Origin of the sequence: Xanthomonas sp. fls2-241-TYG-148, assembly GCF_030208815.1 — a bacterium.
Taxonomy (GTDB): domain Bacteria; phylum Pseudomonadota; class Gammaproteobacteria; order Xanthomonadales; family Xanthomonadaceae; genus Xanthomonas; species Xanthomonas campestris.
In genome coordinates this window covers 55,984-113,197 of record NZ_JARVTE010000012.1, presented here as the reverse complement: position 1 = coordinate 113,197, position 57,214 = coordinate 55,984, and the positions used below count along the sequence as shown (strand labels likewise).

Here is a 57,214-nt window from a genome sequence, read left to right as displayed (position 1 = left end):
GTCGCTGCTGGAAGGCCGCGAACCGCGCGCCGCCGAGGCGTTGGTGCGTGCCTTCAGTACCTATTTCCAGGTGGTCAACATCGCCGAGCGCGTGCACCGCATCCGGCGCCGGCGCGACTACCAGCGCAGCGGTACCGACACCCCGCAGCCGGAAGGCCTGCACGATGCGCTGCGCCGGCTCAAGGCGCAGGGCGTGACGTTGGACGAGTTGAGCGAATGGCTGCCGCGCATCGACGTGGAGCCGGTGTTCACCGCGCATCCCACCGAGGCGGTGCGCCGCGCCTTGCTCGAAAAAGAACAGCTGATGGTCGCCAGCCTGGTCGACAACCTGGATGGCATGCGCACGCCCAATGAGCGCGCCACCGATGCAGCGCGGTTCCGCATGGCGTTGACCGCGTCCTGGCAGACCGCCGATTCCTCGCCGGTGCGCCCCACCGTGGAAGACGAGCGCGAGCACGTGGGCTTCTACCTCACCCAGGTGCTCTACCGCGTCATCCCGGTGATGTACGAAACCCTGGAACACGCCATCGAAGAAACCTACGGCAGCACGCCGGCGTTGCCGCGCCTGCTGCGCTTCGGCACCTGGGTCGGTGGTGACATGGACGGCAATCCCAACGTGGATGCGCACACCATTGCCGGCACCCTGGACGCGCAACGGCGCGCGGTGCTGGACCGTTATCTCAACGAGTTGTGGCAGCTGGCGAGCCTGCTCAGCCAATCCACCACGCTGGTGGCGGTGAGCCCGGCATTGAGCGCGCAGCTGGAGCGCTACCAGGCGCTGCTGCCCGACGCCGCCGCACGCTCGCGGCCGCGCCACGGCGACATGCCGTACCGCCTGCTCAACGACCTGATGCGCGCGCGCCTGCAGGCCACCCTGGACGATGCCGACGGCGCCTACGCCGCGCCTGCCGAACTGGAACACGACCTGCAACTGATCCTGGACAGCCTGGAGGCCAACAAGGGCTTGCACGCGGGCTGGTTCGCAGTGCGCCGCCTGCTGTGGCGCGTGCGCAGCTTCGGTTTCCATCTGGCGCGGCTGGATGTGCGCCAGGAATCCAGCGTGCATGCGCGCGCGGTGGCCGATGCATTGGGGCAAGCCGATTGGGACAGCCAAGACGCCACCCACCGTGCCGGTCTGCTCGGCCCATATGCCTCGGGCGAGCAGGCGTTGCCGCAGGTGGACGACGAAGGCAACGCGCGGCTGGATGCGGTGTTCGCCGCGCTCGCCGATGCACGCACGCGGCATGGTGCCGATGCGCTGGGCAGCTACATCATTTCGATGGCGCACAACCGCGCAGACGTGCTCACCGTGCTCGCGCTGGCGCGGCGTGGTGGCCTGGTCGATGACGCCGGCGCGGTGCCGCTGGACATCGTGCCGCTGTTCGAAACCGTGGACGATCTGCGCGGCGGCACCGGCACCGTGCAGGACCTGCTGGCCGACCCGGTGTATCGCCAGCACCTGCGCGCGCGCGGCGACACCCAGATGGTGATGCTGGGGTATTCGGACAGTGGCAAGGACGGCGGCATTGCGGCCTCGCGCTGGGGCCTGCAACGCGCCCAGGTGGAGCTGCTGGAGGCCGCCGCCGAACTCGGCGTGCGCCTGACCTTCTTCCACGGCCGCGGTGGTTCGATCGTGCGGGGCGGTGGTAAGACCACCCGCGCGCTGGATGCAGCGCCGCGCGGCAGCGTGGATGGACGCCTGCGCGTGACCGAGCAGGGCGAGGTGATCCATCGCAAGTACGGCATCCGCGCGCTGGCGTTACGCTCGCTGGAGCAGATGACCGGCGCGGTGCTGTTGTCCAGCCTGCGCCCGCGCGCGCAGGAGCCGCGCGAAGACGCCTGGCGGCCAGTGATGGATCTGGTGGCCGAGCGCAGCACGGTGGCGTATCGCGGTTTTGTCGGCGCGCCGGATTTCATGCAGTACTTTCGCCTGGCCACGCCGATCGATGTGATCGAACGCATGACGCTCGGCTCGCGCCCCTCGCGCCGGCTGGGCCAGGACGCGGCGTTGTCGAACCTGCGCGCAATTCCCTGGGTGTTTGCCTGGAGCCAGGCGCGTGCAGTGATCCCCGGATGGTACGGCGTGGGCAGTGGCCTGCAGGCCGCGGTGGAGGCCGGGCACGAAGACAGCCTGCGCGAGATGGCGCAGGACTGGCCGTTCTTCCGCACCTTCCTGGACGACATCGCCATGGTGTTGTCCAAGGGCGATCTCAATATCGCCGAGCTGTTCTCGCGCCTGGCCGGCCCGCTGCATGCGCGTTTCTTCCCGCGCATTCGCGACGAACTCGCGCTGACCAAGCACTGGGTCAAGACCTTGCTCGGGCAGCGCTCGTTGCTGCAGCACGACCCGCGCCTGGCGTTGTCGATCCGGTTGCGCAACCCGTATATCGACCCGATCAGCGTGTTGCAGGTGGATCTGCTGCAGCGCTGGCGTGCCACCGATGGCGAAGACGAAGAACTGCTGCGTGCGCTGGTGGCATGCGTCAACGGGGTGGCGCAGGGCGTGCAGAACACCGGCTGATCCAACCGTTGGTCGGAGAGTGCGCGCATTCGGCAAGCGGGCTCTGGCATAACCGGACAAATCTGTCCGATAATGCCGGCATGATAGCTCCCCGCCCCGATGCCGCGCTTCGCCGCCGGCAGATTCTCGACGCCGCCGACGAAGTCTTCAGCGAACACGGCGTCAATGCCCCGCTGGAACTGGTGGTGGAACGTGCCGGCCTTGGCCGCGCCACGCTGTACCGCAATTTCCCCGACCGCCTGGCCCTGATGACCGCGCTGATGGAGCGCGGCCTGGATGGACTGGAGCGGCTGGCGGCCGATCTGGGCGATCGCCCGGATGGTCTGGCCGTGCTGCTGCACGATGTGGCAGAACACATCGCCCAGTCCGCACCGATGGTGGATTTCTGGCGTTCGATCGAGCGCGCGCATCCGTCGGTGAAAGCGGTCGACCAGCGCGTGGTCGGCATTTTTCTGCCGTTCGTGCAGCGCGCCAAGCAGGCCGGCCTGTGCCGCGCGGATCTGGATGAAGAGCAGTTGGTCCTGGTGATGGACATGCTGGGCAGTTGCCTGCGCGGCAGCGACGAGGCCGAGCGCAAGCGGCTGGCACACCGCTCCGCCGATCTGCTGATGCACGCGCTGGGCATGCCGGTGCCGGTGGGCGGCACGCAATGACACCGGCCACGCGTGCGCGCATCGGCCGCTGGGCATTGCGGCTTGCGGTGGTGGTGGCCGCCACCTGGGGCGGGCTGGCGATCTATTTCGCGCTCAGCGGCAATGGCGTGGTGCGCGCCGGGTGGGTGGCCTCGTGGTGCGCGATGGCGCTCGCTGCGCTGTGGGGCCTGCGGCGCCGGCGCGAGAACTGGGCGCTGGTGGGGATCTTCGCCGCCGCCTTCGTGGCGCTGGGCACGGCTTGGTGGCTGATGCAGCCCAGCCAGGACCGCGACTGGGCCGACGATGTCGCCCAGCGTCTGCGCCCGGAAGTGCACGGCAACCTGGTCACGCTGCACAACGTGCGCAACTTCGACTGGCATAGCGAAACCGAGTATCAGCCGCGCTGGGAAACGCGTCAGTACGATCTGGATCACCTGGTCAGCGCGGATCTGGCGCTGTCGTACTGGATGGGCCCGGCGATTGCGCACACGCTGGTATCGTTCGGTTTCGACGATGGCTCGCACGTGGTGTTCTCGCTGGAGATCCGCAAGGAACGCGGCGAATCGTTCTCCGCGCTGGGTGGCTTCTTTCGCAGCTTCGAAGAGACCCTGGTGGCCGCCGACGAGCGCGACATCCTGCGCGTGCGCACCAACGTGCGTGGCGAGGACATGTACCTGTATCGCCTGAACATTCCCAAGGCCGGCCTGCGCCGCATGTTCATGGGCTATGTGGGGCTGGCCAACGACTTGAACCGTGCGCCGGCGTTCTACAACACACTCACCAGCAACTGCACCACCATTGTGTTTGCGCTGGTGCGCCAGCTGCGGCCGACGTTGCCGCTGGATCATCGCCTGCTGTTGTCCGGCTATGCGGACGAATACGCCTTCGACCATCACGGGCTGATGCCGGGCTATGACTTCGCCACGCTGAAGCAACGTGGGCATTTCACTGCGCGTGCGCACGCCGCAGACCGCGCCGAAGATTTCTCCGTGCGCATCCGTGCAGGCATGCCGCAGGCACCGGCATCGGCATCTGTAGCGAGCGCACACCGATGAGCCGCAGCACCTGGGCGCGGCGCGCCGTGGCAGGCGTGGCCGTGCTGGCCTGTGTGTGGCTCAGCGGCTGCGCCATGGTCACGGTGAAGGCGCGCAGCAGCGGCGATTACATCGCCCAGACCCGCGGCGACATCCTCAGTGCCGGCACGCTCAGTCAGGCCGGCAGCGAGACGCTGCAGGTGGCCGGGCTGGATCCCAAGACCTGCCGCAAGACGCCACTGCCCTGCATCGAACAGCTGCGCACGGTGGCCGGCATCGGCGATGAGCGGCGGCTGGCGACCCAGGCCGAGCTGTGGACCACGCAGGCCATCGCGTTGAGCGGGCGCACCCCCGCACAGATGAGCGACGCGGCACTGGAAGCATGGCTGGAAGCGGCGCGGCATGCCTACGCGTATCTGTTCTTCACCACGCGCGCGCCCAGCGAGCGGGCCTTCGAAAACCGCCAGACCCAGGTGCGCGATTACTACAACTATGCCGTACAGCAGGTGGTCGAACGCCTGTTCGTGCGCGCCCAGCAGGCCGGCGCCAGCGCACCTGCAGCCACCACGGTGGGGCGTTGGCGCGTGGATGTGGACCTGGCCGCCTACCGGTTGCCCGGCGATGGCAATACGCCGCGTGCGTTGTTCGCGGCATCGTCGCTGCGCTTCGGCGGGCTGCGTAGCACCTATCGCCGCGACGGCTTCGGTGCAGATCTGGTGGCCGAGGTAGACCCGGCGGTGGTCGGCGACCCGGCCGGCCTGGCCGTGCAGCAGGCGCTGCCCACGCCAAAAGACCCGCAGCGGCCGTTGCCCACCTTCAGCGAGATGCCGTATGCACCGGCCACGGTCCTGCTGCGTTTTGCAGGCGACACGCTGGATGCGGTGCTGCAGACCGACAGCGCCACGGTCGCGCCCTATGACCCGTATCGCCAGACCGCAGTGATGCTGCATGGCCAGCGCGTGCCATTGGCGGCCAACTTCACTGCCGCGTACGGCCTGTGGCTTGCGAAGTCGGGCTTTGCCGCGCAGTCGCTGCGCTCGATGCTGGGCCGTGCGCGCGGCATCGATCGCCCGCATCTGTATCTGATGCAGCCCTACGACCCGAACCGGCGCGTGCTGCTGATGCTGCACGGCCTGGCCAGCAGCCCGGAGGCCTGGGTCAATGTCGCCAATGAAGTGATGGGCGATGAAACACTGCGGCAGCACTATCAGATCTGGCAGGTGTATTACCCCACCAACGCGCCGCTGGCGGTCAACCGCGCCGAGATCCAGGAACTGGTGCAACGCAGCCTGCGGCATTTCGACCCGCAGGGCGATGCGCCGGCCTCGCACGACATGGTGTTGATCGGCCACAGCATGGGCGGGGTGATCGGCCGCTTGCTGGTGTCTTCGTCCGGCGAGCAGATCTGGAACAGCCTGCTGGCCGACTACCGGCTGGAAGGCGAGCGCGGTGCGCGGATCCGGCAGAAGCTGTCGCCGCTGCTGCATTTTTCGCCGATGCCGCAGATCGGCCGCGCGATCTTCATCGCCGCCCCGCACCGCGGCACGCCGTTGGCCGAAGGCGGGTTGGGGCGCTTCGTCGGCCGCCTGGTGCGCCTGCCGATCGCCTTGCTGGATCGGTTCGGCGATGTGCTGCAGGACCTGGCCAACAGCGAGCGCGATGCACCGGGCGAGCCGCAACGCAAGCGGCGCCTGTTGCCGCCGACCAGCATCGACAACCTGCGCGATACCGACCCGTTCGTGCGCGCGGCCGCGGATCTGCCGATCGCGCCCTCGGTGCGCTACCACACCGTTATCGGCCGTGAAAAACCGCAGGTGCCGTTGGCCATGTCCGACGACGGTCTGGTGCCGTATCGCAGCGCCCATCTGGACGGTGCCACCTCCGAACTGGTGGTGACGTCCTGGCATAGCGTGCAGGAAACGCCGCAGGCGATCCTGGAGATCCGCCGCATCCTGCACGCAGAGTTGCAGGGTGCGGCATCGTCGCCGGCGCCGGCTGCCGTGCAATCCGCGACGGATCCGCCGACCGATGCTTCGGCCCAATCGGCTACCGACGCACCGACTGATCTGGCCACGCACTGACGGTCTGTCACGGCTGGGCAGTGCCTGGCCGGTCGTTGAGTGATGGTGTGCTGCAACAGGTCGTACAGCGGCGGTGCACCAGCAACGCAGGCTTCGGTGCATGCCTGCAGGGCCGCAGGCCCGGCTTAGCGCATTGTTTACCGCACCCGTGCTATCAGGCGGTTCCTCGAACAAGGAAGGTGCGATGCGCAAGACGTTGTCGGCAGTGCTGTGGGTGCCCATGTTGCTGCTGGGCTGCAGCCGCGGGGAGGGGCTGCAGGATCAGGCAGCTGCCGTTCCGGAATCGGCACCAACGGCGCAGCGAGCGTCTGGGTCCGCGCCAGCTCCGGCAGCTGAGCCAGCCAGCAGCCCGGCGGTTCCCGAGTTCCCGGCCATTCCGCAGATCGTGGTGCCCGACATCGCCGGCGTGACCCCGGCGCAGCGCGCATTGGAAGCGTCGCTGCAGGACATCCTCGACCCGATCGACGGCGTGCGCGTAGCGCCGGCGCGCTGTGACACCGGCGGAACGCTGATCAACGATGCCGGCATCACCAGCGTGGATGCCGACGGCAATCTGCTGCGCAACAGTGCGGCTGGCCTGTTCGCGCTCAAGGCCGACGGCAGTGGCACCGCCAACGTCGACGGCAGCCTGGTCCAGGTCAACGCCGATGGCAGCGGCACCATCAACAGCGCCGATGACGGCCAGAGCGAAGGCGCATTGATCCAGGTCGAAGCGTCGGGCGCGGGCACCTACAACGGCCCGGCCGGGCTGATCAGCCTGGACGGCAAGGGCGCCGGCACCTGGAACGGCAAGCACGGCCCGGTGGACAACCACGGCGACGGCAGCGGCACCTGGAACGGGCCGCGTGGCCTGGTGACCATCAACGCCGACGGTTCGGGTCTGTGGAACGGTCCCGATGGCCTGGTGCAAAACCATGGCGATGGCACCGGCACGGTGGGCACGCCGCCACGGCAGGTGCGGATGCCGCCGCTGCCCAAGGTGCCGCCTGCGGGCCGGTTTCCGCTGCTGCAGAAGTTCGCGCCGCCCGGCGCGCCATGCGGGTATGTGATCACCTTGAGCGACCGCATCCTCTTCGACTTCGACAAGGCAGACATCCGCCCGGACGCGGCGCGCGTGCTGGACACGCTGGCGGCTGCGCTCGGCAAGGTCAGCGTCGCGCAAATGGAAGTCCGCGGGCATACCGATGCCAAGGGCGGCGATGACTACAACCAGGTGCTGTCCGAGCGCCGCGCCAACGCGGTGCTCGCCGCGTTGCGCACGCGCGGCACCGCGCAGTCTGCCAGCGCCAAGGGCTATGGCGAGTCGCAGCCGGTGGCGCCCAATACCGTTAAAGGGCAGGACAATCCGGGCGGGCGCCAGCTCAATCGGCGCGTGGAGCTGTTCCTGCGCACTTAGCGCAGCGATCAAAACGACTGCGCAGCGCCAGGCGGGCGCGGCCGATGCTCGGAATCCTCAGGTACTGGCGGACACTCCGGTCCCTCCGCGCCGTCCGCGACCACCTGACGACTGCTCGCTACGTTTTGGTAGCCACGCTTAGTGGACTACGCCACGCATCGCTTGCGTGCGTGGCAGCGGTGGGCACGTTTTGCGTGACTCGGCTTCGATGCATGTCTGGTGGCATCACTGCGTGCGGTCACAGCGGATTGCAGGTTCCCTCAAGGCTGACTTGCATCAGACCGTCTGAGATGCGGAAGCGCATACATGCGCTGTCATGGGAATTCACGACTGATCCTGCAGGCACTGCCGGCGTCGCGCATGCTCGCGGTGATGCTCTTCTGTCTTGCAAACAGCAAACAGCAAACAGCAAACAGCAAACAGCACGCGGCGGCGGTGCATCAGCGCATCCACTACGCAATGCAGCTGCGAATCACGTCGCTGCACCGAATTCCTCAAATAGAGACCTGGTATTCATCAAGATTCATGCACGCAACCGGCGATTCGATCTTTCTCATTGCAGCAGCGATGCGAGCGTGACCGCTTGCGCACTTCAACGGCGCACGCCACCTGCCGCGCCCTCGACTATGCGTAATTCTGCATTCCCCGCGCGTGTTTGCACCGCATCGCGCACGCGTCACCGCACTGAAATATGCCCCGACCACCATGCGCCGCGCCTGCTTGCAGGTGATGCGCCGAGGAGCCGGCCGCGTCGAATGCCCCCACTTCTCGGTGGTCGTCATGTAGAGGCATGGCGGGCCGCTGCACCTTTGGATCTTTCATGATGCGTCGTTGTGTGTTGTTGCGTCCCTCGCGCCTGTCGCAGGCGCTGTGCCTCTCGTTGTGCATCGTGGGTGGCCATGCCGCCGCGCAGGACACCCAGGCCAACGCGCCCGCGCAGGGCCAGATGGCCACCTTGGACAAGGTCACCGTGGCGGCCACGCGTTACAACGCGACCGACATGCAAATGGCCGCCACCAACACCGTCAATGTGCTCTCGGCCGACGACCTCAAGACCACCGCCGTGCACAACGTGGCCGAAGCGCTGGGGCTGATGCCTGGCGTCAATGTCATCAACACCGGGCAGTCGTATTTCGGCGGCATCGACGGTGCTGCGCGTGGCGAGGGTATGTTCTCCTCGGTACGCGGCCTCAATGCCGAATACAACGTCAACCTGATCAACGGCGTCAACGTCGCGCAAGGCATGCCGTACAGCCGCGGCGTGCAACTGAGCCTGCTGCCACCCTCCGGCTTGCAGACCATCGTGTTGAACAAGACCTCCACCGCCGACATGGATGGCGATGCGATTGGCGGCACCATCGATTACCGCACCCCCAGCGCGTTCGATTCGCCAGACCGCCAGGGCGGCAGCATCACCCTGAGCGGGCGCATGGAAAGCCGCGCGCGTGATTACGGCGATTCCGGGCTGGGCAGTGGTGCCGCCGGCGACTGGCATGCGCGCTTCGGTGCCGATGGTCAGTTCGGTGTGGCCGTCAGTGCGTACTACGACGAGCGCCATTTCGTGAACAGCGAAGTGGCCGGCGCCTCTGCCGCGCGCAGCGATGGCTCATGGGAATTTGCCCGCACCGATGCCAGTGGCGCGCTGGCGGCAGGCACCGATCCGCAGGACGCGTTGCAGAGCACCGGCGTGAACATCGGTTATTCGCAAGGCGATACCCGCCGTTACGGCGGCAACGCCGCGTTCGACTGGCGTGTGGACCCCAGTCTGCATCTGTACGCCCGCATGACCTACGCGTTTGCCAAGACCGAACAGAACACCGGCTACACGCAATTTGTGCCGGCCAATGTCAGCTATACGCAGATCGGTACCAGCGGCATCTACCAGCCGCAGATCAATCGCGTGGCCGTGCGCTATTGGTACGAAACCAACCCGGAAGAAGCAGACCTGGCCACCATCCAGTTCGGTGCCGAGAAACAGCTGGGGCACTGGACGTTCGCACCGAATGTGTTTTACGGCACCGGCAATAACGATCGCCCGGACCATGTGGAAATCTCCGCGCGCAACGATCAATACAGCTCCACCAACTTTGCCTACGGTGCCAACCGCTTCATCAGCTACGACGGCGACGGCTTCCCGATTCCATTGCTGACGCCGGCGATGCAGGCGCAGGCCTCGGATGTCGGCAGCTTGTTTGCACGGCGGACGGGGCAGATTTCCAAGCAATACAGCGGCCAGGACAAGGGCGGCGGCAAGCTCGATGTGAGCTACGACTTCGACGACGGCGTGCTGAGCCGGATTGCATTCGGCGTGAAGTATGTGGACAGCTCGCGCAGCTTCACCGACCGTGATTGGACCAACGCCAAGTACACCGATGGCACCTTGCTGCGCGACACCGGCCTGGTGGCGCAGCGCTACGACGCCGTGTACCCGGGCCAGTACGCGCTGCCCACGCTGCGGCTGAGCAACGATGCCCTCAATGCCTTGATCGCGCGCACGCTCACGCCGGAGAGTTTCGACAGCTGCGGGCGGCTGGCGGTCAACAATCTCAACTGCAACACCATGCGCGCCACCGAAGCGGTGAGCGCGGCCTATGTGATGGCCACGCTGCGCACCGGTAACTGGGAAATCCTCCCCGGCCTGCGTTTTGAGCACACCAGCATCGACAACACCTTCTGGGCGCAGCCAGCCGCTGTGGGCGGCGTGGAGCAGGTGGGCGCCTTCGCCAACAACCAGACCCGCTACAACGTGGTGTTGCCCAGCGTGTTCGTGAATTACCGCCCCGACGGCGATGGCGCGGTCTATCGCGGCTCGGTGTGGACCAGCTACACGCGCCCGGCATTCGTGCAACTCGGCGGCGGCCGCTCCACCGATATTTCTGCCGATGGCCAGACCACCATCACCGAAGGCAACCCGGATCTGAAGCCGATCAAGTCGCTCAACGTGGATCTGTCCGGCGAGTGGCAGAACGATGCGGGCGGCCACGCCATGCTGGCCGGCTACTACAAGCGCCTCACCGACTACATCTACGAGAGCGGTTCGGATGCCGCCAACGCTGGCGAGAGTGGAACCGCCAGCACGCGCTTCGTGCGCCCGCAAAACGGTGGCGACGGCCGCGTGCTCGGCATGGAAGCGGCGGTGCGGCAAACCTTCCAGGGCCTGCCGGCACCGTTGGACGGCTTCGGCATCGGCGCCAACGTGACGCGCCAGACCACGCGCGTGGATCTGGGCGAGGAAGGCTTCGCGCACGAACGCATCCAGAACGCGCCGGACCTGCTCGCCAACGCCGAGGTGTTCTACGAAAAAGGCCCGTGGTCGGTGAATCTGAGTTACCACTATTCCGGCGAATACGTGTCGGTCTACGACTACCTCAACCAGGGCGCGCGTTGGGACAACCTGTGGATCAAGCCGATCACCCGCGTGGACCTGCACGTGGGCTACGCGCCCACCGACCATCTGCGCGTGGATCTCTCGGTGGCCAACCTCACCAAGCAGCACAGCTACTGGGCGCACGTGGGCCACGACAACACGGCCATCTCGGACATCGTCGATTCCGGCATGACCAGCCTGGTGACGGCCAAGTATGTGTTCTGATCCCGCTGCAGTGGTGGTTGCAGAATTGAAGTCACTGCGGACGTTCGCGCGCAGGCCAGCGCGGCTGCGGGCCACTACAGCTCCTCTGCGCCGGCAAACGCTCGGCGTGCTGCTGGTGGCCGCGCTGTCGCTGGGCTGTACACCACGGCCGACCCCGGCGGCGTCAGCTGCCAGCGCGACCTTGGAACGGGTGGTGGTGGTGTTCCGGCACGGCGTGCGTGCGCCGCTGCAAGGCGAAGCGGTCGCGGCGCATTACGCCGACGCACCCTGGCCGCAATGGTCCACGCCAGCGAGCCTGGTCACCCCGCATGGCCGCAAGGCGGTGCAGCTGAGTGGCGAGTATCTGCGGCAGTGGTTGGTGCAACAGGCGCTGCTGCCCCGCAATGGCTGCCCGACGCCAGGCAGCCTGACGGTCTGGGCCAATACCGACCAACGCACCATCGACAGCGGCGCGTTGCTGGCCGACGCCCTTGCGCCTGGCTGCAACGTGCAGGCAGGGCATCGCGCGGTCGGGAGTAACGATCCGTTGTTCCGGCCGATCGAAGCCGGTGCCGTGCCTTTCGATGCGAACGCGGCGGTTGCAGCGATCCAGCGTGAAACCGGCGGCCCGGCCGCCTTGCTGCAGGGGCATGCCGCGGAATTGCAGGCCTTGCAGCAGATCCTGGGCTGCACCAAAACACCTTGTGACTTTGCGCGCATGCCGTCCACCCTGAAGCCTTCGGCGGACGGCCGCGGCTTGGCGCTGGGCGGGCCGATCGACCTGACCTCCGGCACCGGTGAAGTACTGCTGCTGCAATACGCCGAAGGCATGCCGCTGTCGCAGGTCGGCTGGGGGCGCGCCACACCCGAGCGCCTGGCGCAGGTGTCGCGCCTGCACGCGCTGCTGTTCGACATCTATGCGCGGCCGCATTACATGGCCTCGCGCTCGGGTGCGCCGCTGGCGCGCGAGGTGCTGCAGCGCTTCGGCGACGCGCAGGCGCCAAAGGTGTCTGTCTTCGTCGGCAGCGACACGCATATCGCGGCGTTGAGCAGTCTGCTGGGCGTGCACTTCCATCTACCCGGTTATGGCGCAGACGATCCACCGCCCGGTGGCGCGTTGGTGCTGGGTTTGTGGCGCACGCCCGACGGCCATCGCAGCGTGCGCGCGCAGTACCTGGCGCAATCGCTGGACCAATTGCGCACATTGGCATCGCTGGATCTGGACCACCCACCGTTGCAGCAGACGTTGGCGTTAGGCGTTTGCGCTGGTGAGCAGCGGATGGCGTGCCCGTTGCTGGCGTTTACGCAGGCGCTGGAGCGGCGACTGCAGCCCTCGCCGTGAGGTGATGGAGTTGCGTCGGCGGCTTGGTCGCATTCGTGGGGCGATGCTGCGTGGCCGGCATGTTGCAAACGGATGATGCACGCGGTTTTTACCCTCGACTGCTAACGAGAGCTACTGGTGCGCACATGCGTGTTGGCTTTATGCCTCTTGCGAGATATAGGCCGCGTAGGTGCCTGCACCGACTAACAATGGGCATGCCCAGCCCGTTACACGCGCAGCGTCTTTGATGACGGATGCGCGTGCGCAATCCCCGTAGCTCCCGTGCGCGATGTTGGTCGATACGCGCGGCGCCGCATCCGGGAGCGGGACACGCCGTGAATCCGTCCATGGAGGCTCGGTAGCGGCATCCATGCCGCTACACGGTCCCGCTCCCGGATGCGACGCCGCGCTGCCAAGCCGTGCCATGGCTGATCGCACCGCGAACATCTCTTTGATCAAGCGCGACGTGTCCGAATTTCGCTGTTTATCAGGGCGGCATCGATGCGAATTTTTTGCCGGCGAAGGTCGCGCTCCAAACATCGCTACGCCGATACGGAACAGATCGGTCTGCGCCAACAGGCTGGCCGCCATCAGCGCGACATGTGTGGCCGGTGACGCCGCTACGTTGGCGATCGCCTGGAAACCCGGCAACGCCGTTCCTTCCGCCATCGACCACAACCGGCGGTGCTTGTGCGCGTGCCGGCGCGGGGCCCTATGCGGCATGGATGCCGCGTGGAAGCGTACATGGGCTTACTTGCGGCGTGTCCCATGCCGACATGCGTGCAGGCGCGCTCGCTATCCGAAGCCGTCGCACATCACTGCCAGGCGTCGCGCGTAAGACTGTGCGGTGTACGGAACTGCACCCGAAGACGGGACACGCCGCGCCTGCATCGCCACAAGCTCGCCAACGACGTCCATGCCGCCAAAACGCAAATGGGCCGCATCAGCGGCCCATTTGCATTACCAAGCACGCTCCCGTGGGAGCCGCTGGCTTACTTCAGCTTTGCAGCAGCGCGCAGGGCCTCTGCACGGTCGGTCTTTTCCCACGAGAACGACGTTGCGCTGTGCTGCGCGCCGGTGCCGTCGGTGTAGGTGAAGTCCTTCGGCTTGCGGCCGAAGTGACCGTAGGAGGCGGTCTGCTGGTACATCGGGTGAATCAGGTCGAGCATCTGGATGATGCCGAACGGACGCAGGTCGAAGTGCTTGCGGATCAACTTCTCGATCAGCTCGTCGGCGATCTTGCCGGTACCGAAGGTGGTGACCGAAATCGAGGTGGGCTCGGCCACGCCGATGGCGTAGGAAACCTGCACTTCGCAACGGTCGGCCAGGCCGGCCGCCACGACGTTCTTGGCCACATAGCGCGCCGCATAGGCTGCCGAACGGTCGACCTTGGACGGATCCTTGCCCGAGAACGCGCCGCCGCCATGACGGGCCCAGCCGCCGTAGGTGTCCACGATGATCTTGCGACCGGTCAGGCCGCAATCGCCCACCGGGCCGCCGATCACGAACTTGCCGGTCGGGTTGATGTGGAACTTGGTGCCCTTGTGCAGCCACTTGGCCGGCAGCACCGGCTTGAGGATTTCCTCGCGCACCGCTTCGATCAGGTCCTTCTGCTTGACGCCCGGGTCGTGCTGGGTCGACAGCACCACCGCATCGATCGCGGTGGCAACGCCGTCTTCATAGCGCAGGGTGACCTGCGACTTGGCATCCGGACGCAGCCAGGACAGCGCGGAGTTCTTCTTCTTGCGGATCTTGGCCTGCTGCTCGACCAGGCGGTGCGACAGGTGGATCGCCGCCGGCATGTAGCTGTCGGTCTCGTTGGTGGCATAGCCGAACATCAGGCCCTGGTCGCCGGCACCCTGCTGTTCGGGGTTCTTGCGGTCCACGCCCTGGTTGATGTCCGGGGACTGCTTGCCGATCAGGTTCAGCACACCGCAGGTCTCGCCGTCGAAGCCGACGTCGGAGCTGTTGTAGCCGATATCCAGGATCACCTTGCGGGTCAGCGCTTCCAGGTCGATCCAGGCACTGGTGGTCACTTCGCCGGCAACGATCGCCACACCGGTCTTGACCATCGTCTCGCACGCCACGCGGGCACGCTTGTCCTGGGCCAGGATGGCATCCAGCACTGCGTCGGAGATCTGGTCGGCGATCTTGTCCGGATGGCCTTCGGAGACCGATTCGGAGGTGAACAGGTAGCTGGACATCAGGCTTATATCCCTTAATTCGGATGAAAAGATGGGTGCGGATGATACACGCCCACGGTGACCGTTGCATTGTGCGCCTGAACGGGCATCGGTGGGGTTAAGCCACGTCGATCGGCCGCAGCGGCCAGGGCGAGGGTAGGTGATTTGCACCTGCATGCGGGGCCGGTGTCAGACATCCCCGCGTCGGGCTTCGGCAGCACCGCGCAAGCAGGTTCGGCCTGCTAGCATCCGGCGATGGATTCCTTGACACAGATCGTACTCGGCGGCGCGATTGCCGCCGCCATCGCGCCGGCCGGTCAGCGTCGCGCGGCCTTGCTGGCCGGCGCGGCGTTGGGCACCTTGCCCGACCTCGACTCACTGGCGCTGCTGCCGCTCACCGACGACCCGGTGACCCTGATGACCGTGCACCGCAGTGTCAGCCATTCGCTGTTCGTGCTGCCGCTGGTGGGCTGGCTGATCTGGTGGCTGTTTCGGCGCTATGGCGACGGCCGCGTGGCCGGTGCGCCCAAGCGTTGGTTCTGGGCGATCCAGCTGGCCTTGATCACCCATCCGCTACTGGATGCCTTCACCGTCTACGGCACCCAGCTGTGGTGGCCGCTACACCCGCATCCGGCCATGTGGTCGAGTGTGTTCATCATCGACCCGGCCTACACGCTGTGGCTGCTGCTGGCCTGCGCGGTGGCCTGGTTTGCGCGCGCACGGCCGCTGGCTCAGCGTGCGTTGGTTGCCGGGCTGGTGCTGAGCTCGGCCTACCTGGGCTGGTCGCTGCTGGCCAAGCAGCTGGTCGACCAGGAGGCCGACCGCGCGCTCGCTGCGCTGGGGCTGGGCGATGCGCCGCGCTTCTCGGTGCCGATGCCGCTCAACACGCTGCTGTGGCGCGTGGTGGCGATGACCCCGAATGGCTACGTGATTGGCGAGCGTTCGCTGGTGGCCGATAGCGGCCCGATGCAGTTCCGCGGCTTTTCCAGCAATACCCAGGCGCTGGGCGAGGTGGCCGCGTTTGACTCGGTGCGCCGGCTCACCTGGTTCAATCGCGGTTTCATGCGCGCACGGCTGGTCGACGACGACCTGATGCTCAGCGACCTGCGCATGGGCCTGGAGCCGGACTACAACTTCAACTTCGTGGTCGCCCATCGCGATGATGGGCAATGGAAGCCGATCATGCCGCGCCAGGTCCAGGCGGCGTACCGTGCGCCGGTGGCGCGCGACCAGATCGGCGCGGTGCTGGCACAGATGTGGCACCGCATCTGGCACGCGCCAACCGGCAAGGCGCTGACCGGCGATCTGGACGACAGCGCTGCGCCGGCCTCGGCCAAGGTGCAATAACACCGGTCTCGTAGCGGGTTTCATGCGGCTGCGCGGCGCATGGGCGATGTGCCACGCATGCCGATGCGATCAGGTGTGGCTGCATCTGCGGAAAGGTGACGTGCGCTGCGCGCAGTCTTGGCGCGGCGACCGCAAACACGGTGAACTGGCTCAGGCAGCGGCGTGCAGCGGCGGCGGCACGCCGGCAATCAAGGCGTCGAAGTAATCGCGGGTCAGTGCGAGCTGCGCCTCGGGTGTTTCGGCCCGATTGACCACCGCGCGGAAGTCCGCACTCTGCGGATGATCCTTCGCATACCACCCCAGATGCTTGCGCGCGATGCGCACGCCCTGCGGCTGCCCGTAGAAGGCGTGCAGCGCTTGCAGATGCCCGAGCAAGGTGTCGCGCACGAAGGCCAGCGATGGCGGCGGCAGCAACGCGCCGGTCGCCAGGTAATGCGCTACCTCGCCAAAGATCCACGGCCGGCCCTGCGCAGCGCGGCCAATCATCACCGCGTCCACGCCGGTGTCGCGCAGCACCTGCGCGGCCTTCTGCGGCGAATCGATATCGCCGTTGGCGATCACCGGAATCTGCAGCGCGGCCTTGATCTGCGCGATGGTGGCGTACTCGGCCGTGCCGGTGTAATGCTGGTCGCGGGTGCGCCCATGCACGGCCAGCGCGGCGATGCCGCAATCCTGCGCGATGCGTGCGATGGTCGGGCCGTTGCGGTGGTCGCAGTCCCAGCCGGTACGGATCTTCAAGGTCACCGGCACATCCACCGCGCGCACCACCGCGCTCAGGATGCGCGCCACCAGGTCTTCATCGCGCATCAGCGCCGAGCCGGCCCAGGCATTGCAGACCTTTTTGGCCGGGCAGCCCATGTTGATGTCGATCAGCTGCGCGCCGTGGTCGACGTTGTAGCGCGCCGCTTCGGCCAGCTGCTGCGGTTCGGTACCGGCGATCTGCACGCTGATCGGATCCGGCTCGCCGGCATGGTCCATGCGATGCAACGATTTGCGCGTGCCCCAGAACCGCGGATCGGAGATGGTCATCTCCGACACCGCCAGGCCCGCACCCAGCCGCTTGCACAGCAAGCGGAACGGCTTGTCGGTGACGCCCGCCATGGGGGCGAGGATCACCTTGGGGGCGATGGTGTAGGGGCCGATCTGCATGCGGGCATTGTAGCTGGGGTGGGGAAGGGAGTCGGGAATGGGGATTGGGGAATCGTAAGAGCGGTGGCGGGCTTCGGCCTGAGCGATTGCTAGGAGTCGTTCGAGCGATGTCGGCGTGATTGGCAAAGTGCGACCTGTAAAGGACGACAGTGGCGGGAGTATTGGTTGGCCGTACCTCACTCCAACTGTGCTGTGGAGTTGACTGTCTTCCGTCGTACCCTCACCCCAACCCCCGCTTCGCGCCCCTGCCCGGGCTTGCGGCGCGGGCGCTCCAAGGCACACGCACCACTGGCGCGTAAGCAGCGCCTTGTCGCCCCGCGGGGAGAGGGGCTTCTCCATCCTTCTCCCTCGGGAGAAGGTGGCGCGTCAGCGCCGGATGAGGGTACGGGCGCCCGACGCTGCATCATGCCTCGCCTCCTTACCCGAGCGACTGTCCGAGGAAGAAGACCGAAGTTCCGCTGGGAGCGCGGTTCGCAGCATCCGTCGGCAGACAGGTCTCAACATGCCGTTCGCCAATCAAAACAGTCTCTAACATGCAGGCCAACGCCCTGAACGCAAAAGGCGACCGCATCGCTGCGGTCGCCTTCGTCGTCGCGTAAAGTGTGCGGCTCACACCGCCGGTTCGGGCACCATGCGCGGCATCGAGGTCGCCGCGCCTTCCACTTCGGTGGAGCGTGCGGCGTAGCGCGTGGCAAAGCGTACGTGGGTGATGAAGCTTGCATTGGGCGAGTGCGCCAGCGAAGCCACCAGCGCGCCGTTGAAGGCATCGCCCGCACCGGTGGTATCCACCGTCTGCGCGCTTTCCGCGCCCACGCGGTAATGCGCCTGGGTGTCGCCGCGCAGCTGTTCTTCGGCGTGCGAAATGAAGGCGCCCACCGCGCCCAGCGTCACCACCACGGTGCCGCCTGGCAGCAGCTTGCGGCACAGCGAATGCAGCGTATTGCCGTCCAGCGCCGCCACATCGTCGGCGTTGATGCGCTCGCCAACGTGGCGGCCGAGCAGCGCGGCAAACTCGGTCTCGTTCGGCGTCAGTACGTCGGAGAGCTTGAGCAGGCTGATCGAGGTCGGCGCGTTGGCCGGCGCGGCGTTGAGCACCGTGAGCACACCGCATTCGCGTGCCAGCGCCAGCGCCGATTCCACCGTTTCGGCCGGCGATTCCAGCTGCGCCAGTAACACGCGTGCCGAGGTCACCAGCGCGCGCTGGTTGTCGACAAACCCGGCGCTCAGCACCGAATTGGCGCCGGCACCGATCACGATGGTGTTGCGGCCATGCGCGTCGACATAGATGCCGCCGGTGCCGGTGGGCTCATTGCTGGGCTCGGCGATCAGCGCAAACCCGTCCTGCGCGGCCAGCGAACGCGCCAGTGCACCGCCGGCATCGTCGCCCAGCGCGCACAGGAAGTGCGTCTTGGCGCCGGCACGTGCGGCGGCAACCGCCTGGTTGAACCCCTTGCCGCCGGGACCGGTGCTGTAGCGACCGGCGATGGTGGCACCCGGCGCGGGCAGGGCATCACAGCGCCACACGTGATCGACATTGAAGGACCCGACAACGACGACCGAACTCATAAATACCTGCTTGCTTGAATGACTAAGATGACACGTGGCGTGCAGTGATTAGACCGGCACGCCGATGAACCGGCGCCGCCTCACCCGAAGTGCGACAGCACCCCGGCAATGGTAGCGGTCATGAACGTGGCGATCGAACCGCCGAGCACCGCGCGCAGGCCGAACTTGGCCAGATCGTGACGGCGTTCCGGTGCCAGGCCGCCGATCCCGCCGATCTGGATCGCGATCGAGCTGAAGTTGGCGAAGCCGCACAGCGCATAGGTGGCGATCAGCCGGCCTTCCTCGCTCAGACGCACGCCGGGCACCTGGCCCTTCACGATCTGCGACAGCTCGGTGTAGGCGACGAACTCATTGATCACCACCTTCTGCCCGATCAGCGAACCGACCGTTGTCGCGTCCGCCCACGGCGTGCCGATCACCCAGGCCACCGGTGCGAGCACGTAGCCGAAGATGGTCGACAGGTTGGTCGGGCGGCCCAGCGCGGCGGCCGCGCCGGTGATCTCGCCCAGCCAGGTCAGCGGTGCGTTGATCAGCGCGATCAGCGCAATGAAGGCCAGCAGCATCGCGCCGATGTTCAGCGCCAGGCGCAGGCCATCGCCGGCGCCGGCCGCGGCCGCGTCGATGACGTTGCTGGTGGTCTTCTCCACTTCCATCTTGACCGTGCCGCGGGTCAGCGGCGTGCCGGTTTCCGGCACCAGCAGCTTGGCCACCACCAGCGTTGCCGGCGCGGCCATGATGCTGGCGGCCAGCAGATGCTTGGCATAGAACGCCTGCTGCGCCGGGTCGCTGCCACCGAGCATGCCCACGTACGCGGCCAACACGCCGCCGGCGATGTGCGCCATGCCGCCGATCATCATGGTCAGCAGCTCGGACTGGGTCATCTTCGGGATATACGGGCGCACCGTCAGCGGCGCCTCGGTCTGGCCGATGAACACGCTGGCGCACACGCTGGTGGTTTCGGCGCCGGACACGCGCATCACCTTGGTGATCGCCCACGCCATCGCCCGCACGATCACCTGCATCACGCCCAGGTGGTAGAGCACGCCCATCAGCGCGGAGAAAAAGATGATGGTGGGCAATACCTGGAACGCAAAGATGAAGCCGTAGCTGTCGATGTTCATCAGGTTGCCGAAAATGAAGGTAGACCCCTCATTGACGAAGCTCAGCACCTTCACGAACCCCTTGCCCAGCGAGTCGAACACGTCGCGTCCGCCTGGCACCAGCAGCACCAGCGCAGCGAACGAGATCTGCAACAGCAGGCCGGTGGCGACCAGCTTCCAGTCGATCGCACGGCGGTTGGTCGAAAACAGCCAGGTAATGCCGATAAGCACCACCAGACCGAACAGGCCGAACCCGATCCTCCCCAAACCTTCGACCATTCCAATCCCCGGGCTGCTGACGGCAAAACGAGAAGCCTAGAGCAGGGGGTGTCGGTGGGCAAGGCGAGGGGTGTTCAGACGCCGCCGCCGGCCGCAGAGCGTGGCGCATCGGGCAGGGCGATCGCGCCCGGTGCCATGGTGCCGGCGGCCGTGCGCAAATCGGCCGGTACGCTGCGGGTGCTGGGGCGTGGCGTGAAGGGGGGAATGCGGCGCGCTGATGGCCTCCAGGAGCGCCGCGTATTCGAGTGAGCGGAGCATGTGCGCAATCAAGCGAAATGCCTTGAAGCGCCGAGGTGACGCCTGGAAGAAGTGGAGGTGGATGCCGGCAGCCGCGCATGCGTGCAACCCGGACCCACATCCGGGCGGCGTTCGCCTGCGGCCACCAGGCCGCGCGCACATTCCAGACAGCGCTGTCTCGTCACGTGCCTGTCTGGCTCGCCGCCAAGCTGCAACGCTGCACCCGATTCCCGATTCCCGATTCCCGATTCCCCAATCCCCAATCCCCAATCCCCAATCCAACGCCATCTCCTACACTGCGCACGCCGGTCCGGGGCGCGGTGCGCCGGAGGCTGCTGGAGTCTACCAATGCATTACCGTCGTCTCGGATCCACCGGGCTGCAATTGTCGGCCTTGTCGTTCGGTGCCTGGGTCACCTTCGGCAAGCAGATCGGCCGCAGCGAGGCGCGCAACCTGATCGCCGCAGCGTGGGACAACGGGGTCAATTTCTTCGACAACGCCGAGGTCTATGCACGCGGGCGCGCCGAGGAGGTCATGGGCGATGTGATCGGCGACCTGCGGCTGCCGCGCGATGGCTACTGCGTGTCCAGCAAGGTGTTCTTCGGTGCGGTGGACGACCCGCGGCCCACCCAGCGCGGGTTGTCGCGCAAGCACGTTACCGACGCCTGCCATGCCGCGCTGCGCCGGCTGCGGGTGGACTACCTGGACCTGTACTTCTGCCACCGGCCCGACCCGGACACCCCGATCCAGGAAACCGTACGCGCCATGGACGCGCTGATCCGCCAGGGCAAGGTGCTGTACTGGGGCACCTCCGAGTGGGGCGCCGAGCAGCTGCGCACTGCGCTGGAGATCGCCGCGCGCGAACACCTGCATGCGCCGGCGATGGAGCAGCCGCAGTACAACCTGCTGCACCGCAGCCGCCTGGAGCAGGAATACGCGCCGCTGTGCGAGGCCGGCCTGGGCACCACGATCTGGTCGCCGTTGGCCTCTGGCCTGCTGACCGGCAAGTACAACGCCGGCGTGGATGCCGACAGCCGCTTGGGCCAGCCCGGCAACGCCTGGCTGCAGAACGAAGTGCTGGGCACGCCGGAAAGCCGGCGGCTCGAGCGCGCGCGTGCATTCAGCGCTGTGGCGGCCGAGCTGGGGCAGTCGCCGGCGCGGCTTGCGATCGCCTGGTGCCTGCGCAACCCGCATGTGTCCACGGTGATCCTCGGCGCCAGCCGGGTCGCGCAGCTGGAAGAAAACCTGGCCGCATTGCAGACCCTGGAGCAGGTGGATGCCGCCGGCTGGGCGCAGGTGGACGCAGCCACGCGGTGAAGCGGCACGGCTGAGACGTCGCAGCGCTTGGTGGCGGTGTTGGGGTCCTGGCCAAGCGGGTGGTTTGTTTCCGGAACGGCCTGGCCGCTGGCGTCGAGCGCATCGTGCCGCCCAGGCCGGTTTGGACACACGCACGGCCTGCGCGCGTACCCAATTCCGCCCGCAGATCCAGCGCTGAGCGGCGGTGTCGGTCAGCTGGTGCGAGCGCTGCGCGCGCCATTAATGGCAAGCAGTCCATCGTTGCCGTAGTGAGCGACCATGACCGCAGGACACCAGGTCCGGCGATAGGGTCTTGCCTGAGCCACTGCCAGCCACGCAGCGGCTCGTTGCCGCAAGCCTGATGCGGCATACGAGATGCGCTTCGCTGCGCACATGCACGCCAGATGCCGAGTTTCGATTGACAATTCCAATCGAAAAGCATGACCCAATGCAAAGATCCAGCCATTCAAATGAGAATGGCTCTTGATCAATAAATGAGAATGGTTATTATTTGTCTGGCCAACCGACTGGAGATCCAGATCATGACCGCTCACCCCGTGCTGCTCCGCTCCGAACCGGTCAACCTGCGCGACCGCGCTGCGCCGCGTGCCGTTCCCGCCGAAGACCTCATCAGCAGCGAGGCGCTGCTCAAGGGCCGTCGCGAAGTGCTGATCCAGCATGGCGACCGCATCTATCGCCTGCGCCATACCAGCAACGACAAGCTGATCCTGACCAAGTAAGTCCCGGCGAAGGCCGCGCCTGCGCGCGCCGTCCGCTGCCTGCCACGGGCGTTGCCATCGCCGTCCGTGCGTTCTCTCTCCACCCTCGGCTAACGGTCGCGGCGATTGCCGTCTGCGTGGCCGAGGGTTCTTCCAAAGGTTACCGATGATCCGCCTGCATCCGCTGGTGGTTGCGCTGTCACTGGCGCTGCCCGTTGTTCCCCTGTGCGCCATTGCTGCCGAAGCCGATGCCGGCGCTGCCGCGGCGCGCGACGTGCATGACTTCGATCGTTTGCAGGTCACCGCCACGCGCACCCAGCGCGCCTTGGTGGAGGTGCCGGGCACCGTGGATGTGATCGACCGCGAGCAGCTGGACAACCAGTTGGTGCGCGAGCTCAAGGATCTGTTCCGTTACACGCCCGGCGTGTCGGTCACCAGCACCAGCGGGCGCTTCACCGGTGCCAGCGGCGTGCGCATCCGCGGTCTGGATGGCAACCGCGTGGCGATCCTGGTCGACAACGTGCCGGTGTCGGACACCTTCAATTTCGGCAGCTATCTCAATGCCAACCGCAATTTCGTGGACCTGGAAACGCTCAAGCGGGTCGAGGTGGTGCGTGGCCCGGCCAGTTCGCTGTATGGCTCCGATGCACTGGGCGGTGTGGTGGCCTTCGTGACCAAGGATCCGTCGGATTACCTCAGCGCCGACAAGCACAGCTATGTGGGATTGAAGTTCGGCTACGAAGGCGACTGGAACGGCCTGTTCGCCGGCGCCACCGGCGCGTTCGGTGGCGAGCGCTGGAGCGGCATGGTCGCGGTGAGCCATCGCCAGGGCCAGGAAGCGCAGAACCAGGGCGATAACCGCGCCCGCAACTACACCCGCACCGCACCCAATCCGCAGCAGGTCGATGGCCGCAGCGTGCTGGGCAAGCTGGTGTATGCGCCCAACGCGCAGCAGCGCTTCAAGCTCACCGTGGAGGGCAATGAAGACTATGGCCGCATCGAGGCGTTGAGCGGTATCGATGCGCGCAGCCCCAGCGCATCGCAACGCATTCTGTCGCAGGACGGCCGCGACCATCAGACCCGCGCGCGGGTGTCGCTGCGCCACGAACTGGATGCGCTGGATACCGCGCTTGCCGACGACCTGTTCTGGCAGCTCTACCGCCAGGACAGCGCAAGCCTGCAGCGCACCGACGAGTTGCGCGGCAACACCACGCGCCGGCACAACGAACATCACTTCGACCAACGCGTTTACGGCCTGTTGGTCAATGCGCACAAGGCGATCGACACCGGCACGCTGCGGCACGACATCACCTACGGGCTGGAAGGCTCCTGGACCGACACCCGCGAGAAGCGCGACGGATATTCGCTCAACCTGGCCAACGGTGCGGTGAGCAAGCTGGTGGGGCAGGACCTGTTCCCGGTGCGCGATTTCCCGATGAGCGAGACCACCAAGCTGGGCGTGTACGCGCAGGACGAAATGCGGCTACTGGACGGGCGGTTGTCGCTGATTCCCGGCGTGCGCGTGGATTATTTCCGGCTGTCGCCGCGCGTGGATGACATCTTCCGCCAGGACAATCCGGGCGTGGCCGCCGAAACCATCGACGAGCAGCAGGTGTCGCCCAAGTTCGGTGCGGTGTGGCGGTTTTCGGATGCGTGGTCGGCCTATGCCAACTATGCGCACGGATTCCGCGCGCCGCCGTACAACGACGTCAATATCGGCTTCACCAATCTGCAGGCGCGCTACACCGCCATCGCCAATCCGGACCTGAAATCGGAAACCAGCCGCGGTGGCGAGCTCGGCCTGCGCTTCAATGACACCGTCGGCTACCTTGGGGTCAGCGTGTATTACACCGATTACCGCGACTTCATCGAATCCTATGCACCGGCCGGCGTCAACGCCGAAGGCTTGCTGCTGTTCCAGTCGCGCAACGTGGACGATGTGGTGATCAAGGGTGCCGAGGCGCGTGCCGGTGTCGACCTGGGCGCGCTGGCCGGCTGGCAGGGCTGGTCGGTCAATAGCGCGGTGGCGTATTCGCAAGGCGACAACCTTACCGACGACACGCCGCTCAATTCGGTCGACCCATTGCGCGGCACGCTGGGCGTGGCGTTCGACAGCGAGCGCTGGGGTGCGGAAGTGATCGGCACGTTCGTGGCGCGCAAGCGCCGCCCGCAACTGGCCAGCTATTACACGCCCGGCGGCTATGCCACGCTGGACCTGATGGGCCACTGGGAATTCGCACCGGGTGCCAAGGTCACCGCCGGTATCTTCAATCTCGCCGATCGGCGCTATGTCGACTGGAACGCGTTGCCCAACGGCACGCTGGACAGCAGCACGGTGCTCGATCGCTTCACCGGCGCCGGGCGTACCGCCTCGGTCAGCCTCGCCGTGAGCTGGTAGCGGCCATGCCGATCGCCCACCCAATGCCGCTCGCGCATGCGCGCACTGCCCATCGTGCCTTGCCGCAACCACGGCAGCTGATGGCCCTGGGCACGGTGCTGTGCGTCTATCGCCCTTCGCTCGGCGATGAACGCGATGGTTGGCAGCATGCGGTGTCGGCGGCAGCGTTCCGTCAGGTCGACAGCGATGGCCTGCGCGAAAGCATCTGGTTCTTCGATGCCGGCGGCAGCAGCTGCTGGCGCCTGTGCCTGCTGCCCGATAGCGATTTTCTGGCCTGGGATCGCCTGGTCTCGCGGTTGCCGGCGTTGCCGATCGACGGCCAGGGGTTGGGCGTGGGCGAGCGCCTGTGGCGGCGCCTGGCTGGACGGATGCGTGGCGACAGCTGGCGGCTGAGCGCGCTGCGGCTGCATGCCGGTAGTAGCCGTGATCACCCGCTCGGCGCAACGTTGGCCAGTGTCTCTGCGCTCGGCGCGGAAGTGGCCGCACGCCTGGCGCGCGAAGAAGGCATCGACGGCCGCGTGGCGGTGGATGATTGCTGCTGCGCACGTGCCGCCGCCCTGCGCCATGCTGCCAGCGCCAATGCGCCGGGCAACGGCGATCCGCAGGCCATGACGGCCTCCTTGTTGCGGCTGCGCCGCTAACGTTCACCCTTTACAGACGAGCCTTCCGATGATCCGAGCGTTTCCCCGTTATCTTGCCGCGGCCTTGGCGCTGTTGCCGCTGGTGGCTGCCGCCGATGCCCAGCGTGACCGTGCCAGCATCCTGGCGATGCAGGGCGAGTACGCCGTGGACTTTGCCTTCGACGAAACCGTGCTGCTCAAGCCGGGCTACGAACGCGCCTCGGCGATGCGCAGTGGTGCCAACGAAGTGGTCATCGTGGTGGAGGATTCGCCGCGCAAGGTGGTGCTGCAGCATCTGCTGGTGGACGAGAAAACCAAGCATGTGACCAAGCACTGGCGGCAGGACTGGACCTATGAAGCACCGCAACGTTTCGAGTTCAGTGCCGAACAGACCTGGCAGGTGCGCGCGCTGCCTGCGGCCGTGACACAGGGAGCGTGGACGCAATGCGTGTTCGAAGTCAGCGATGCCCCGCGCTACTGCGGCACCGGTCGTTGGGACTATGCCGAGGGACATCCCACCTGGACCAGCGACCTGAGCTGGCGCCCGTTGCCGCGCCGCGAATACACCAAACGCAGCGACTACAACGCGTTGTCGGTCATCAACCGGCACACGCTCACGCCCAACGGCTGGACCCACGAACAGTTCAACACCAAGGTGCTGCGCAAGCCCGACGGCAGCCAGGAAGCCATCGCCCGCGAGTTCGGTTTCAACGACTACCGCAAGGCCACCGAGGCGGACTTCGCACTGGCCTATGCGTACTGGAAGGGCACGCAGGGCTACTGGGCGAAGGTGCGTGCGCGCTGGGCGAAGTTCCTCGACACGCCGCCGGGTCTGCACCTGAAAACCAAGCCGGACGGCATGGCGATGATCATGCCGATGTTCGAACAAGCCGAGACGGTGCAGGGCGGCAAGCGCGTCACCGATGCGCAGATCGATGCGGTGTTCACACAGTGGGTGGAACAGGCGAACTAGTGGTGCATCCCCAATCGGCATGCAGCTGTCGTAGGAGCGCGCTTGCGCGCGAGGGGCATTCCCGAGAACGGCCCTCGCGCGCAAGCGCGCTCCTACGTGCAAGGCAGGTTATTCCTTGAACATCAAAAACGCCGTCACCAGGATCAGCCCGAACGTGGCCCAGTAATTCCACTGCATCGATGTGGTTCTCACACAGTGGGGTGGAACCAGCGAACTAGGCGTGCATCAGCCAGCCAGGCGTGCAGCTGTCGTAGGAGCGCGCTTGCGCGCGAGGGGCATTCCCGGGAACGGTCCTCGCGCGCAAGCGCCCTCCTACACGCAAGACGGCTTTATTCCTTGAACATCAAGAACGCTGCGACCAGGATCAGCCCGAACGCGGCCCAGTGGTTCCACTTCAACGACTGGCCCAGGTAGAACGTCGAGAACCCGGCGAACACCAGCAGGGTGATCACTTCCTGCATGCCCTTGAGCTGCGGCGCGGAATACACTGCGCTGCCCAGGCGGTTACCCGGCACCTGCAGGCAGTATTCGAAGAAGGCGATGCCCCAGCTGACCAGGATCGCGATCATCAGCGGCGTGCTCTTGTACTTCAGATGCCCGTACCACGCGAAGGTCATGAAGACGTTGCTGGCGAGCAGCAGCAGGATCGGATACAGGTAGGCGGTGAAGGGCGCGGTAGGCATGACGGCAGGCGGCGGCAGGACGGGGCCGGCAGCATAAGCCAGCCTCGTTAAGCGCACGCGACCATGCCGGCCTGGGCCACAGCAGTGTTCAGCGTTGCATGCCCCAGCGGCGTACGGTCAGTCGTTCGATCGCCTGAAACACAACGCCCTCCACCAGCAGCCCCAACGCGATCACCATGGCCAGGCCGGCGAACACGCGGTCGGTGTACAGCTCGTTGCGGTTCTGGAAGATGTACCAGCCCAGCCCGCCTTGCCCGGACGTGGCACCGAACACCAGCTCGGCGGCGATCAGGGTGCGCCAGGCAAATGCCCAGCCGATCTTCAGCCCGGACAGGATCGCCGGCAGGGCGGCAGGAATCAGCAACTGCACCACGTAGCGCGGGCCGCGCAGGCCGTAGTTGCGGCCAGCCATGCGCAGGGTGTCCGGCACCGCCTGGAACCCGGCGTAGGTGGTCAGCGCCAGCGGCCACAGCACCGAATGCACCAGCACGAACACCAGGCTGCCGGTGCCTAGGCCAAACCACAGCAGCGCCAGCGGCAATAAGGCGATCGCCGGCAGCGGATTGAACATGGCCGTCAGCGTGCCCAGCAGATCGCGACCCCAGCGCGTGGAGGCGGCCAATGCGGTCAGCACGAAGGCCAGCACCACGCCCACCACGTAGCCTTGTGCCAGCACCCGCAACGAGGTGCCGACCCGGCGCAGCAATTCGCCCGAGAGTACGCCGGTGTAGAACGCCTGCGCGGTCTGCCACGGGCTTGGCAGCATCAGATCGTCGGCCACCACGCGCGCGGCCACGTACCAGGCGGCCACCAGCACCGCCAGCACCAGCGCCTTACGCAACCAGCCAGGCGCCTGCCAGCCCGCCTGTGCATGCACCTGCAGCAGCGCCGGATCCAGCGGCTGCAGCGCAATTTCGTATTCCGGCCGCACCGGCGGGGTGGCCGGCAACGCCGTGCTGCGCGTGCTCATGGCAAGGCCTCGCGTTGACGCACGGCCGGCCTGCGCAGCGGCGACACCTTGGCATCGTCCAGGGCGGCATCGGGAAGATCGAACAACAGCCGGTGAATGCGCTGCGCGGTCTGCTGGAACGCGACGCTGCCGGCGCTCTGCGGGCCGAACGCATGCGCGTTGAGTTCGGCCCGCACCTGGCCGGGATGCGGCGACAACAGCAGCACGCGGTTGCCCACCACCAATGCTTCCTCGATGGAATGGGTGACGAACAGCAGCGTGAAGCGCAGTTGTTCCCACAACTCCAGCACCTGCTCCTGCATGCGTGCACGGGTGAGCGCATCCAGTGCGGCGAACGGTTCGTCCATCAGCAGCACGCGCGGGCGCATCGCCAGCGCACGTGCAATGGCCACACGTTGCTTCATGCCGCCGGACAAGGTGTGCGGGTAGGCATCGGCAAAACCGGTCAGTCCCACCTGCGCCAGGCTCTCGTCGGCGCGCTCACGTGCTTCAGCGCGCGACAGCGTGCGGGTGGCGCGCAGGCCGAACACCACGTTCTCGCGCACGGTCTTCCAGGGAGCCAGTTGGTCGAACTCCTGGAACACCACCACCCGGTCCGGCCCCGGTCCGGTGACCGCTGCGCCATCCAGCCGAATCTGGCCTTCGCGCGGCGTCACGAAGCCGGCCACCGCCTTGAGCAAGGTGGACTTGCCGCAGCCCGACGGACCAAGCAGCACGAAGCGATCCGCCGCGTGCACGTCGAAACGCACCCGATGCGTGGCACGGACCACGCGCTGCGCGGAGGCGTATTCCAGGCTGACGTTATCGACCTGCAGCAGTGGCGCGGCGGTGGTCATCACTCAGCTCCCGCCCGCGATCAACGGGTCGTCGAAGAAGTAGTCGCCCACCTTGGCGGGCGCCTGCTTGATCGCACCGCTGCGCTGCATGAAGGTGCCCAGTTTCAGCGTGTTTTGCGGCACCACGGTGAATTGCACCTTGGGGTCCTTGAGGATCTGCAGCACCAGCGCGCGGTCGATGCCCGAGCCGTTGCGGCGCAGGAAGATGTCGGCGGCCTGTTCCGGATGCGCGGTGGCGAATTTCGCCGCCTGATCCAGCGCGGCCACAAAAGCGCGATAGGTCTTGGGGTTGTCGCGGCGGAACTTTTCGGTGGCGTACAGCACCGTGGCCGACGATGGGCCGCCTTCGATGTCGTAGGAGCTGGTCACGATATGCGCGGCCGGGTTGCGCGCCAGTTCCTGTTCCTGAAACGGCGGGCTGGCGAAGTGCGCGGTGATCTCGGTACGCCCACGAATAATGGCCGCCGCCGCATCCGGATGCGGCAACGCCACCTGCAGCGGATCGAGCTGATGGGTGCCCTTGTCGCCCCAGCGCTGTTGCGAGGCATGCTGCAGGAAGCGCGACTGCACCGACACGCCGGTGGCCGGCACCGCGATGCGGTCCTGTGGCGTGAAGTCGCCGATGCTCTTGATGCGCGGATTGTTGCTGACCAGGTAGTACGGAAAGTTGCCCAGCGACGCCACGCCGCGTACGTTCTGGCGGCCACGGGTGCGGTCCCAGATGGTGAACAGCGGGCCGACGCCGGCACCGGCGATGTCGATCGACCCGGTGAGCAAGGCATCGTTCACGGCGGCGCCGCCAGATAGCTGCAGGAACTGCACATCGATGTCCACGCCGGCGGCTTTGCCCTGCTGCTCGATAAGGTTCTGGTCCTGCGCCACGTCCAGCAGCAGATACACGATGCCGAACTGCTTGGCGATGCGCAGCTTTCCTTCGGCCTGCGCGTGCGCGCTGTGCAGCAGCGGCAACGCGGCCAGCAGCAGCCAGGCCAGGCGGGGCGTCTTGCGGCGATGGGGGATGGCGTCACCAACAACGGTCAAGCGCATGCGACGCTCCAGTGGTGGAAGGGGAGGGAAACGGCGTGCGTGCAGGTCAGAACGGCACGTCGCCTTCGATGGTCGTGCGATTGAGCCGGCGACGCAGATGGTCTGGCGTGCCGGCAGCCAGATGCATCACCGAGCGGTTGTCCCAGAACACCATGTCGTGCGGCTGCCAGCGGTGGCGATACACCAGCGCGTCGCGCGTGCTGTGGTCAAACAGCGCCTGCAGCAACGCGTGGCTTTCGTCGTCCGGCAAGCCGACGATGCGGGTGGTGAAGTGTTCGCTGACAAACAGCGCCTTGCGGCCGGTTTCCGGGTGCGTGCGCACGATCGGATGCTGCACCGGTGTGACTTCGGCAATCTGCTGCGCCGTCAACGCCGGGCGCCACGGATTGCGCGCACGCAGTTCCTCGTACTTGGCGAGATAACTGTGCTCGGCCTGCCGGCCTTCCACCGCGCGTTTGAGCGCGTCGGGCAGGGTCTGCCAGGCCAGATGCTGATTGGCGAACAAGGTGTCGCCACCCTCGGCGGGAAGCTCCTGCGCGTGCAGCAACGAGCCCAGGCTAGGCGTTTCCTTATAGGACAGATCCGAGTGCCAGTAATGCCCGGCATCACCAAGCCCGATGGGCTGGCCGTTCTCCTTGATGTTGGACACCACCAGCACTTCCGGATGCCCGCGCAGCTGGAAATTGCGCAGCACATGGATCTGCAACGGGCCAAACCGCCGGCTGAATTCGACCTGCTGCGCCGGGGTGATGCGTTGATCGCGGAACACCAGCACGTGGTGGTCCAGGTGCGCGCGGTGAATGCGCGCGAACGTGTCTGCATCCAGCGGCTGCGACAACGCCAGGCCGATGACCTCCGCACCCAGGGGCGCATCGAAGGGCACGATCTGCACGCCGGACGCGTGGCCGCGCGGGTTGGGCGCGCGCGCTGCGGATGTGGCACTGGCCATGACGAACACCTCGGAGGCAATGAAGGGCCGCCGGCATGCCGGCGACCAGACACCTCACTCTAGGCAGTCGTTGCCAGGCTGCGAACCAACCATTGGCAACTTCGTCATGCACTGCGGATATATGCAGCACCGGCGGACGCGCGCGCGGTGCGGCCGTGTCCGCCGGGGTGTTACTGCGTACGTAAGGCCAACGCCGGTGGCGTGGACAAAATGCGCCGCGTCCCGGACCAACCGGCGAGCAGGCTCAGCGCCAGGCCGAACGCGCCGCCAACCAGCAGGCGTGGCCAATCCGGAGTCAGCGCGATCTCGAACGCCTGCTGCCCGACTACTGCACCGATCACCGCTGCGGCCGTGACTGCCAGCAGCGCCGCCAGCAGGCCCAGTGCACCGAATTCCACCAGCACCGCACCCCGCAACTGGCCGCGCCGTGCGCCCAGCGTCCGCAGCACGGCGCTGTCGTAACGGCGTTCGCCTGCGGTGGCCTGCAAGGCCGCCAGCAGCACCAGCACGCCGGCCAGCAGGCTGAAGCCCATCACCAATTGCACCGCCTGCGCCACCTGATCAATCACCTCGCGCACCCGGCCCAGGATGGCGTCGATATCCAGCACCGAGATATTCGGGTAATCGCGGCTGAGCGTGGCCAGCCTGGGCGCGTTGCCCGGCGGCAGGTGGAAGCTGGAAATCAGGTTGTACGGTGCATCGCCCACGGCGCCCTGGTTGAGCAGCAGGAAGAAGTTGACCCGGAACGAATCCCAATCGGCCTTGCGGATGCTGGTCACGGTGAAGCTGCGCTGTTGTTCGCCCAGCAACAAGGTGATGCGGTCGCCCAGCTTGAGTTGGTAGCGCTGCGCCCAGCCTTCTTCCACCGAGGCTTCCGGCGCCGTGCTGTCGGCACTCCAGAATTTCCCCTGCAATAGCGTGTTAGCCGGCGGAAAAGCGTGCCGCCAGGAGAAGTTCACCGGGCGGTTGTCGCCGTCGCCATCGTCCTGCGGATCGCGATCGCCGCGCAGCGGTGGCTTGTCGTTGATCGCCACCAGCCGCCCGGTCGAAAACGGCTCCACCGCTGCACCTTCCACGCCGAGGCTGCGCAAGGTTTGCAGCACCGGTTCGGTCTGCTCGGGCTGGATGTTCATCAGGAAGTAGTTGGGCGTGTCCACCGGCAGGCGGTCGCGCCATTGCCCGAGCAGGCCGGGGCCGACCACGGCCAGCAGCAACAGCGCGCACAACGACAGCGAAAGCCCCACCAACTGCACCACGCTCAGCCCACGGCGCCGGGTCAGCGAGGCCAGGCCCAGCTTCCAGGCGCCGCGCAGGCGGTGCTGGATCGGCCGTAGCGCCGCCAGCAGGCCCAGGCCGAGCAGCATCGCCACCACGGCCAGTGCCGCCAATCCGCCCAACACCCAGCCGGCCAGCACCAGGTTGCCGGTGGCATAGACGGTCAGCGCCAGGGTCGCCGCCAACGCAGCGGCGTAGACCAGCAAGGAGCTCGGCGGCACCGCGGCAAAGCTGCGGTTGAGCACGCGCATCGGCGGCACATTGCGAAGCCGCAACAGGGGCGGCAGCCCGAAGCCCAGCAGCAGCACCAGGCCAATGCCTGCGCCCGCCAGGGCCGGGGTGGCCTGCGGCAGTGGCAGCCGGTTCGGGATCAGGCTGCCCAGCGCCTGCACTAGGCCTTCCTGCGCCAGCATGCCCAGGCCGATGCCCACCAGGCAAGCGGGGATGGCGGTCAACAGCAACTGCAGCGACAGCATCGCCAGGATGTCGCGCTGGCGCGCACCCAGGCAGCGCAGCACGGCCACGGTGTCGATGCGGCGCATCGCAAACCGGTTTGCCGCCAGCGCAGTTGCCACGCCAGACAACAACACCGCCAGCAACGCCGACAGGGCCAGGAAACGGCCCGCCCGGTCGAACGCGGCACGCATGCCGCGCTGGGTGTCTTCGATGCCGACCAGCCGGTATTCGCTGGCGCGCGGCTTGAGCCAGGCGCGCAGGTCGGCAATGGCTTGCGGCGTACCGGCGAACATCAACCGGTAGGAGGCGCGGCTGCCCGGGCCGAGCAGTCCGGCGCGATCGATATCCGCGCGGTTGACCAGCAACGGCGGCGACAGCTGCATCAGCTCGCCGGAGGCGTCGGGTTCGGCGCGCAACACGCCGGTGATGGTGAGATGGCCGGCGCCAAATTCCAGCTGTTCGCCAACGCGCAGACCCAGCGCATCGAGCAGGCGCGGATCGGCATAGGCCTGGCCCGGCGGCGGTGCCGAAGATGCCTGCGCTTGCGTGCCTGCCGCGTCCTTGGATGCCAGCAGCTCGCCGCGCAGGGGATACCCGGCGCCGACGCCGCGAATGTTGGCCATCTGGCTGGATTCGCCATGGAACAACACGCTGGGGAAGCTGACCAGGCGGGTGGTCTGCAGCCCGCGCCGCTGCGCTTCGTCGGCGAAGGAGGCGGGAATCTCCTGGCGCCCGGTGACGCCCAGGTCGCCGCCCAGCACCTCGGCCGCGCTGGATGTCAGCGCCAGGGTGACGCGGTCCACCAGCGTGCCCACGGCAGTCATCACCGCCACGCCCAGCACCAGCGCGGCAAAGACGGTCAGCAGGTCGCCGGCCAGGAACTCGCGGCGCACCGCACGTGCGGCCTGTTTGAGGACGTTCATGCCGCCGCGCCGGGCTGCTGCGCGTGCAGGCGCCCGCCATCGATGCGGTAGATATGGCGGCAGCGCTGCGCCAGGGTCATGTCGTGGGTGACCAGCACCAGCGTGGTCTCGCTGGTGGCATTGAGCGCGAACAGCAGATCGCTGATCTGCGCGCCGGTGGCCTGGTCCAGGCTGCCGGTGGGTTCATCGGCAAACAGAATGCGCGGCTTGGCCACGAACGCGCGCGCCAGCGCCACGCGTTGCTGCTCGCCGCCGGAGAGCTGGCGTGGGTAATGCCGCGCACGCGCGCTCAGGCCGACCGCCTGCAGCACCTCGCGCACCCGCGCCGGGTCCTCGCGCCCGGCCAGTTCCAATGGCAGCGCGATGTTTTCTTCGGCCGTCAGCGCTGGCAACAGGTGGAAGCTCTGGAACACGAAGCCCACCTCGCGGGCGCGCAGGGCCGCGCGCGCCTCCTCGTCGAGCTGGCCCAGGTCCTGCCCGGCCAACGCGATGCTGCCGCGGCTGGGCAGGTCCAGCCCGGCGAGCAGGCCGAGCAGGGTGGTCTTGCCTGACCCCGAGGCGCCGACGATGGCGATACTGTCGCCTTCACTGACCGTCAAGCTGATGTTGTCGAGGATGTGGAGTGTTCCCTCCGGTCCGCTGACGGACTTGCCGACCTCGCGGACGTCGATGGCGGTGCGGGTGCTGGAGTGGGGGGCCAGACTGTCGATGAGGAATCTCCGAATGCGTGAAAGAACACTGCGGTACAGCGTGATGAGCCTGTGGCTGCTGACACTCTCCCTGCTTGCGCCGGGGATTGCCTCTGCCAAAAGTCCGGCCACTGCCGCGCCGATCCTGGTGGTGGGTGACAGCCTGAGCGCCGCGCACAACATCCCGGTGCAGTCCGGCTGGGTCACCCTGCTGGACCAGCGCCTGAAGCGTGACATGGCGACGCCACCGCCGGTCGTCAATGCCAGCATCAGCGGCGAAACCACCTCCGGCGCCTTGACCCGGCTGCCTGGGCTGCTGCAAAAGCACCGCCCCGGCGTGGTCGTCATCGAGCTGGGTGGCAACGATGCCTTGCGTGGCCTCACGCCGGCCCAGCTCAAGGGCAACCTGGAGAAGATGATCCAGCTCAGCCGTCAGGCGGGCGCGAAGGTCTTGCTGCTGGGCATCGATGTGCCCCCCAACTATGGCCCGGCCTATCGTGAGCGGCTGAAGGCGACCTATGCCGACCTGTCCAAGCAATACCAGACCGCGCTGGTGCCGTTCTTTCTTGAGAAGGTCGCCCTGCAGCCGGGCCTGATGCAGGCCGACGGTCTGCATCCCACCGCCGCCGCACAGCCCAAGGTGCTGGAAACGGTCTGGCCAGCACTGCAGCCGCTGCTCAAACCCTGAGCAAGCGGCCTCGAGTGACCCGAATCCGACGCGAAGTCTTCACGCCATTTCCACCGCCAATCCGGCATGTTTCACAAAGCTGAAGACCGAGGAAAGTCCATGCGTCAGACCAAGGAAACGTCCGGCCTCGTGCTGGTCGTCGAAGACAATCGCAATATCTCAGAAATGATCGGCGAGTACCTGGAAGGCCGCGGCTTCGAGGTCGACTATGCCGTGGACGGACTGGACGGCTACCGTCTGGCCGCCGAAAACAGCTATGACGTGGTGGTGCTGGACCTCATGCTGCCGCGCCTGGACGGTATCGAAGTCTGCCGCCGCCTGCGGAATGACGCACGCAAGTCGACCCCGGTGCTGATGCTGACCGCACGCGACACGTTGGACGACAAGCTCACCGGTCTGGGCTTCGGCGCCGATGACTACCTGACCAAGCCGTTCGCGATCCAGGAACTGGAAGCACGCCTGCGTGCCCTGATCCGTCGCGAGCGCCGCCAGGTGGGTTCGGAAGTGCTCAAGGTCGCCGACCTGGTGCTGGACCCGGTCAGCATGCGCGCCACCCGCGCCGGCACCGAACTGCAGCTGTCGCCGATCGGTCTGCGCCTGCTGACCATCCTGATGCGCGAATCGCCGCGCGTGGTGACGCGTCAGGAAATCGAACGCGAGATCTGGGGCAACGGCCTGCCGGACTCGGACACCTTGCGCAGCCATCTGTACAACCTGCGCAAGATCATCGACAAGCCGTTCGACCGCCCGCTGCTGCACACCGTGCAGAGCGCTGGCTATCGCATTGCCGACATCGCACAGCCGATGGCCTGATGTCGCTGGCCGGCTGCCGCCTGGCAGCCGGCTGTTCCTCAAGGCGCCCACGCGCCGCTCGTCACCGCGTGCTGCCGGTTGGTTGCACGACGGGCTCACGGAAGTGTTGCCTATACTTCGGCGATCTTCCTGGATGCCGCAATGCCGCACGGGCTCCCGCGAAAAATCCGCATCGCATTTTTGTTGCAGGTCGTCCTGGCGAGCCTGGCGATCATGCTGGGCGGCTATCTGATCTCGCTGGTCATCAAATACAGCCTGGTGCGTACCGTGCTGGCCGATGAGGCCGTGCATTTCTGGCGCATGTACCGCAGCGCGCCCGATCATCGCCCGCCCGATACACGCAACATCCGCGGCTATTTCGATCCTGCCGGCCCTGCAAGTGATGATGTGCCTCAGTCGCTGCGTCTGCTGTCGCCCGGCTTTCGTGAAGTTGCCGCCGCCGATGCGCTGGTGTACGTCGACCAGCGCCCGGAAGGACGGCTGTACCTGGTGTTTCCGCGCTCGCGTGCGGCGCATCTGACGCTGTGGTTCGGCGTGGTGCCGGCGATCCTGGTGCTGCTGGCGATCTATGGCGTGTCGTGGTTTACCTACCGTCTTTCCAAGCAGTTAGTGTCGCCGGTGACTTGGCTGGCGCGCCGCGTGGCGCAGTGGGATCCACGCCAACCCGATGTGGACGAGCTCTCGCCCGAGCGGTTGCCAGTGGAAATGCAGGGCGAGACCCGGCAGCTCGCCGCTGCCTTGCACGAGCTGGGCCGCCGGGTCAGTGACCACGTCGCGCGCGAACGCAACTTTACCCGCGATGCCAGCCATGAATTGCGCACGCCGCTGACGGTGATCCGGGTCGCCAGCGACATGGCCTTAGCCGATGAAGAACTGGCGCCGCGCACGCAGCGCAGCCTGCGCCGCATCCAGCGCGCCGGACGCGACATGGAAGCGGTGATCGATGCCTTCCTGATCCTGGCGCGCGAAGCCGAGATCGACCCGCAGAGCGAGAGTTTCGATGCGGCCGAGCTGGCCAGCGAAGAAGTGGACAATGCGCGCGAACTGCTGGGCGACAAGCAGGTCTCGCTGCACATGGTGGGCGACCGCAGCCTGCAAATGTTTGCGCCGCCACGCGTGATGCGGGTGGTGCTCAGCAACCTGCTGCGCAATGCCTGTGCCTATACCGATACCGGCAGCATCGAGGTGGAAGTCACCCAGGACCGCATCGTGGTGCGCGATACCGGCATCGGCATGAGCGAGGAGGCGCGTGCGCGTGCATTCGAGCCGTTCTTCCGCGCCGACCCGACCCGGCCGCAAGGCACCGGACTGGGGCTATCGATCGTGCGCCGGCTTTGTGATCGCTTCGGCTGGCGCATCGAGCTGCATAGCGAGGCGGGTGTCGGTACTTCTGTTGCGGTTGTTGTTGCGTAGTGAGCTGCGTCTGTTGCTGGGTCGCCAGAAGCCGCGACAAATTTTCGCCGATCGCTACAGCGCTAGTTGCCGAGCTGTTGCTACAGAAAAAAGTAACACGCCCAGGGCAACCACTCGCGCTATGCCAGTGCTGCGCCTGAGGCAAACATGCAGGTCCGCATTGAACGGATGAGTAACTCGAAAGTGCGAAGCACGAAGTAAATGCAGCGCGTTGAGCAAGCAGCGGTTGCCGCACGTGGCTCAGGCATACCTGGCACGCAATGCATGCCCTCAACGCCAAATTGCGGACCTGAACAGCGAGTCGTTCCAGCAACGCCCCTCGCAAGGGGCGCTGCCTGAAGACCAGCGTTACTTGCGCTCCAGCACCGGCGCCACCGCTTTGCGCCAGAGTGCATACCCTTCCGGCTTCATGTGCAGCATGTCCTCGCGGAACAGCTCCGGGCGCGGCTTGCCGGTGGCGTCCAGCATCGGCGTATAGATGTCGATGTAGTCGGTCCGCGGCACGTTGGCCAATGCCTGCTTGATCAGCTGGTTGGCGCGCACGATCGCCGGTAGTAGCTGCGCACGCGACGGGCTGGGTTTGATCGACAGGTAGCTAATGCGTGCCTCGGGAAGTGCGGCGCGGATGCGTGTGACGAAAGCCACCACATCGTCGCGCACCTGCTCCGGGCTGCGCCCGCTGTTGAGGTCGTTGTCGCCGGCATACAACACCACCTGGCGCGGCGCGTAGGGAATCACGATGCGGTCGGCGTACCAGGTGCTGTCGCGCACTTCCGATCCGCCAAAGCCACGGTTGATCACCGGTTTGCCGGGGAAATCCTGCGCCAGCGTTTCCCAGAAACGGATCGACGAACTGCCGACGAACACGATGCCGTGTTGGGGCGGCGGTTGCAGCGCATCGCTGGCCGCGAAGCGCTGCATGTCCTGTTCCCATGCTGCATTGGAGACCTGTGCCGGTACCTGTGGCGTGGCAGGCGGCGTGGCGGCCTGCAGGGGGCTGGACGCAATGGCGAGTGCGCACAACAGCGTGCGCAAGGGCAGTTGTTTCATCGGGCAGACCTGTCAACGTGGAGCGGACTGCGCATGGTGCGGCAGCGCGGCTGCAGCGGCAAATCCGGGCGCGACTGGCGGCCGGAACCGTCGCGGTGGCAAGATTCCCACTTTCCGCTGCTACGGCCTCCCCATGTCCCTGATCCAATCCTTGTCCTGCACCAGCGTTCGGATGCGCTGACGGATGGCCGATGAACTGGGGCACGTGCCGCGCGGCCCGCGCCGGATGCTCAAGGCGGCGGTCTGGTCGTGGCAGGGTCTGCGTGCGGCGTGGCTGCATGAATCCTCGTTCCGCCTGGAAGTCTGCCTGGCCGCGCTGCTGACACCGCTGGCGCTGTGGCTGGGGAATTCGGGGCTGGAACGCATCGCGCTGATTGCGCCATTGCTGATCGTGCTGGCTGCGGAGTTGTTGAACTCGGCCATCGAGGCAGTGATCGAGCGGTATGGCCCGGAACACCACGTGCTGGCCGGGCGCGCCAAGGACATGGGCTCGGCCGCCGTGTTCGTGCTGCTGATCAACGTGTTGCTGTGCTGGGGCCTGGTCCTGCTGCCGCGGCTGTTCTGAGTGCGGCAGCGCGGCGGTGGCTGTGAAACGGCTGGCCGCATGCATGCCGGGATGTGCATGCCGGCTTGACTGGCACCGTGGCATGCTCGCGGTCCCTTGTCATGGAATCGCCTGCATGCCCGTCCTGATTCGCGCCCTGGTGCTGCTGGTCCTCACCGCCTCGCTGTCCGGCTGCGGCTACAACGCGATCCAGCAGAAGGAAGAAGGCGTCAAAGCGGGCTGGTCGGAGGTGCTCAACCAGTACCAGCGCCGTGCCGATCTGATTCCCAACCTGGTGCGCACCGTGCAAGGCTATGCCCAGCAGGAGCGCCAGGTGCTGACCGAAGTGACCAACGCGCGCGCGCGGGTGGGCCAGATCCAGGTCAACGCCGACGACGAAGCCTCGCTCAAGCGGTTCCAGCAGGCGCAGGGCGAACTGGGCAGTGCGCTGTCGCGCTTGCTGGTGGTCAGCGAGAACTACCCGCAGCTCAAGTCCGACCAATCGTTCCGTGATCTGCAGGTGCAGCTGGAAGGCACCGAAAACCGCATCACCGTGGCGCGCGGCCGCTACATCCAGACCGTGCAGGACTACAACACCTATATCCGCTCGTTCCCGCAGGTGATCACCGCCAAGATCTTCGGCTACCAGCCCAGGCCGAATTTCAGCGTGGAAAACGAGGCGCAGATTTCGCGCGCGCCGGAGGTGAATTTCGGCACGCAGCCGGCACCGCAGCAGCAACAACCGCAGCCTGCGCAGTAATGCGGCGCAGTGGTGGGCAGGGAGTAGGTGGCTGGCCGTCGATGAGGCGGCCGGCCGTTCGCGGCGGCGCGCATGGCGCTGTGATGGAGGCCAGGCATTGCGTCATCGGTGTGTGCAGTGACGCCAATGCCCCACGCGCTGCTACGCGACCTCGCAGTGATCGCATCGACGAACGCGCTCGTTCAAACACTGTCGCCAGGCCAGCCGCCACGCACGGCTCGCTGTTTCTGTCTCGTTATTGCCCGCGGTGGCATGCGGCCAAGTTCGACAGCGCGGCGCCAGGCCTCACGCGCCATGTGCCTGGAAACGTGGCAGTCATTTCGACGGGCGATGCCGCCCTTTGGAGTCTGTAATGCCCCAGCGTCGATATGCCTTGTGGATGCTGTGGCTGCTCTGCGCGTTGCTGCCGGCCACGGTGGTCGCGCAGGATCTGGCCGCCATCCCGCCGTTGCGCTCGCCGGTGGTGGATACCACCGGCACGCTGGATGCCACCCAACTCCAGCAGCTGGAACAACAGGCGCTGGCCCTGCAGCAACGCAAGGGCGCGCAGTTGCAGATCCTGATCGTGCCGACCACCCAGCCGGAGGCGATCGAGCAATACACCCAGCGCGTGTTCGACCAATGGAAGATTGGCCGCAAGGGCGTGGACGATGGCGTGCTGCTGCTGGTGGCCAAGGACGACCGCCGGGTGAGGATTCAACCGGGCTATGGCCTGGAAGGGGCGATTCCCGACATCGTGGCCAACCGCATCATCCAGGAGTACCTGGCGCCGCGGTTCCGCGAGGGCGATTACGGCGGCGGCATCCGTGACGCCACCGCCACGCTGGCCGGGCTGATCGAAGGCGAGGCCTTGCCCGCGCCGGTGAGCGGGCATGCGTCCGATCTGAGCGATAGCGACAGCGGCAGTTGGGTCATGGCGCTGTTTATCGGCGTGTTCGTCGCGCTGATCGCGCGGGTGTTCCTGCGGGCATTGCCGCGGCCGGTGCGCGGGGTGCTGAGCGGTGCAGCTGCCGGCGCGGCCGCGTTGCTGCTGACCTCATTGGTGTTTGCCAGCATCGGCGCGGCGGTCGCCGGATTGGTTGTTGGCCTGGCGTCCGGTTCGGGCGGCCGCTCCATCGGTGGTGGCGGTTGGGGCGGCGGATTTGGTGGTTTCGGTGGCGGCGGGCGCGGCGGTGGCTTTGGCGGCGGCGGGTTCGGTGGCGGCTGGGGCGGGGGTGGTGGGTCGTCGGGAGGCGGTGGCGCCTCGGGGAGCTGGTGATGCGCTGGATCAGACACATGTTTGCGCCCTCGGCGCACCGCAGCTTTCCGCCGCGCAGCATGGATAGCATTGCCGCGGCGATCGCGGCCAGCGAGCAGTTGCACACCGGTCAGGTGATGGTGGCGGTGGAGGCGGATCTGTCGGTGGCGGCGCTCTGGCGCGGTCATGGTGCTCGCCAACGTGCCGAGCAAGCGTTCGCACAGCTGCGCACCTGGGATACCGAGGCCAACAACGGCGTGCTGATTTATCTGCTGCTGGCCGACCATGCCATCGAAGTGGTGGCCGACCGTGGGCTGCGTGCGTTGGTGCCGGACGCGGCCTGGGCCGAAGTCTGTCGGCGCATGCAGCAGTTCCTGCGCGATGGTCAGCACGAGGCCGCGGTGCTGGCGGGGGTGGAGGCGGTGACCGAACTGCTGTGCGCGCATTTCCCGGCCGCTGTCCAGGCCCAGCATGAAGACGAGCTGCCCAATCGGCTGCACATCCTCGGCTGAGGACGCCGTAGATGTCAGAATAGCGGCCTCGCTTTTTCGTGATCCGCGGTCCGCATGATCTATCTGCACGCCATCGACCCCATCGCCTTCTCGCTTGGCCCGGTGCAGGTGCACTGGTACGGGTTGATGTATCTGGCCGCGTTCTTCTCCGCCTGGGCCCTGGGCCGCTCGCGCATCCTGCGCGGCCGCCTGCCCGGCGTGGACATGGACGGATTTTCCGACCTGTTGTTCTACGGCATGCTCGGCGTGGTGCTGGGTGGGCGCATCGGCTACATGTTGTTCTATGCCTTCGACACCTTCCTGGCCAACCCGCTGATCCTGTTCAAGGTGTGGGAAGGCGGCATGAGCTTCCACGGCGGGCTGCTGGGCGTGTTGATCGCCTGCGGCCTGTGGACGCGCCGGCACCGCCTGCATTTCTTCGATGTCATGGATTTTGTCGCGCCCCTGGTGCCGTTGGGCCTGGGCTTCGGGAGGCTGGGCAATTTTGTCGGCGGCGAGTTGTGGGGCAAGTTCACTCAGGCCGGCTGGGGCGTGATCTTCCCGCATGCGCCGGAGTTGGCTGACTGGTCGCCCGCGCAACTCCAGGCCCAGTACGCGGCCGGCGCGCTGGACCGCTTCGCCCGGCATCCGTCGCAGCTGTATGAAGCCGCGTTCGAAGGCGTGGTGATGTTCGTGGTGTTGTGGACCTTCTCGATGAAACCGCGCGCGCGCTATGCGGTGTCGGGACTGTTCGCGCTGCTGTATGGCGTGTTCCGCTTCATCGTGGAGTTCGTCCGCGTCCCGGATGCACCGCTGGGCTACCTGGCCTTCAACTGGCTGACGATGGGGCAGATCCTGAGCCTGCCGCTGATCGGCGTGGGCCTGGTGCTGCTGGCGCTGTCGCGCCGCGCGCCGGTGCTGCAGCCAGTGGTGCCGACCGCAGCAGGTGTGGAGGCGGCCAAGTGAAGCCGTACCTGGAGTTGCTGCAGCACGTGCTCGAGCACGGCGCCGAGAAGTGCGACCGCACCGGCACCGGCACGCGCAGCGTGTTCGGCTGGCAGATGCGGTTCGACCTCAACGCTGGTTTTCCGCTGGTCACCACCAAGAAGCTGCACCTGCGCTCGATCATCCATGAGCTGCTGTGGTTCCTGCAGGGCGATACCAACATCGCGTACCTGAAAGACAACCAGGTCCGCATCTGGGACGAGTGGGCCGATGCCAACGGCGACCTCGGCCCGGTCTACGGCAAGCAGTGGCGGCGCTGGACCGGCCCGGACGGCGTCGAGATCGACCAGATGCAGTGGCTGGTGGACGAGATCAAGCTCAACCCGGATTCGCGCCGGCTGGTGATCAGTGCCTGGAATGTCGGCGAGTTGCCGCAGATGGCCTTGATGCCCTGCCATAGCCTGTTCCAGTTCTACGTGGTGGACGGCAAGCTCAGCTGCCAGCTCTATCAGCGCAGCGGCGACATCTTCCTCGGCGTGCCGTTCAACATCGCCAGCTACGCGTTGCTGACCCACATGGTGGCGCAGGCCACCGGCCTGGGCGTGGGCGACTTCGTGCACACGCTGGGCGATGCGCATCTGTACGCGAACCACTTCGAACAAGCCCGCGAGCAGCTGACGCGCACTCCGCGCGCGTTGCCAACCTTGCGCCTGAATCCCGAAGTCACCGACCTGTTCGCGTTCCGCTTCGAAGACATCGCGATCGACGGCTACGACCCGCATCCGGCGATCAAGGCGCCGGTGGCGGTCTAGAAATCAGCTCATCAACGAGGACGGTATGCAGAGGCGTTTGCTGGTTTTCATCGCGTTGCTCGGGCTGGCGTCGACAAACGCCATGGCGCTCGCCGAAACCGTGCGTGGTCCGGCCGGTAGCCTGCAACTGCCCGATGGCGTGACCGCGACGCTCGCGCCATCCAATCCGGCGCATCCGAGTATCGACACCAGCGCGATCATCACGTTGACGACGGCGCAGGCTGATGCGCTTGGGCCGGTCACGCTTGAAATGAGTTGCGCACCGGCTTTCGGTCAACTGAATTCTGCCAAGGGCATGGAGCGATTGGCAGCCGTGGCGTTTCAGTTGGACAAAAAGCTGAAACGCGAAAAGGCCGAGTGGATCGAACTCGACACACGGCAGGCCTACCGTACTGATGCCTCGCGTGCCGATGGCACGCGGCTGACGCAGTGGCTGGTGCCGTCAGGGAGCTTGTTTGCCTGGATCAAGTTCGACCGGCCGGGCGCCTCGCCGCTCGAGCAGGATGTGTTGAATGCCATCGCCGGGATCAAACTCCTGTGCGGCTCCTTGCCTGAAAGCAACAAGGTCCCGTGATGTTGAAGCTTGCGCTCGTCGTGGCGCTGGACCGCAATAACGCCATCGGCCGCGACAACGATCTTCCGTGGAAGCTGCCCGATGACCTGAAGCGCTTCAAGGCGCTGACACTGGGCAAGCCGATCCTGATGGGGCGCAAGACTGCGCAGTCACTGGGCCGTGCGCTGCCAGGGCGCCTGAATCTGGTGCTGACGCGCTCGGGGCAGGTGCCCTTCGAGGGCATGCATGCAGTGGCCTCGGTAGACGAGGCGATCGAACGCGCGGCACAGGAAGGTGCGCAGGAGCTGTGCGTGATCGGGGGAGGCGAGGTGTACCGCCTGACCATGGAGCGCGCCGATCTGCTGGCGGTTACCGAAGTGGACACGGCCGTCGAGGGCGCCGATACGCACTTCCCGCCGATCGATCCGGCGGTGTGGGTGCCTGCCGAGCGCAGCGCGCATGCGGCGGACGCGCGGCACGCCTTCGCTTTCAATTTCGTGGATTACCAGCGCCGCTGATGGGCTTCTAGCGTCGGGCCGGTGGCACCGACGCGCGCACGGGCTCACTCCTGAGGCGTGTCGCCCGGCGCTGCAGCGGGTGCAGCAGCATTGCCACCATTGCCATTGCCGCCACCACGCCCACCGCGTGCGCGTTGCCGGCCCTGGCGTTCGCGCGGGCGACGCGGTGCACGCGGCGCCGTTGCCGGCGCAGTGACCTCGCGCCCCGGCACCTGCACCACGCGCAGTTCGTCGGTATCCAGCTGCAAGGCGGTGAGCTTGCCGCCCCACACCGCACCGGTATCGATGGCATGCACACCCTGGGTGATGGTCAGCCCCAGGGCCGACCAGTGGCCGCAGACGATCTTGAGATCGCGCTCCACCCGCCCCGGCACTTCGAACCAGGGGTACAGGCCCTGGGCCTGCGTGCCAGGTGTGCCCTTGTCGTCGGTGGCGATGCGCCCACGTGGCGTGCAATAGCGCATGCGGGTGAACAGGTTGATGATCGCGCGGCTGCGGTCGTACCCGCTCAGGCCCGGCGACCAGCCTGGCTGATCGCCGTACATGTTGCGCAGCAGCTTGCGATAGCCGCCGCCCTGCAATTGCTGCTCGACTTCACGCGCATGCTTCTCGGCCATCTGCGTGGTCCACTTGGGCGCCAGCCCGGCATGGATCATCATCCAACCCAGCTCGCGGTCCACGTGCGCCAGCTTCTGCATACGCAGCCAGTCGAGCAATATGTCGCGGTCTTCTGCCAGCACGATGCGCTGCAGATCCGGATTGACCTTGCGTTGTTCTTCTTCCGAGCGCGCGCCAATCGCCAGCAGCGACAGATCGTGATTGCCAAGCACCACCACGCTATGCGCGCGCAACGAGTGCACCAGGCGCAGCGTTTCCAGCGATTGCCCGCCGCGGTTGACCAGATCGCCGCAGAACCACAGCGTGTCCTGGGCCGGGTCAAACCGGATCTTTTCCAGCAGCTGCTGGGTGATGTCGTAGCACCCCTGCAGATCGCCAATTGCCCAGACGCTCATCGCGCGTGCTCCCTCAATGCAGCATCCATCAGTGCAGCGTCCTCGGCACGCTCAGCACGAAGGCGGCGATTGGCGCGGTGAATTCGGTGCCATCGTCGGCCACCATGTCGTAGTAACCCTGCATCTGCCCTTGTTCGGTTTCCAGCAGCACACCGGAGGTGTAGTGGAAGGCCTCGCCCGGACGCAGCCGCGGCTGCTCGCCGACCACGCCTTCGCCGTCCACCTGCTCGGTGCGGCCGTTGGCGTCGGTGATTTTCCAGTGGCGCGCAATCAGCCGCGCTGGCACGGCGCCGGCGTTCTGGATGCGAATGCTGTAAGCGAAGGCATAGCGGCCTTCTTCCGGAGTCGATTGATGGGCGAGGAAGCGTGGTGACACCTCGACCTCGACCCGGTAGCGCGGATCATCTTGCATGGGGAAAGTTTAGAGGGTGTTCTGTACTTTGAGGTGAGTGCGTGCGGTCTGTCTCGCGCCGAGTCGGGCGCGGTGATTCAAGCCAGCTCGACATTGGCCAGACGAATGAAATCGGCAACCTCCAACTGCTCGGCGCGCGCATCCGGGCGCACCCCGGCGGCCTCGAAATGCGCCGGTTCGCAGACGGTGGACAGGGCGTTGCGCAAGGTCTTGCGGCGCTGCCCGAAGCCGGCGCGCACCACATCGGCAAAGCGCTTGCGGTCCTTGATCAACACGCTGGCCGCATCGCGCGGTACCAGCCGTACCACGGCAGAGTCCACCTTCGGCGGCGGGCGGAACGCGCCCGGCGGCACCACGAACAGCGCGGTCACCTCGCAATAGGCCTGCAGCATCACGCTCAGCCGGCCATAGACCTTGCTGCCCGGGCCGGCCGCCATGCGGTCGACCACTTCCTTTTGCAGCATGAAGTGCATGTCGGCCACTGCGCCGGCATGGTCCAGCGCATGGAACAGGATCGGCGAGGAGATGTTGTAGGGCAGGTTGCCGACCAAGCGGATCGGGGTGCCATCTGCCACTGCGGTGAAGTCCACGGCGAGCACGTCGCGGTGGATGATCTGCAGCTGGCCGATCGGTGCAGCGGCTTCGGTCAGCGGCGCAATCAAGTCGCGGTCGAACTCGATCACGGTCAATGCGCCGTGCTTGCGCAGCAGCGGAAAGGTGATCGCGCCCTGGCCGGGGCCGATTTCGACCAGATGCTGGCCGGGGCGCGGGTCCACTGCCTGGACGATCCGGTCGATGTAATACCGGTCGGCAAGAAAGTGTTGGCCGAGCGACTTCTTGGCCGGTGCGCTGAAAGAGGAATTCATGTGCAGAGTTTAACGGAGCGCGGGCATGCCCGCGGCACGCGCCTGGTGCGTCCACGGACGCGCTGATGGATTTGGCGCTGTTGGCTTTGGACTGGCGCTGGTTTGCGCAGTTGCGGGTGAGCGCTAAGCAGCATCCGTGTCGACCGACGTGCCGCCCAGCTAATGGCTGATGCAGGTAGGCGCAGTGCTAATCGGCTTGGAGGATGCGAGCGCCTGTTGGGCACATCGCCACTCCGATGCGGTAGGGCGCGGTGTGCCCACCCTGCGTGCGGCGTTTGCAACACGCGAAAGTAGAGCGCGGCTCTGCCCGACATTCAGTGCATACGTTCAGCACAGCTGCCCGCACGGTAAAGGCCGTTGACCGAAATTGCCTTGAACATGCCAGCGACGCTTCGCCTGCAAACGCGAATGGTCCTCGGCCCTAATGCCACCTTGACCTCAGACCGGAGTGGCACAGCAACAAACGCATGGTTGGTGGTAGCGGTGAAGCGCGTTCCCGACGCGGCGGCGTCCGCTCACGTGCTGAACCGGGTCTGCCGCTGCGCGGCACCGATCTTTCGAATCAGCTGCGTCCAGCCAGGCGTGCACACAGCGCCGTCGCGGCAAGCAGGCTGGAGGGATCGGCCACGCCGCGCCCGGCCAATTCCAGCGCAGTGCCGTGATCGACCGCCACGCGCGGGTAGGGCAGGCCGAGGGTGATGTTCACCGCCTGCTCGAATCCGCTGTACTTGAGCACCGGCAGCCCCTGGTCGTGGTACATCGCCACCACCGCATCGAAGCCGGTGAGCTTCTGCGGCAGGAAGGCGGTGTCGGCCGGCAGCGGGCCGATCAGCTGCATGCCTTCGCTACGCAATTGATCGAGCACCGGAATGATGACGTCCAGTTCTTCGCGGCCGAGCAGCCCGTCTTCGCCAGCATGCGGGTTGAGACCGAGCACGGCGATGCGCGGATGTTCCAGACCGAAGTCCCGTTGCATGGCCGCGGCAGTGATGCGCAGGCAGCGCGCCAGCGCCTTGGCGGTGATCGCCTCCGGCACCGCGCGCAGTGGCAAGTGAGTGGTCACCAGCGCCACCCGAACGATGCTGTTGGCCAGCATCATCACCACCGGGCAGCCGGCCTGTGCGGCAAGCAACTCGGTGGTGCCGGTGTAGGCAATGCCGCCGGCGTTGATCACGGCCTTGTGCACCGGGCCGGTGACGATGCCCTGCAGCTTGCCAGACAGGCAGTCGCCTGCCGCTCCCAGCAAGCCGGCAATCACTGCGGCCGCATTGGCGGGATCGGGCGTGCCGAAGCGAGTAGGGGTGGCCTGACGGACCGGATGCAGCGACAGATCGCCGGGCAGGCGTGCGTGCTGGTCGGGATCGAGCAGGCGGACAGACAAACACAGCGCCTTGGCGGCGCTGTGCAGGGTGTCAGGATCGGCATAGGCGATCAGATGGGCATCCGAGCGCGGCTGCTGGGCGAGCCGGATACACAGTTCCGGCCCGATCCCGGCCGGCTCGCCTGGCACCAGCGCGAGCGAGGGGACCATCGGCTTAGCGCGTCGGCTGGGCCGGCGGCGGCGTCGGTGCAGCGGGTGCAGCCGCTGGTGCGGGCGCTGCGGTGGCATCCGCATCGGCGCGGTCGCCGGTGCGGAAGCTCACAAACGCCTCGCCACGCAGTTCCTGCAGGTAGCGGTTGTACTCCTCTTCCAGCTTGCGACGACCGATCGTCTCGCGGATCTGGGCGCGCTGATTTTCCGCGCTGACATCGGTCTGGCGCGTACCAACACGCTGCACGATGTGCCAGCCGGCCTGGGTGCGGAACGGCTCGGACACCGCGCCATCGGTCAGGCCTTCAACCTGCTTGCCGAAGTCCGGGCCGAACGCATCGGCTGGGAACCAGCCCAGGTCGCCACCCTGGCCGCGGCTGTTGGTGTCCTCGGAGGACTCCTTCGCCGTTGCCTGGAAATCAGCGCCGCCCACGATGCGCGCACGCAGCGTGTCGATCTTCGCCTTGGCCTGCGCCTCGGTCTGGTTGTCGCCGATACGCACCAGGATGTGCCGGGCGTTGTACTCGGTGACGACCTTCTTTTCGCCGCCGGCATTGGCGTCGCGCATTTCCACCAGCTTGAGCAACTGGAAACCGCTGGGGCCACGCAGCGGCCCGGCAACCTGGCCAGGCTGCATGTCGCGGATCAGTTGGGCGAATGCATTGGGAATCTCGTCCAGGCTGCGCCAGCCCAGGTCGCCACCTTCCAGTGCATTCGGGCTATCCGAATAACGCACCGCAGCTGCGGAGAAGTCCAGCTCGCCCTTGTCGATCAAGGCCTTGACGCCATCGACCTTCTTCTGGCCGGTGGCAATCTGTTCGGCCGTGGCGCCTTCCGGCAGGCCGACCAGGATATGCGCCAAGTGATACTGGCTACCGGTCGTGGCCTGCTGGGCCAGTGCGGTGTCCACTTCGCCTTCGCTCACGCTGATGCGGCTCTGCGCAAAGCTCTGGCGCAGGCGCTGCACGATGATTTCATCGCGCACCGAGGCGCGGAAATCGCCGTAGCCCATGCCGTCGGCCGCCAGTTTCTGGCGTAGACCGTCCACGGAGGTGCCGTTCTGCTGAGCGATGCTGGCGATGGCGCGGTTCAGTTCCTCGTCGCTGACGCGGATACCGCTGCCTTCGGCACGACCGACCTGCAACTTGACCAACACCAGGCGCTCGAGCACCTGCCGCTGCAGGACGTCGTCCGGCGGCAGCTGGTTGTCGCGGCCGGCGTATTGCGACTTGACGTTGCGCACAGCGCGATCAAGCTCGCTCTGCAGCACCACGTCTTCATCCACGATGGCAGCGATGCGATCCAGCGGCTGGGATTGCTGTGCCGAGGCCAGCGGCGAGACCGTGCTGGTGATCACCAGCAGCGAGGCGAGGAGTACAGAGAAAGGCTTGGTCATGGAATCAAGTTCGGATCGTAATCGTCCGGATTAGTCGTGGTGTTGCTGGGCGGGACCAGGTAGAGGTCGTCGCGGTAATAGCCGAGAATAGCACGGCGCAAAGTGCGGTCCGTGTTCTGGCCAAACGAGCTCAGGCCCTTGAGCACGAACTCAAACTGGAGGGAGTTGTCCATTTCGCCATCGCGGTTGCGCACGAACCGGCGCACCAGGGCGCGCACCGCCAGGCAGCAGCTGTCCCACTGCACGCCGCCGATGATTTCCAGCGGCTTGCGGTCCAGCAGCGAGTAGTAGTACCGACCGACCGCACTCCAGGTGGGATTGATCGGATACAGGAAGGAGAAGTCGGCCTGCTTGAGCTGATCGCTGTCATCAATGAGGTTGCGACGGTAGCGATACGCCAAGTTGATGATGCCGTCATTGTTGAGCAGGTAGCGCGTACGCAAGCTGGCCAGATCTTCCTTGCGCGAGTTTGGATTCCACTGGTAGGTGGCGCCCATCGACCAGCGATCGTTGATCATGTAGTTGGCATCGGCCACCCAGGCGGACTTGCCCTGTTCGATGGCGCGCTCGCTACCGGCAGCCACACTGTTGATCGTGACCAGCGAATCATTGAAGTAGAGAATCTGACCCGCACTAAGCGACAGCTTCTCGCGGCCATCGTCCTGGCGCAGCCAGCGCGAGGTTACTGCCAGGGTCAGCTGGTTGGCATCGTTTTGACGGTCGGCACCGGTGTAACGCGAATCACGGAACAACTGGCCGTAGCTGAAGGTGAACGGACGCGTGTCGAAGACCGGCAGGTCGTCCTGATTACGGTACGGCACGTACAGATAGTAGGCGCGTGGTTCCAACGTATTAAGGTAGTTAGTACCGAATACAGAGGTCTCGCGGTCGAAGTACAGACCGGCGTCAACCGAGGCGATCGGCAAGCTGCGGGTTGGCGAACGGTCACCGGTCAGCGGCGCGGTGTTGGCTACTGTCGAATCCAACTGATACGCGGTATAGCGCCAGGCCACCGTTGGAGTCAAAAACCAGGCTGCGCCGGATAATGGCATCGAGATATAGGGCTTGAGGTCGAGACGCGAGCCGCTGCCGTATTCTTGGTTTTGGATGTTCGTGCGGACGTACTCGTCGCCGTTGTTATTGTTGTTGCCGCTATTTGGAGTGAACGTCACTTGGTACGAGTCATCGTGGGTAAAACGCACCACCTCGGAATAGATGCCCGCCTCGAAGAGGCCGAACGACTTGTCCCAATTGAAATAAGCACGCGGCTGCCGGTTGTAAGGTAGTGCTCGCTCATCCAAGGTGTAATCGGTGAGCTGCCAGCGGTCAGCCATCACGCCAGCAGTCCAGTTCTCGCCGGTGCCGTAGATGCCGATCGTGCTCTGCAGACTCGATGCAGAACCCATACCGTTAAGGCGGCTGGTGAAGTCCTCGACATAACGTGTGTCGCTTACCCAGGAGATGCTGCTGCGCGCCTGCCAGTTACTGTTGATGTTGTGGTAACCGCTGTAGAAGACGCTACCGCGATCCTTATCGCGCAGCTTGTCGCTCGGCAAATAGTTGCCAGTGATCTCACCGCGGCCGCCGTCGTACAGGTAGCGGAATTCTGTACCGAACATCAAGCCACGCTTGCTCATATAGCGTGGCAGCAAGGTGGCATCGTAGTTAGGCGCCAGATTCAGGTAGATCGGCTGCAGGTAGTCGAAGCCGTTCCGGCCGGACAGGCCGAACTGCGGGAACAGCAGACCGGTCTGGCGGCGGTCGTCGATCGGAAACTTGAACCAGGGGAAATACAGCACCGGCACCTTGCCGATCTGCAGCACGGCGTTGCGCGCGGTGCCGAAGCCTTCGTCGTTGTCGACGTCGATTTCGGGAGCGCGTACGCGCCAGATCGGCTGCGATGGGTCGCAGGTGGTGTAGGTGGAGCGGTGCATCTGCCCGACCTGGCCCTGCAGGTCCACCGATTCGGCGCCGCCATTGCCGCGCCGGTCCACCAGTTGGTACTGGATGTTGGTGACCTTGTGGCTGTCGGTGTCCTGGTTGCCCTCGGCGCGGTCGGCGACCATGCGGAAGGAGGTGTCCTGGTAACGGACATTGCCCTCGGCGATGTAATTGCCGGTCTCGGTGTCCATGCGCAGATTGTCGGCGCCCAGGAACTGGTCGCCGCGCTTGAGCGCCACATTGCCCTGGTATTGCGGGGTGGTGCTGGTGCCGGAAAGCTGGTCACCTTCGATGTCAGTGGGCAACTGCTGGCGCATTTCTGCGGCCTTGGGATCGGCGGCGGGCGCGCCGTCAAAGCCCGGCAGCGGGTCCACGGCCGGGCACAGTCCCCAGTTCAACGGCTTGTCGGCAGCCATTGCCGGCAGGCAAATGGCAATGCTCAAGGGCAGGGGCAGCAGGCGGAGAGCTCGGCGCACGCGTGAAGTTCAACCAGTAAAATGGCGGCTAGCTTGCCGTATAGCCCGCATAGGGGCAATGAAGAATCCCCGCGGAAGGGGGGCGAGGTTCATCGCCATGGTAGCCGGGCGCCGCGCTGGCGCCGCCGGATTCATCGCAGCGCGCCGACGTGGGCCACGCTGCTTTCGCGCAGCGCCTGCAGGTCGTAGCCACCTTCCAGCATCGACACCACCCGGCCGCGGGCATGCCGGGTGGCCAGCGCGCGGAGCGCACCGGTCAGCCAGGCAAAGTCGTCGGCGTCGAGCATCAGGTCGGCCAACGGGTCGCGCAGATGCGCGTCGAAGCCAGCGGAAATCAGGATCAGTTGCGGGCGGAAGGCGTCGATCAGCGGCAGCATCTCGTCTTCCCACACATTGCGAAAGCGCAGGCCGTCGCTGCCGGGAGGCAGCAGCAGATTGTGGATGTTGCCGATACCGCGCTCATGCACGCTGCCCGAGTGCGGGTACAGGCCCGACTGGTGGGTGCTGAGGTATTGCACGGTTGGGTCGCGTTCGAAGATCGCCTGGGTCCCATTGCCATGATGGACATCGAAATCCACCACCGTAATGCGCTCCAGCCCATGCCGGTCGCGGGCGTGCGCGGCGGCCACGGCGATGTTGTTAAACAGACAAAAGCCCATCGAGACGTGGCCGGTGGCGTGATGGCCGGGCGGGCGCACCGCGCAAAAGGCCGTGCCGGCGCCGTCCTGCATCACCGCATCCACCGCCGCAATGCCGGCCCCGGCCGCACGCAGCGCGGCGGCGCGCGAGCCCGGCGACATCAAGGTATCCACGTCCAGCTGGTGGTAGCCCTGGAAATTGGTCTCCAGTATTGCATCGACCTGTTCGCGCTCGTGCACCCGGCACAGGTCGCCGAGCTTGGCCAGCGGTGCTTCGCGCCAGTCGAGGTCGGTAAACGCTGCGCGCAGGGCCTCGACCACGGCGGTCAGCCGTGCGGGGCTTTCGGGATGCTCTGGGCCGGCGTCGTGGCCGAGGCAAGCAGGATGAGTGAAGACCAACATGGGAGCAATCTAGCCTGTCCGCGCGGTGTTGCGCACGGTCAGCCGCGCCGGCGGTCATGCCGCCACAGCACTTCCTGCTGCCCATCGGCGCGTGCCAGCACACGGGCGAGCACGAACAGCAGGTCCGACAAGCGGTTGAGATAGCCGATCGCCTCGCTGCGCACCGGCTCCTGCCGCGATAGCGCGACGGTTTCGCGTTCGGCGCGGCGCACGATGGTGCGCGCCAGATGGCAGCGCGCGGCAGCTTCGCCCCCGGCTGGCAGGATGAACTCCTTCAGCGCGGGCAGGTCGTCATTGAAATGGTCCAACTGCCGTTCCAGCGCGGCGATGTCGTCGGCGTCGATGGCTGCATGGCCCGGGATGCACAACTCGCCGCCCAGGTCGAACAACTGGTGCTGCACGGTGGTCAGCAGGGCGGCGACAGGCTCGGGCACGTTGGGTGCGGCCAGCAGCACGCCGATTGCCGAATTGGCCTCGTCGACGGTGCCGTAAGCGTTGACGCGCAGCGCATCCTTGCCGGTGCGGCTGCCGTCCCCGAGGCCGGTACTGCCGTCGTCGCCGGTGCGCGTATAGATGCGGGAGAGCCGGTTGCCCATCTCAGCCGGCCTGCGCCTGGCCATGTGGGCTGGTCAGGCGCTCGGCAACCACCTGGATCACCGCTGCGGCGGCAACGTAGAGCGCTGCGCTGCGCAGGTAGGGCCACAGCCAGTCGGTGTAGTTTTTGAACCAGCCGGCGAGGGTTGGCTCGGCCACGCTGGCGCTGATCCAGTAGAAGCTGCCCTGGGCGATCAGTTGGCACAGCGCCACCGAGATCAGCAGCGCGGGCACCAGCTTGGCCAGCGCGCTCCATTGCGCGCCGCGGTAGTGCCGCCGCAGCCATGTGCCGCCGGCCCACAGCGCGAAGTAAGCCGGGATCAGGCACCAGTAGGCCGGCGAGACGCAGTAGTGCGCCCAAAAGCTCATGCCCTGCTGGGTGATCACCAGCCAGTCGACCGCCACCGCCAACCCCATCAGCAACGGGAAGGCCAGTTTGGTGCGCGCCGCAAGGTGAAATCCGCCCAGGAAGAACACGGCCCAGGAGGCGTCCGGGACCTGCCCGAAATGATGGATGCGCGTGGCCGCCATCAGGACGGCGAGCAGGCTCAGGACCAGGGTGTCGTGCGAACGAGGCGTCATGCGCGGAAGTAGCCGGGTTACAGACTCGCGAGTGTAGCGTGGAAGCCGGCATGCCTGCGCCCGTGCGAGCGTGCAGTCGCCACCTGCGGGACTACCGGTCTAGGGCATGGGCCAGGGGATCCGCAGCTGACGCGGCAACGTGTCCCACCCCGGGGGCGGCAACGGGCCAGGGCCGAAGGCTTATCATGTACTGATGACACACGCACATGACGTTTTGATCGTTGGCGGCGGGCTGGTGGGCTCGAGCCTGGCCATTGCGCTGGACCGCATCGGCCTGGATGTGGGGCTGGTGGAGGCCACGCCGGCCGGCGCACCCCCGGCGGTGTTCGATCAACGCAACCTCAGTTTCGCCGCCGCCACCGTCAACGCGCTCGGCGCGCTTGGGGTGATGGCCAAGCTGCGCACCGCGCCGGGCCCGATCCGGCGCATCCATGTGAGCCGTGCCGGCGATTTTGGTCGAGTGCAGCTGGACGCTGCCGACTACGGGCGCGACAGCTTCGGGCAGGTGGTGGTGGCACGGGATTTCGGCGAGGCCCTGCAAGCGCGCCTGGACGAATTGCGTAGCTTGCAGCGGTACCGGCCTGCGCGCTGTATCGGCATGGAACCGGTCCAGGACGGCTATCGCGCAGTGCGCCTGGCCACTGCCGACGGCGAGCAGCTGGTGCGTGCGCGCTTGGTGGTCGGGGCCGATGGCAGCCATAGCGCGGTGCGCGAACTGCTGCATATCGGCACCGAACAACACGATTTCCTGCAGACCTTGTTCGTGGCTCGCGTGCGCGCCTCACGCCCGCCCGATGGCACGGCCTGGGAGCGCTTCGGCCAGCATGGGCCGACCGCGCTGTTGCCGCGTGGCGACCGTCATTACGGTGCGATCCACTGTGTGGCACGGACCGAGGCCGAGACGGTTGCAGCGCTCGATGAGGCTGGCTGGCTGGCGCGGCTGCAACGCGCCGCCGGTTGGCGTGCGGGGCGTTTTGTTGGCAGTGGCGAACGCAGTGCGTATCCGCTGGTGCAGATCTTGGCCAACACGGTAGTGGCCGAGCGCGTGGTGCTGCTGGGCAACGCGGCGCAGACGCTGCACCCGATCGGCGCGCAAGGCTTCAACCTGGGTCTGCGCGATGCGCTCACGCTGGCCGAACTGATCGAACCCGACCGCAGCGATGCCGGCGCAGCGCCGTTGCTGGCGGAGTATCTGGCGCGGCGGCGGGTGGATCGCGACCACACCATCGGCTTTTCCAGCGGCTTGGCGCGGCTCACCGGCAACCCGGCGCCGCTGCTACGCCCGTTGCGCAGCCTGGGCTTGCTGGCCGCCTCGCAGGCGGCACCGCTGCAATCGATGCTGGTCGCTGGGGCGATGGGATTCCGTGGCGACGTGCCGCAGCTGTGCCGGAGCCAGGCATGAGCCGGCGCTCGGGGCGTGATGCCGTGATCGTCGGCGGCGGCGTGGTCGGTGCGGCGTGCGCACTGGCGCTGGCCGATGCCGGCCTGCAGGTCGCGTTGGTGGAGGGCCGTGAGCCACCGCGCTGGCGTGCCGATGCTGCGGATCTGCGCGTCTACGCATTTGCCGCCGACAACGCCACGCTGCTGGAGCGCCTTGGCGTGTGGAAGGACGTGCGCGGCGCGCGCGTGCAGCCGTATCGCCGCATGCGGGTGTGGGATGCCGGCGGCGGCGGTGAACTGCGCTTCGATGCAGACACGTTGGGCCGCGAACAGTTGGGTTGGATCGTCGAGAACGATCTGCTGGTCGATCGCCTGTGGGCGGCCGTGCATGCCCGGGGCATTGCGCTGCATTGCCCGGCGCGCGTGGTCGAGCTGGACCAGGATGCCACCGGCGTGCGCCTACGCCTGGATGACGGCAGCCGGCTGGAAGCTGCGGTGGCGATCGCCGCCGACGGTGCGTCTTCCACGCTGCGTGAGTTGGCTGGCCTACCGGTCGCGCGTCACGCTTACGCGCAGCGCGGCGTGGTCGCCTTCGTAGACACCGAACACGCACATCAGGCCACGGCCTGGCAGCGCTTTTTGACCACCGGCCCGCTGGCCTTCCTGCCGTTCGCCGATGGCCGCAGTTCGATCGTGTGGACCTTGCCCGATGCCGACGCCGAGCGCGTGCTGGGTCTGGACGATGCTGCGTTTTCGCGCGAGCTGACCCAGGCCTTTGCCGGCCGTCTGGGCGCGGTGCAGGTGAGCTCGCCGCGCGCGGCGTTCCCGCTACAGCGGCAACTGGTGCAACAGTACGTCAGCGGCCGCGTCCTGACCCTGGGCGATGCCGCGCACGTGGTGCATCCGCTGGCCGGGCAGGGCGTGAATCTGGGATTGCGCGATGTCGCGGCGTTGAGCACGTTGGCGCACGACGCTCTGGCGCGTCGCGCCGACTGGGCCGCGCCACACCGGCTGCAACGCTGGGCGCGCACGCGTCGCAGCGAAAATACCGTCGCTGCGTATGGGTTCGAGGCCATCAATCGCGTGTTCTCCAACGACGAGATGCATCTGACCCTGCTGCGCGGCTCGGTGCTGGGGGCGGCGGGCAAGCTGCCGCCGCTGGTGGACCTGCTGTGGAAGCGCGCGTCCGGCAACGCGTAGGCGCACCGCGCTGACGGTTTGCTGGCCGCTATGTTCCAACGCTAATAGCGAAGGCTGCAGTTTCCATACGACGGATACGCCCGGGCTGGCTACAGTCGGGCCATGACTTCCGCCGTTCCCGCACAACTCACCCCGCCGCTGCTCCTGCTGAGCGGGCTGCTGTGTGATGCCAGCATCTGGGACGCGCAACGCGCAGCGCTGGCGGACATCGCCGAAGTGCACGTGCTCGATTTTCCCGGCATCGACAGCGTGCAGCAGATGGCTGCACAGACATTGGCCGCCGCGCCAGACCAGTTTGCGCTGGCCGGTCATTCGATGGGCGGCCGGGTGGCGCTGGAGATCGTGCGCCAGGCGCCGGAGCGCGTGCAGCGTCTGGCGCTGCTGGACACCGGCGTGCATCCGGCGCACGCGCAGGAGCACGCGCAGCGTGGTGCGCTGGTGGAGCTTGCGCGCCGTGACGGCATGCAGGTGCTGGCCCGGCAGTGGCTGCCGCCGATGCTGCACCCCGACCGCCACGACGATGCCGAACTGATGGACGCACTGATGGCCATGGTCATGCGGCAGACCCCGCAGAGCTATGCCGCCCAGGTGACCGCGCTGCTGAACCGGCCCGATGCCGCGCCCGTGCTGGCGCAGGTGCAGTGTCCGACGCTGCTCGGCGTTGGCCGCCAAGACAGCTGGAGTCCGCTGGAGCGCCACCAGGACATG

The 57,214-nt window shown here is 66.5% G+C and carries 50 protein-coding genes and 1 other RNA gene (2 of these 51 running past the window's edge); 29 read left to right on the top strand and 22 right to left on the bottom strand.

What is annotated here, in order from left to right; translation table 11 throughout:
* The 9 genes from ppc to QRM60_RS13215 form a co-directional block, all read left to right on the top strand.
* Positions 1-2,521, top strand: the 3' portion of a protein-coding gene (ppc, locus tag QRM60_RS13255) for a phosphoenolpyruvate carboxylase (RefSeq protein ID WP_285446363.1). The gene continues 194 nt to the left of window position 1, outside the view; 2,521 of the gene's 2,715 nt are visible here — the last part of the coding sequence; the start codon falls outside the window, past its left edge; the stop codon is at positions 2,519-2,521.
* Positions 2,522-2,601: 80 nt separating this feature from the next.
* Positions 2,602-3,174: a TetR/AcrR family transcriptional regulator gene (locus QRM60_RS13250; protein ID WP_228417730.1), complete on the top strand. Its 573-nt coding sequence runs from the start codon at positions 2,602-2,604 to the stop codon at positions 3,172-3,174.
* Positions 3,171-4,208, top strand: coding sequence for a DUF4105 domain-containing protein (locus QRM60_RS13245; protein WP_042596858.1), 1,038 nt, complete (start codon positions 3,171-3,173; stop codon positions 4,206-4,208). Before QRM60_RS13250 ends, QRM60_RS13245 begins: the two co-directional genes overlap by 4 nt.
* Positions 4,205-6,268, top strand: a complete 2,064-nt coding sequence (locus QRM60_RS13240) for an alpha/beta fold hydrolase (RefSeq protein WP_285446362.1) — start codon at positions 4,205-4,207, stop codon at positions 6,266-6,268. Before QRM60_RS13245 ends, QRM60_RS13240 begins: the two co-directional genes overlap by 4 nt.
* A 133-nt stretch (positions 6,269-6,401) precedes the next feature.
* Positions 6,402-7,664, top strand: coding sequence for an OmpA family protein (locus tag QRM60_RS13235; RefSeq protein WP_285446361.1), 1,263 nt, complete (start codon positions 6,402-6,404; stop codon positions 7,662-7,664).
* A 59-nt stretch (positions 7,665-7,723) separates the two neighbouring features.
* A non-coding RNA gene (locus tag QRM60_RS13230) (sX9 sRNA) lies at positions 7,724-7,798 on the top strand.
* Positions 7,799-7,970: 172 nt separating this feature from the next.
* Positions 7,971-8,243, top strand: coding sequence for a hypothetical protein (locus tag QRM60_RS13225; protein WP_285446360.1), 273 nt, complete (start codon positions 7,971-7,973; stop codon positions 8,241-8,243).
* A 241-nt stretch (positions 8,244-8,484) separates the two neighbouring features.
* On the top strand, positions 8,485-11,256 hold the full coding sequence (locus QRM60_RS13220) for a TonB-dependent receptor (RefSeq protein ID WP_285446359.1): 2,772 nt from the start codon (positions 8,485-8,487) through the stop codon (positions 11,254-11,256).
* Entirely contained in the window at positions 11,246-12,577 is a 1,332-nt protein-coding gene (locus QRM60_RS13215) for a histidine-type phosphatase (protein ID WP_343237652.1), read from the top strand. The genes QRM60_RS13220 and QRM60_RS13215 overlap by 11 nt, the downstream gene beginning before the upstream one ends.
* A 971-nt stretch (positions 12,578-13,548) precedes the next feature.
* Here QRM60_RS13215 and metK read toward each other — a convergent pair.
* Positions 13,549-14,760, bottom strand: a complete 1,212-nt coding sequence (gene metK / locus QRM60_RS13210) for a methionine adenosyltransferase (protein ID WP_011269998.1) — start codon at positions 14,758-14,760, stop codon at positions 13,549-13,551.
* Between the two features lie 234 nt (positions 14,761-14,994).
* Between metK and QRM60_RS13205 the strand changes: the two genes are divergently transcribed.
* A complete protein-coding gene (locus QRM60_RS13205) occupies positions 14,995-16,086 on the top strand; it encodes a metal-dependent hydrolase (protein WP_115000351.1) in 1,092 nt (363 codons plus the stop codon).
* 150 nt (positions 16,087-16,236) lie between these two features.
* Here QRM60_RS13205 and dusB read toward each other — a convergent pair whose 3' ends face one another.
* The 3 genes from dusB to QRM60_RS13190 all read right to left on the bottom strand — a co-directional run bounded on the left by dusB (position 16,237) and on the right by QRM60_RS13190 (position 20,180).
* Positions 16,237-17,235 (bottom strand): tRNA dihydrouridine synthase DusB, encoded by a 999-nt coding sequence (dusB, locus tag QRM60_RS13200; protein ID WP_285446357.1) that lies wholly within the window; start codon positions 17,233-17,235, stop codon positions 16,237-16,239.
* Between the two features lie 609 nt (positions 17,236-17,844).
* A complete protein-coding gene (locus tag QRM60_RS13195) occupies positions 17,845-18,801 on the bottom strand; it encodes a ribokinase (RefSeq protein WP_011036000.1) in 957 nt (318 codons plus the stop codon).
* An 80-nt stretch (positions 18,802-18,881) separates the two neighbouring features.
* The gene (locus QRM60_RS13190; protein WP_011036001.1) at positions 18,882-20,180 is read right to left on the bottom strand and encodes a nucleoside transporter; all 1,299 of its coding nucleotides are present in this window, start codon (positions 20,178-20,180) and stop codon (positions 18,882-18,884) included.
* A gap of 585 nt (positions 20,181-20,765) precedes the next feature.
* Here QRM60_RS13190 and QRM60_RS13185 point away from each other — a divergent pair.
* Positions 20,766-21,734 (top strand): aldo/keto reductase, encoded by a 969-nt coding sequence (locus tag QRM60_RS13185; RefSeq protein ID WP_285446356.1) that lies wholly within the window; start codon positions 20,766-20,768, stop codon positions 21,732-21,734.
* Between the two features lie 191 nt (positions 21,735-21,925).
* On the opposite strand, the gene QRM60_RS13180 is transcribed toward QRM60_RS13185, so the two are convergent.
* A complete protein-coding gene (locus QRM60_RS13180) occupies positions 21,926-22,267 on the bottom strand; it encodes a hypothetical protein (RefSeq protein WP_285446409.1) in 342 nt (113 codons plus the stop codon).
* Between QRM60_RS13180 and QRM60_RS13175 the strand changes: the two genes are divergently transcribed.
* The 4 genes from QRM60_RS13175 (at position 22,214) to QRM60_RS13160 (ending at position 26,423) form a co-directional block, all read left to right on the top strand.
* Positions 22,214-22,453, top strand: a complete 240-nt coding sequence (locus tag QRM60_RS13175; protein ID WP_172666304.1) for a hemin uptake protein HemP — start codon at positions 22,214-22,216, stop codon at positions 22,451-22,453. The genes QRM60_RS13180 and QRM60_RS13175 overlap by 54 nt on opposite strands.
* 145 nt (positions 22,454-22,598) lie before the next feature.
* Complete coding sequence (locus QRM60_RS13170) at positions 22,599-24,830, top strand: TonB-dependent hemoglobin/transferrin/lactoferrin family receptor (RefSeq protein ID WP_285446355.1); 2,232 nt, start codon at positions 22,599-22,601, stop codon at positions 24,828-24,830.
* Positions 24,831-24,835: 5 nt separating this feature from the next.
* The gene (locus QRM60_RS13165) at positions 24,836-25,471 is read left to right on the top strand and encodes a Hemin transport protein (RefSeq protein WP_285446354.1); all 636 of its coding nucleotides are present in this window, start codon (positions 24,836-24,838) and stop codon (positions 25,469-25,471) included.
* 28 nt (positions 25,472-25,499) lie between these two features.
* A complete protein-coding gene (locus tag QRM60_RS13160) occupies positions 25,500-26,423 on the top strand; it encodes a DUF6607 family protein (protein WP_285446353.1) in 924 nt (307 codons plus the stop codon).
* 329 nt (positions 26,424-26,752) lie between these two features.
* Here the strand turns inward: QRM60_RS13160 and QRM60_RS13155 are convergent, their stop codons facing one another.
* The 7 genes from QRM60_RS13155 to QRM60_RS13125 form a co-directional block, all read right to left on the bottom strand.
* Positions 26,753-27,106, bottom strand: a complete 354-nt coding sequence (locus QRM60_RS13155; protein ID WP_011036007.1) for a DMT family protein — start codon at positions 27,104-27,106, stop codon at positions 26,753-26,755.
* Between the two features lie 88 nt (positions 27,107-27,194).
* Entirely contained in the window at positions 27,195-28,076 is an 882-nt protein-coding gene (locus QRM60_RS13150; RefSeq protein WP_115555431.1) for an ABC transporter permease, read from the bottom strand.
* Positions 28,073-28,912: an ABC transporter ATP-binding protein gene (locus tag QRM60_RS13145; protein ID WP_115555432.1), complete on the bottom strand. Its 840-nt coding sequence runs from the start codon at positions 28,910-28,912 to the stop codon at positions 28,073-28,075. The genes QRM60_RS13150 and QRM60_RS13145 overlap by 4 nt, the downstream gene beginning before the upstream one ends.
* Positions 28,913-28,915: 3 nt before the next feature.
* The gene (locus tag QRM60_RS13140) at positions 28,916-29,959 is read right to left on the bottom strand and encodes an ABC transporter substrate-binding protein (protein ID WP_115555433.1); all 1,044 of its coding nucleotides are present in this window, start codon (positions 29,957-29,959) and stop codon (positions 28,916-28,918) included.
* A 46-nt stretch (positions 29,960-30,005) separates the two neighbouring features.
* On the bottom strand, positions 30,006-30,908 hold the full coding sequence (locus tag QRM60_RS13135) for a TauD/TfdA family dioxygenase (protein WP_285446352.1): 903 nt from the start codon (positions 30,906-30,908) through the stop codon (positions 30,006-30,008).
* A gap of 170 nt (positions 30,909-31,078) precedes the next feature.
* Positions 31,079-33,562: an FtsX-like permease family protein gene (locus tag QRM60_RS13130; RefSeq protein WP_285446351.1), complete on the bottom strand. Its 2,484-nt coding sequence runs from the start codon at positions 33,560-33,562 to the stop codon at positions 31,079-31,081.
* Positions 33,559-34,167: an ATP-binding cassette domain-containing protein gene (locus tag QRM60_RS13125; protein ID WP_256267867.1), complete on the bottom strand. Its 609-nt coding sequence runs from the start codon at positions 34,165-34,167 to the stop codon at positions 33,559-33,561. The genes QRM60_RS13130 and QRM60_RS13125 overlap by 4 nt, the downstream gene beginning before the upstream one ends.
* A gap of 103 nt (positions 34,168-34,270) precedes the next feature.
* On the opposite strand from QRM60_RS13125, the gene QRM60_RS13120 reads away from it, so the two are divergent.
* From QRM60_RS13120 to QRM60_RS13110, 3 genes are all read left to right on the top strand, one after another.
* Positions 34,271-34,939 carry an arylesterase gene (locus QRM60_RS13120; protein WP_012439182.1) on the top strand — a complete coding sequence of 223 codons (669 nt, stop codon included), beginning with the start codon at positions 34,271-34,273 and terminating at the stop codon, positions 34,937-34,939.
* A 99-nt stretch (positions 34,940-35,038) separates the two neighbouring features.
* Positions 35,039-35,752 (top strand): response regulator transcription factor, encoded by a 714-nt coding sequence (locus QRM60_RS13115; RefSeq protein ID WP_014506728.1) that lies wholly within the window; start codon positions 35,039-35,041, stop codon positions 35,750-35,752.
* A gap of 141 nt (positions 35,753-35,893) precedes the next feature.
* Complete coding sequence (locus tag QRM60_RS13110; RefSeq protein WP_115529900.1) at positions 35,894-37,165, top strand: HAMP domain-containing sensor histidine kinase; 1,272 nt, start codon at positions 35,894-35,896, stop codon at positions 37,163-37,165.
* A 348-nt stretch (positions 37,166-37,513) separates the two neighbouring features.
* Here QRM60_RS13110 and QRM60_RS13105 read toward each other — a convergent pair whose 3' ends face one another.
* Positions 37,514-38,215, bottom strand: coding sequence for an SGNH/GDSL hydrolase family protein (locus tag QRM60_RS13105; RefSeq protein WP_115555438.1), 702 nt, complete (start codon positions 38,213-38,215; stop codon positions 37,514-37,516).
* Positions 38,216-38,399: 184 nt separating this feature from the next.
* Here QRM60_RS13105 and QRM60_RS13100 point away from each other — a divergent pair, with 184 nt between their 5' ends.
* The 8 genes from QRM60_RS13100 (at position 38,400) to QRM60_RS13065 (ending at position 44,075) form a co-directional block, all read left to right on the top strand.
* Entirely contained in the window at positions 38,400-38,780 is a 381-nt protein-coding gene (locus tag QRM60_RS13100) for a diacylglycerol kinase (protein WP_115555439.1), read from the top strand.
* 115 nt (positions 38,781-38,895) lie between these two features.
* Positions 38,896-39,519: a LemA family protein gene (locus QRM60_RS13095; protein ID WP_115555440.1), complete on the top strand. Its 624-nt coding sequence runs from the start codon at positions 38,896-38,898 to the stop codon at positions 39,517-39,519.
* A gap of 352 nt (positions 39,520-39,871) precedes the next feature.
* Complete coding sequence (locus tag QRM60_RS13090; protein WP_161962581.1) at positions 39,872-40,777, top strand: TPM domain-containing protein; 906 nt, start codon at positions 39,872-39,874, stop codon at positions 40,775-40,777.
* Entirely contained in the window at positions 40,777-41,268 is a 492-nt protein-coding gene (locus QRM60_RS13085) for a TPM domain-containing protein (protein ID WP_285446350.1), read from the top strand. Before QRM60_RS13090 ends, QRM60_RS13085 begins: the two co-directional genes overlap by 1 nt.
* Positions 41,269-41,322: 54 nt before the next feature.
* A complete protein-coding gene (gene lgt, locus QRM60_RS13080) occupies positions 41,323-42,213 on the top strand; it encodes a prolipoprotein diacylglyceryl transferase (RefSeq protein WP_285446349.1) in 891 nt (296 codons plus the stop codon).
* Positions 42,210-43,004 carry a thymidylate synthase gene (locus QRM60_RS13075; protein ID WP_115555443.1) on the top strand — a complete coding sequence of 265 codons (795 nt, stop codon included), beginning with the start codon at positions 42,210-42,212 and terminating at the stop codon, positions 43,002-43,004. Before lgt ends, QRM60_RS13075 begins: the two co-directional genes overlap by 4 nt.
* A 25-nt stretch (positions 43,005-43,029) precedes the next feature.
* Positions 43,030-43,578 (top strand): hypothetical protein, encoded by a 549-nt coding sequence (locus tag QRM60_RS13070; RefSeq protein WP_146049834.1) that lies wholly within the window; start codon positions 43,030-43,032, stop codon positions 43,576-43,578.
* 2 nt (positions 43,579-43,580) lie between these two features.
* Positions 43,581-44,075 (top strand): dihydrofolate reductase, encoded by a 495-nt coding sequence (locus QRM60_RS13065; protein ID WP_115556024.1) that lies wholly within the window; start codon positions 43,581-43,583, stop codon positions 44,073-44,075.
* A 44-nt stretch (positions 44,076-44,119) separates the two neighbouring features.
* Here the strand turns inward: QRM60_RS13065 and QRM60_RS13060 are convergent, their stop codons facing one another.
* From QRM60_RS13060 to QRM60_RS13020, 9 genes are all read right to left on the bottom strand, one after another.
* Positions 44,120-45,088: a symmetrical bis(5'-nucleosyl)-tetraphosphatase gene (locus QRM60_RS13060; RefSeq protein ID WP_115555444.1), complete on the bottom strand. Its 969-nt coding sequence runs from the start codon at positions 45,086-45,088 to the stop codon at positions 44,120-44,122.
* A 28-nt stretch (positions 45,089-45,116) separates the two neighbouring features.
* The gene (gene apaG, locus QRM60_RS13055; protein WP_011036026.1) at positions 45,117-45,500 is read right to left on the bottom strand and encodes a Co2+/Mg2+ efflux protein ApaG; all 384 of its coding nucleotides are present in this window, start codon (positions 45,498-45,500) and stop codon (positions 45,117-45,119) included.
* 77 nt (positions 45,501-45,577) lie between these two features.
* Positions 45,578-46,366, bottom strand: coding sequence for a 16S rRNA (adenine(1518)-N(6)/adenine(1519)-N(6))-dimethyltransferase RsmA (gene rsmA / locus QRM60_RS13050; protein WP_042596373.1), 789 nt, complete (start codon positions 46,364-46,366; stop codon positions 45,578-45,580).
* 562 nt (positions 46,367-46,928) lie between these two features.
* On the bottom strand, positions 46,929-47,897 hold the full coding sequence (gene pdxA / locus QRM60_RS13045) for a 4-hydroxythreonine-4-phosphate dehydrogenase PdxA (RefSeq protein ID WP_115556025.1): 969 nt from the start codon (positions 47,895-47,897) through the stop codon (positions 46,929-46,931).
* 4 nt (positions 47,898-47,901) lie between these two features.
* Positions 47,902-49,293, bottom strand: coding sequence for a peptidylprolyl isomerase (locus QRM60_RS13040; RefSeq protein WP_115555445.1), 1,392 nt, complete (start codon positions 49,291-49,293; stop codon positions 47,902-47,904).
* Complete coding sequence (lptD, locus tag QRM60_RS13035) at positions 49,290-51,710, bottom strand: LPS-assembly protein LptD (protein WP_115555446.1); 2,421 nt, start codon at positions 51,708-51,710, stop codon at positions 49,290-49,292. Before lptD ends, QRM60_RS13040 begins: the two co-directional genes overlap by 4 nt.
* Positions 51,711-51,841: 131 nt before the next feature.
* Positions 51,842-52,750 (bottom strand): histone deacetylase family protein, encoded by a 909-nt coding sequence (locus QRM60_RS13030; RefSeq protein WP_285446348.1) that lies wholly within the window; start codon positions 52,748-52,750, stop codon positions 51,842-51,844.
* A 38-nt stretch (positions 52,751-52,788) separates the two neighbouring features.
* Positions 52,789-53,346, bottom strand: a complete 558-nt coding sequence (locus QRM60_RS13025) for a cob(I)yrinic acid a,c-diamide adenosyltransferase (RefSeq protein WP_011036032.1) — start codon at positions 53,344-53,346, stop codon at positions 52,789-52,791.
* 1 nt (position 53,347) lies between these two features.
* Positions 53,348-53,926: a hypothetical protein gene (locus QRM60_RS13020; protein ID WP_115555448.1), complete on the bottom strand. Its 579-nt coding sequence runs from the start codon at positions 53,924-53,926 to the stop codon at positions 53,348-53,350.
* Between the two features lie 193 nt (positions 53,927-54,119).
* On the opposite strand from QRM60_RS13020, the gene ubiH reads away from it, so the two are divergent.
* The 3 genes from ubiH to QRM60_RS13005 all read left to right on the top strand — a co-directional run.
* Complete coding sequence (gene ubiH, locus QRM60_RS13015) at positions 54,120-55,328, top strand: 2-octaprenyl-6-methoxyphenyl hydroxylase (RefSeq protein WP_115555449.1); 1,209 nt, start codon at positions 54,120-54,122, stop codon at positions 55,326-55,328.
* Positions 55,325-56,506: a UbiH/UbiF family hydroxylase gene (locus tag QRM60_RS13010; protein WP_042596366.1), complete on the top strand. Its 1,182-nt coding sequence runs from the start codon at positions 55,325-55,327 to the stop codon at positions 56,504-56,506. The genes ubiH and QRM60_RS13010 overlap by 4 nt, the downstream gene beginning before the upstream one ends.
* 102 nt (positions 56,507-56,608) lie before the next feature.
* Positions 56,609-57,214, top strand: the 5' portion of a protein-coding gene (locus tag QRM60_RS13005; RefSeq protein ID WP_042596365.1) for an alpha/beta hydrolase. Its footprint extends 114 nt past the window's final position; the window shows 606 of its 720 coding nt (coding positions 1-606); its start codon is at positions 56,609-56,611; the stop codon falls past the right edge of the window.

What these genes read in the sequence shown, in the direction of transcription:
- QRM60_RS13250 (WP_228417730.1), top strand. Translation starts at nt 2,602, where the DNA reads ATGATAGCTCCCCGCCCCGATGCCGCGCTTCGCCGCCGGCAGATTCTC.
- QRM60_RS13245 (WP_042596858.1), top strand. Translation starts at nt 3,171, where the DNA reads ATGACACCGGCCACGCGTGCGCGCATCGGCCGCTGGGCATTGCGGCTT.
- QRM60_RS13240 (WP_285446362.1), top strand. Translation starts at nt 4,205, where the DNA reads ATGAGCCGCAGCACCTGGGCGCGGCGCGCCGTGGCAGGCGTGGCCGTG.
- QRM60_RS13225 (WP_285446360.1), top strand. Translation starts at nt 7,971, where the DNA reads ATGCGCTGTCATGGGAATTCACGACTGATCCTGCAGGCACTGCCGGCG.
- QRM60_RS13220 (WP_285446359.1), top strand. Translation starts at nt 8,485, where the DNA reads ATGATGCGTCGTTGTGTGTTGTTGCGTCCCTCGCGCCTGTCGCAGGCG.
- QRM60_RS13215 (WP_343237652.1), top strand. Translation starts at nt 11,246, where the DNA reads ATGTGTTCTGATCCCGCTGCAGTGGTGGTTGCAGAATTGAAGTCACTG.
- metK (WP_011269998.1), bottom strand. Translation starts at nt 14,760, where the DNA reads ATGTCCAGCTACCTGTTCACCTCCGAATCGGTCTCCGAAGGCCATCCG.
- QRM60_RS13205 (WP_115000351.1), top strand. Translation starts at nt 14,995, where the DNA reads ATGGATTCCTTGACACAGATCGTACTCGGCGGCGCGATTGCCGCCGCC.
- dusB (WP_285446357.1), bottom strand. Translation starts at nt 17,235, where the DNA reads ATGCAGATCGGCCCCTACACCATCGCCCCCAAGGTGATCCTCGCCCCC.
- QRM60_RS13195 (WP_011036000.1), bottom strand. Translation starts at nt 18,801, where the DNA reads ATGAGTTCGGTCGTCGTTGTCGGGTCCTTCAATGTCGATCACGTGTGG.
- QRM60_RS13190 (WP_011036001.1), bottom strand. Translation starts at nt 20,180, where the DNA reads ATGGTCGAAGGTTTGGGGAGGATCGGGTTCGGCCTGTTCGGTCTGGTG.
- QRM60_RS13185 (WP_285446356.1), top strand. Translation starts at nt 20,766, where the DNA reads ATGCATTACCGTCGTCTCGGATCCACCGGGCTGCAATTGTCGGCCTTG.
- QRM60_RS13175 (WP_172666304.1), top strand. Translation starts at nt 22,214, where the DNA reads ATGGTTATTATTTGTCTGGCCAACCGACTGGAGATCCAGATCATGACC.
- QRM60_RS13170 (WP_285446355.1), top strand. Translation starts at nt 22,599, where the DNA reads ATGATCCGCCTGCATCCGCTGGTGGTTGCGCTGTCACTGGCGCTGCCC.
- QRM60_RS13165 (WP_285446354.1), top strand. Translation starts at nt 24,836, where the DNA reads ATGCCGATCGCCCACCCAATGCCGCTCGCGCATGCGCGCACTGCCCAT.
- QRM60_RS13160 (WP_285446353.1), top strand. Translation starts at nt 25,500, where the DNA reads ATGATCCGAGCGTTTCCCCGTTATCTTGCCGCGGCCTTGGCGCTGTTG.
- QRM60_RS13155 (WP_011036007.1), bottom strand. Translation starts at nt 27,106, where the DNA reads ATGCCTACCGCGCCCTTCACCGCCTACCTGTATCCGATCCTGCTGCTG.
- QRM60_RS13150 (WP_115555431.1), bottom strand. Translation starts at nt 28,076, where the DNA reads ATGAGCACGCGCAGCACGGCGTTGCCGGCCACCCCGCCGGTGCGGCCG.
- QRM60_RS13145 (WP_115555432.1), bottom strand. Translation starts at nt 28,912, where the DNA reads ATGACCACCGCCGCGCCACTGCTGCAGGTCGATAACGTCAGCCTGGAA.
- QRM60_RS13140 (WP_115555433.1), bottom strand. Translation starts at nt 29,959, where the DNA reads ATGCGCTTGACCGTTGTTGGTGACGCCATCCCCCATCGCCGCAAGACG.
- QRM60_RS13135 (WP_285446352.1), bottom strand. Translation starts at nt 30,908, where the DNA reads ATGGCCAGTGCCACATCCGCAGCGCGCGCGCCCAACCCGCGCGGCCAC.
- QRM60_RS13130 (WP_285446351.1), bottom strand. Translation starts at nt 33,562, where the DNA reads ATGAACGTCCTCAAACAGGCCGCACGTGCGGTGCGCCGCGAGTTCCTG.
- QRM60_RS13120 (WP_012439182.1), top strand. Translation starts at nt 34,271, where the DNA reads ATGAGGAATCTCCGAATGCGTGAAAGAACACTGCGGTACAGCGTGATG.
- QRM60_RS13115 (WP_014506728.1), top strand. Translation starts at nt 35,039, where the DNA reads ATGCGTCAGACCAAGGAAACGTCCGGCCTCGTGCTGGTCGTCGAAGAC.
- QRM60_RS13110 (WP_115529900.1), top strand. Translation starts at nt 35,894, where the DNA reads ATGCCGCACGGGCTCCCGCGAAAAATCCGCATCGCATTTTTGTTGCAG.
- QRM60_RS13105 (WP_115555438.1), bottom strand. Translation starts at nt 38,215, where the DNA reads ATGAAACAACTGCCCTTGCGCACGCTGTTGTGCGCACTCGCCATTGCG.
- QRM60_RS13100 (WP_115555439.1), top strand. Translation starts at nt 38,400, where the DNA reads ATGGCCGATGAACTGGGGCACGTGCCGCGCGGCCCGCGCCGGATGCTC.
- QRM60_RS13095 (WP_115555440.1), top strand. Translation starts at nt 38,896, where the DNA reads ATGCCCGTCCTGATTCGCGCCCTGGTGCTGCTGGTCCTCACCGCCTCG.
- QRM60_RS13090 (WP_161962581.1), top strand. Translation starts at nt 39,872, where the DNA reads ATGCCCCAGCGTCGATATGCCTTGTGGATGCTGTGGCTGCTCTGCGCG.
- QRM60_RS13085 (WP_285446350.1), top strand. Translation starts at nt 40,777, where the DNA reads ATGCGCTGGATCAGACACATGTTTGCGCCCTCGGCGCACCGCAGCTTT.
- lgt (WP_285446349.1), top strand. Translation starts at nt 41,323, where the DNA reads ATGATCTATCTGCACGCCATCGACCCCATCGCCTTCTCGCTTGGCCCG.
- QRM60_RS13070 (WP_146049834.1), top strand. Translation starts at nt 43,030, where the DNA reads ATGCAGAGGCGTTTGCTGGTTTTCATCGCGTTGCTCGGGCTGGCGTCG.
- QRM60_RS13060 (WP_115555444.1), bottom strand. Translation starts at nt 45,088, where the DNA reads ATGAGCGTCTGGGCAATTGGCGATCTGCAGGGGTGCTACGACATCACC.
- apaG (WP_011036026.1), bottom strand. Translation starts at nt 45,500, where the DNA reads ATGCAAGATGATCCGCGCTACCGGGTCGAGGTCGAGGTGTCACCACGC.
- rsmA (WP_042596373.1), bottom strand. Translation starts at nt 46,366, where the DNA reads ATGAATTCCTCTTTCAGCGCACCGGCCAAGAAGTCGCTCGGCCAACAC.
- pdxA (WP_115556025.1), bottom strand. Translation starts at nt 47,897, where the DNA reads ATGGTCCCCTCGCTCGCGCTGGTGCCAGGCGAGCCGGCCGGGATCGGG.
- QRM60_RS13040 (WP_115555445.1), bottom strand. Translation starts at nt 49,293, where the DNA reads ATGACCAAGCCTTTCTCTGTACTCCTCGCCTCGCTGCTGGTGATCACC.
- QRM60_RS13030 (WP_285446348.1), bottom strand. Translation starts at nt 52,750, where the DNA reads ATGTTGGTCTTCACTCATCCTGCTTGCCTCGGCCACGACGCCGGCCCA.
- QRM60_RS13025 (WP_011036032.1), bottom strand. Translation starts at nt 53,346, where the DNA reads ATGGGCAACCGGCTCTCCCGCATCTATACGCGCACCGGCGACGACGGC.
- QRM60_RS13020 (WP_115555448.1), bottom strand. Translation starts at nt 53,926, where the DNA reads ATGACGCCTCGTTCGCACGACACCCTGGTCCTGAGCCTGCTCGCCGTC.
- ubiH (WP_115555449.1), top strand. Translation starts at nt 54,120, where the DNA reads ATGACACACGCACATGACGTTTTGATCGTTGGCGGCGGGCTGGTGGGC.
- QRM60_RS13010 (WP_042596366.1), top strand. Translation starts at nt 55,325, where the DNA reads ATGAGCCGGCGCTCGGGGCGTGATGCCGTGATCGTCGGCGGCGGCGTG.